Below are 57,671 nucleotides of genomic sequence, written 5' to 3'. Positions count from 1 at the left end.
CGCACCTAATAAGACATGATAGAGTCCACGATAGGCCCCTGCCCGTTCCACGGCATAGAGGGTACTGGGTTCCTCCACCACGAAAATCTTGCTGCGATCGCGTTTCGGGTCACGGCAAAACTCGCACAACTCCCCCTCCGCGATATTTCGGCATTGGCTACAAAACGCCAACCCATCTTTGACCGCTCGGATGGCATCGGCGAGTCGTAAGGCATCCTCCCGCTCCATCTTCATGAGATGAAAGGCCAGTCGTTGCGCGCTCTTGTGCCCGATCCCTGGGAGGCGAACCAGTTCTTTGATGAGTCGTGCTAAGAGGCCCTGCTGATCGACGGCCATCGCTAGAACAGACCTGGGATCTTCATCCCACCCGTCAATGCTTTCATCTCGCCTTCCATCAATTCTTTGGCTTTGCGCAGGGCCTCGTTCGTGGCGGCCACGACCAGATCCTGGAGCATGTCGACATCGCCGCTCTTGACGACCTCCGGGTCGATTGCCACGCTGACAACCTGCATGGCCCCATTTGCTGTGACGGTGACGATCCCACCACCGGCGGTTCCACTGGTGGTTTTGGACGCCGCCTGCTCTTGGATTTTGGCCATCTGCTCTTGCATGGCTTGAGCTTGTTTGAGGATGTTGTTCATATTGCCGAAGGGATTCTTCATTCGCTTGCCTCCTGTTGGGCGATGGTACGGACCTCTGCTAACTCTACGCCGAATATCTCGAGCGCTTGCTTCACGGTCGGATTCGTTTTTGCCTGTTCAAACAATGCCGCTCGATGTTCTTGTTCCTTGGCTGCCCGTGCTTGGGCCATCGTCGGCCCTTGGGGGTGCGTCTCCGTCAACTCGATGATGCGGACACGGATGGGTTGTCCCAGTTGCCGCTCACATAACTGTGAGATCACCCTGGTATTCTCTTCTTTTTCAAGGCGAGCCCTGGCCACTGTAGCCTGCTTGGCAAAACCGATTGTGACAACGTCGCCTTCTAATCCAACTAACCGACCGGCCTCGAGGAACGGGGCAATGTTTGGAAACGATGCAGCAATCTCTTCTTGGACTAATTCCCATTGCAAGGTTGGTAGTTGAGAAGAAACCGGAGCGGACACGGTGGCTCGGGTGGCAGCTGCTGAATCGATGATCGGTTTCGGGGAAGGATCAGGGGAGGGGCCCGGTTGCTCAATCTTTCCTTCCTTAAACACAGGAGGAGGCTGGCTGGTCGGCTTCCGGGTCGGTGAAGTGGCCAGTGTGCTTTTGGGTCTTTCTGATTCACTCAACGGTTTAGGACTCAATGACGGGGAGGTCTGTTGTGGAGCAAGCGAATCAGTCGGGCGCGTGCGCAGCAGTCGGGTAGCTCGCACTGCAGCTGTCTCCATCACAAAGCGGGGGTGAGTGCTAAGTCTTAATGAATCCTCTGCCTGAATGAAGATGGCCAGTAGTTCCTGGAGTTGTTCCGGCGTCACCGTCTTGGCATCCGACGAAAGCTGAGTGAGATCTTCTTCCGAAGTTTCGATCAAACTCCTGAGTTCGGTCGTGGTGGGAACGACTGCTGCCACGAGCAGGTTGCGAATGTGTTCCACGACGTCTGCACAGAAGGCCCGCAAGTCATGTCCTCTATCGAGCAGGCTGGCCAAGCTGGCAAGAGCTGCAGGGCTGTCTTGAGTCAGAATGGCTCTCATGAGGCTCTGTACCAGCTCTTGCGGGACGGCTCCCAATAGCAGTTCGAGATCCACGTGACTGATGGCCTTTCCGCTGTATGCAATTGCTTGATCGAGCAAGCTCAGGGCATCGCGCATACTCCCTTCGCTGGCTCTGGCCAGGGCCATGAAGCTTCGTTCTTCCAGTGTCAACTGGTCTTGGGCTGCGACGTGTCGAAGTCGTTGAACGATTTCGGATCTGGCAATGCGGCGGAAGTTGTAGTGTTGGCATCGGGAGAGAATGGTCACGGGAATTTTGTGGATCTCTGTTGTTGCAAAAATGAACACCGCGTGAGCCGGGGGCTCTTCGAGTGTCTTCAACAGGGCATTGAAGGCGGAATTGGAGAGCATATGAACTTCATCGATAATATAGACCCGAAACTGGCCACGAAACGGGGCGAACTTCACGTTCTCGCGGATCTCTCGCACATCGTCCACGCTGGTGTTGGACGCGCCGTCGATCTCGATGACATCCACCGAACTTCCTAACGCGATTTCACGGCAGTTATCACAGATGTCGCAGGGGTGACTGGTGGGCCCTTGCCCACAATTAAGGGCTTTCGCAAAGATTCGGGCCACAGTCGTTTTCCCGACGCCTCGTGTACCGGAAAATAGGTAGGCATGCGCCACCCGCTTGGTGGAGACCGCGTTCATGAGCGTCTGAACAACATGCGGCTGTCCGATCACATCGTCAAATGTGCCGGGTCTATATTTTCGCGCGGAGACCTGGTAATCCACCTGATACTTATGCTCCTACTACAAGTGATCTGACTATACTGTAAGCACTGTGAATCCCAAGAAACCTAGAGGACTTGCTCTGACACATACAGAAGAAGTGGGGCCAGGTGATCCTGCGGCACACAGAACTGACTGCTTACCGTTGCTTCCTTCCGGACCTAGCGGGGTTCACAGGGTTCTATTGCACAGGGCCCAGCCCCTGTTTCTCAAATCTGAATCCACTAAAACATCCCACGCTCGAGGTGTGCCCGGTCGCTCACTGATGGCCTAACACGGTAAGGAGCGGTCAGTACACACGAGGTGTTGTATGGCGGAGAGGGTGGGATTCGAACCCACGGTCCCGTTGCCGAGACGCATGCTTTCCAAGCATGTCGATTCGTCCACTCTCGCACCTCTCCGCATCGAGAAGTGCAAAGGGGAGCATCTTAGCATGCGTATCCAGCAGCAGCAAGGCAAACGAAGGTGCCGTTAGGCAACGACCTTCTTAGTCGGAGGGTCATTCGGTGGGGACGCGCCATTAGTATAGATGAATATGCAACGCGCGATTGAGTGCACCCTAGATAAGGGGAAGATAATTGATAGGGTATCATAATTACCGAATCGGGCCATTCATACTAGGTATGGAATACCCTCGGTCGTATGGGTTGACACTTGCATGGGTCCGACGGTACAACGCTATACAACATCGCGTGTTTAGGCTGTCTTGGTTACTAAACAGAAACAGCTCCGCGGCGTCCTCCACTGGGCGAGAGTGGCGGAACTGGCAGACGCGCGAGACTTAGGATCTCGTGGGTAACCGTGGGGGTTCAAGTCCCCCCTCTCGCACCACTCATTCCGAATCTCCTTCTTGGATTGGAGCCAGATTTTGACGATGAAGATGGAAGTCACTGAGTTAGGGCCGATGAAACGTGCTTTGAAAATAGAGGTGCCAGCTGCAGAGGTCACTCAGCAATTTTCGCGAGCATATGTGGAACTGAACCGTCAGGTACATGTGCCCGGGTTTCGGCCGGGGAAAGCTCCATTGGCAATCTTAGAAAAGCGGTATGCCAAGACGGTTGAAGAAGATGTCATTCGAAAACTGGTTCCAGACTTTTATGATCGGGCGATCAAAGAAGCTGGGATCCATCCGGTTGTGGTAGAGATACCTTCCCTAGATCGCGTCAAGATCAGAAAAGATTCCCCGTTTACGTTTACGGCGACGGTCGAAATCAAACCCACTATCGAGCTTCGTGACTATAAGGCCCCGAGTCCTATGTCTCTGCAAGCCGATAAGCGTACAGTTGCCGAAGAACAAGTGGACCGCGCGCTCGAGGTATTCAGAGAACAACAGGCCCGCTTGGATGCCGCCCCAACTGGTACAGCTTTGGCCGATGGAGATTATGCCATCGTTGATCTGGAAGGATTCCTGGACGGTGTGGCTCTTGAAGGGACGAAGAAAGAAGGCCAACTGCATCGTGTGGGCTCGAAGGCCGCCTTGCTGGGGATTGAAATAGATGCTCACCTTGTTGGGAGACAAGAAGGGGATGTAGTGGACATCCCTCAAACCTACCCTGTAAGCCATCCGGATCACCGAGTCGCGGGAAAGGTGGTTCAATTTCGCTTAGCCATCAAAGGAGTCAAACGTAAGACGCTTCCAGCCCTTGATGATGAGTTCGCGAAAGATTGTGGACCATATGCTTCGCTCCATGACTTACGAGAAAAGTTACGTGGTGAAATGGAAAAGGCGCTCAAGAAAGATATCGAGGAATCCTACAAGGACACTCTTCTCAAACGCCTCATTGAGACCCATCATTTTGATCTCCCCGACACACTCGTTGAACGAGAGTTAACCACGATCGTACGGCAGCAACTACAAACACAACAGCGTGGTAAAGTCACTGACGCCCTTCCCACACCGCATGCGGAGGAAGTGAAGACGATCCGCGAAACACACCGTGAAGAAGCACATCGCCGTGTCAAAGCGGGACTGATCCTCGAAGCCATCGCTGAGAAGGAGAGCTTGTCCGTGAGTCAGGAGGATCTAAACAACGAGGTCGCTCGATTGGCCAAGGAACTTCGTGTGCCGCTGGCCGATCTTGTGAAAATGATCCAGGCAGGCGGTCAAGATTCCATTGAGGAATTGCGTGCGAGGATCTTGGCCGACAAAGCGCTGGATCTTGTCTATCGTCAAGCAGTCATTCAGGGATAGATCGGCGTTCGATCATGCCGTGTGTTTCGCGCCGAAACTCTTTGAGGAAAGGAAGCGAACGACATGTTGGTTCCGATCGTAGTCGAGCAAACTAATCGAGGCGAACGCGCTTATGACATCTACTCTCGTCTCCTCAAGGACCGTATCATTTTCCTCGGAGCCCCTATTGATGATGTGTTTGCCAATCTGGTCATCGCACAACTATTGTTTCTTGAGGCAGAGGATCCTGAGAAGGACATCAACCTCTATGTAAATTCACCGGGTGGAAGCGTAACTGCTGGCCTAGGCATTTACGATACTATGCAATACGTGAAGCCTCCGATTAACACCATATGCCTCGGTCAAGCCGCTAGTATGGGAGCGTTGTTATTGACCGCCGGAACAAAAGGGAAGCGGTTTGCGTTACCCAATGCTCGGGTGATGATCCATCAACCACTTGGTGGCTTCCAAGGGCAAGCGACAGAGATCGATATTCACGCTCGAGAAATCTTGAAGATTCGTGAACGGCTGAACGAGATTATGGCGAAACATACGGGACAACCGATCGAGAAGATCGCTCATGACACCGAGCGCGATTATTTCATGTCAGGTGAAGAAGCAAAACGATATGGCCTCATTGATGAGGTCATTACGCGACCACCCAAGTTTCTGAAGGTGGGTGAGTCTGGGGACGGGGCAAAAGGCAAGTAATACAGGAGGGCACATGGCCAAGCAGGAAAAGATGGACCGACACTTGCGGTGTTCGTTTTGTGGCAAGAGCCGTGATGAGGTCCGGAAGCTGATTGCCGGGCCGACGGTCTATATCTGTGATGAATGTGTCAACCTCTGCAATGACATTATTGCCGAGGATTGGGAAGAGGCGAAGGAAGAAATTTCGTCGAAACTGAAAAAGCCCGCTGAAATCAAACATCATCTGGATCAGTATGTCATTGGGCAAGAGCGGGCTAAGCGCATTCTGTCAGTGGCTGTGCACAACCATTACAAGCGCATCTCTTCAAAGGAAAAAGGGGTAGATGACATTGAACTTCAGAAAGGCAACATTCTCATGGTGGGTCCAACCGGAACGGGGAAAACCCTGTTGGCCCAGACCTTGGCCAAGTATCTCGATGTCCCATTTACACTTGCGGATGCCACGACCCTCACTGAGGCTGGCTATGTAGGGGAAGACGTCGAGAACATCATTCTGAAACTTTTACAGGCCGCTGATTATGACGTGGAGCGGGCCGAACGTGGAATTGTGTACATTGATGAGATCGATAAGATTAGTCGAAAAAGTGACAGCCCTTCGATCACTCGCGACGTCTCCGGTGAAGGTGTGCAGCAGGCGTTGCTGAAGCTGATCGAGGGCACGATTGCGAATGTTCCGCCACAAGGCGGGAGAAAACACCCGCATCAGGAGTTTATCCAAGTAAACACGAGCAATATCTTGTTCATCTGCGGTGGAGCGTTTGTTGGTTTAGAGCAGATCATCGAGCAGCGCCTGAATCGAAAGTCCATGGGTTTCGGCGCTGAAATCCGTGGGAAGTGTGACGTGCGATTGGGTGACCTGCTGGCCAAAGTCCAACCTGAGGACTTCCTGAAGTACGGCCTGATTCCAGAATTTGTTGGCCGGCTTCCCGTCGTGGCTACCTTGGAGGAGTTGGATGAGCGTGCTCTCATTCGTATTCTGACCGAGCCGCGCAATGCCCTCACGAAGCAATATGAGAAGTTGCTGTCGTTCGAGAAGGTCAAGCTCCGATTTACTGAAGGGGCCTTGGGGGCTGCTGCACGAAAAGCCTATGCTCAACGGACTGGGGCCCGAGGTCTCCGGGCAATTCTGGAGGAGGTGATGTTGGACGTGATGTATGATGCCCCCTCTCAGAAAGACATCATGGAAGTGGTAATTACCGAAGATGCTATCGTGGGTAAGAACCCGCCGATGCGTATCTTTGAGCAGGAACAAGACGCAAAGACCGCGTAGGGCATTGATAAATTTGCATATTTATATAGCCGGAAAAGACTGGTCGTATACTTAGGGCTCAATGAGGTCTTTTCCGGCTGACTCGTGCGATCCCGGTTTCTATCCCAAGCCCCTCTCCTTCCTCGACAAGTAAAAACACCGCGCTATACTTACCACGTGTGATCCAGTGAAGGGAGAACATGTGAAGTATTCTATCCTGTCAAGCCTTCGTCATAAAGGCAAAGTGCTTCAAATGGATGTGGAACGGGAAATGGTGACATTGTGGGGAGGAAACGGGGATGTCATTGGGAGCTTGTCATGGGACGTTGTGGTCGATCAAGTTCTAGCGTATCGCAAGGGCGCAGTTCAGAAAGAAGTTCGGGTAGAACCTAGGATTTCCCTTACATTTCTAGTACGTTACAACACACCAGAAGGTCAGCAATTCGAGAGTCGCGCCGGTGGCATCGGCGGCGGTGGGCTATTTATTGAGAGCCACAGCCCTCTCCCCGTTGGAACTAAATTGGCACTGGAATTCTCACTTCCTCAAAAGCCCGACCAATGGCTTCCGGCCAAAGGGACCGTGGCGTGGGTATGCCCGAAAGCTGATCAATATACCTTCAGTCCAGGAATGGGGGTGCGATTTACAGAAGTAGATGCGGGCGTACGTGATCGAATTCATGAGGTTGTGAAAGTAACCCAGGTGACAAGCCAGGCTGCCTAAAGCCCTGTACAAGCAGAGCCAGAAGGGCAACATCGTCTCTATATGAAGTTTGCCGTTGTTTCTACTCCAGGTCATCGTGGTAAGTCGTTACTCGTTGATGCTCAACAAGAAACAATACACGTGTATGACACATCAGGTCAGTTGCTTGGCAATGTGTCGTGGGGCTCGCTTATCGAACGAGTATTGGCTAGTAGTGAGGATGCGCGGTTTGCCCATTGCCGCGCACAACCACGAGCCCCGCTCGCGTTGAAGGTACGTTACACTACTCCACAAGGAAAGCAATTCGATAGCCTGACGGGAGGAATCGGTGGGGGCGGGCTCTTTATTGAGAGTGGTGCCCCTCTAAGCCCTGGTACCGAGCTTACGGTTGAGTTTGCACTTCCAGATCGACCAACGGAGAAAATTAGAGCTAAGGCAAAAGTTGCCTGGGCTCGCCACAAGCCGGAACGATACCTTCTCTTTCCCGGCATGGGCATTCAGTTCATGGATTTAGAGGAGAAGATACAGGAAGATCTGGTTAGTCTTGTCGAAGCATTAAATCGAAGTCGATCCCCTTCCTGAAATCGTGTGGTGATATGTACCGGACAGTCAGATCTTGACTGCTTCCGGACGGCTGTATCCTTCCTACAGAATTTTCCAGGTTCAAGAAATCAAATGGAGAAGCCAGTGTCGGCTTCAAGCTGATTGGTCTGGCATTCAATTGCTTTACCCAAAAGCAGAGTTTCAAAACAGGCGAGTAGTACGTGTTAGATTCAGCTCGGTTTCGGGGACCCGTCTTCCCCTGGCGGAAGCTCTTTTGCTGCTTCGATGGACTGCTGAATTTCTTTTTGGGCGGCATCTACCTCAGCTTGGATGGTCCGCAGCTGGGGGTCGACATTGCTTCGGATATCGGTCACGGTCTGCCTGAATGTTCGTACAACCTCTCCCAGACCCTCCCCAAAACTCTGTAGATCATTTGGCGATACTCCCACGGTTGAGGGTGAAGCCTTCGTCTTGAGCGCGGCTTGTTGTGCCTGCACCCGGGCAACTGCCTCCTGATTGACGATAGCGGAAGGACGTTTGGTCGCAGGTTTCGTCTGAGCTCCTGTTGGCAGAGGTGGGTACGACGCTCGAGACATTGGAGCTGGATTCGCTGCCCGCTCTTCCATAGAAATGACCTGACTGGTCTGTGACGACCCGGCTGGCTGAGAAGGAGCGATCGAGGTGGGAGAGGCTTGAGTATTTGCACTGTAAAGAAACGAGGCTGTGGTTCCAGGGGTCAACTCTGGTCCAGGGGCATAGGGGGCATTCACTTTGGTTGGTGTCGGCGAAGTTGCCGTGGGCGTAACGACTGGATTTGTGGGGGCAATCTGAGCTGGTTGTTGGAGGGAGGTTTCCTGAGGAGGCTGATCAGCACCGGGTTGGGGAACATCGTTCACTTCCTTCTTGAACCCTCTTAACGCTTTGCCGACCCCCTCGCCAATTTGCGGTAAGCGTCCGGCTCCAAATATGATGAACACGATCACAAGAATGATGATGAGCTCAGAAAACCCCATGGTACCAAACACAGATGACCTCGCGTTGAGCGTAGAACGAAACGTTACCGAAAGACTCTAGCTGCCTCTTTGATGGGCTGTCAAGAAAAGGCCAAGCCACGAACGGCCTCCTTATATTAGAGAAGGGGAACAACTTCGGTTTGAAGGGGCAGGCCATGCACGATGGCTTCTTGGTCAGTTACATACACATCGAGCTCGCTCCGAATGCCGAACTCGCCAGGGAGATAGATTCCCGGCTCTATTGAAAAGCAGGTGTGGGGAAGGATCCGACGTCCATCATGCGTTTCAAGGTTGTCAATGTTGGCTCCGTTGCCATGAACCTCCTCGCCGATCGAATGGCCTGTACGATGAATGAAGAAGTCGCCATATCCTGCTTCATGGATTTTGTTCCGGCAGACATCGTCGACTTCCCACCCACAGGGAAATCGTCCTGTAGCTAGCTGAGTCTGGACAAACGACACGGCCGCATCGCGTCCTGCTCGGACATGCTCAAAAATCAGGCGATGCTTTGACGGCACCTGTTTTTCTGTATATCCAGTCCAGGTGATGTCGCCATAGACGGAGCCAGGTGCTATTTGTTTCGCCCAAAGATCGATCAAGACGAGACTGTCCCGTGTAATCGGAGATGAGGCAGAGTCACTTGGTGAGTAGTGGGGATCTGAACTATGGGCATTGACGGCCGCGATTGGCGCACTGGAGGTTGTCATGCCGGTATCGTGAATACGGGCGAGGATGAATTGTTGCAGAGCATACTCAGTTAAAGGACGTTGATGTGTGAGGCATGAGGCTATATGGGTGAAGGCCTCATCGACAATGCGTCTGAGGGTAGTGACGGCATACCGATGCGATTCCAGCTGTTCCTCCGTCCAGACAGCCTCAAATTGTTGGACAAGATCGGCGGAGGTCACAACATCCACTCCAAAGCTTCGAATGAGCTCAATCGTGCCGGCATCAACTCTGGAAAGATAGGGAACAGCATTGAGGGACGAGTACTGCATGGCAATGCATCGTCGATCTCGTAAGAGGGAGTCCAAGGCGGTCCGTTGCTGTTCCCACGAGACATAGAGATGGGAGTAGCCAGGCAAGTCATCCAGTACATGCGGCTCGATCCGATGAAGGAGTTTCACCGGGTCGCCGGTCCTGGGGATCCAGTAGTACCAACGGCGAGTGACATGGTGGGAGGAATCAAGGAGCAGCACCCGATAGGCCAAGGGGTCTGAACCACGAAAATCATAGAACAGCCATCCCTCAACGGTCTCCTGATCAAGAAGCGCATCTTGAATCGCACGGATTCGTGTGTGATGGGCAGTTTGGCTCATAACAGTTGCATCATATCGTCGGGGTGGAAGGGCGTCAATCAGACCGTTCCTCCATGCATCATGGTACAATGGCGATCGATGATGACCGCACCTGCCCACGATATCGCCGTCTATCGAGTGAGCTTCTTCTTTGGCCCGGAGCCGGTTGAAGGAAAACCGGATGTGCTGGCCTGTCTGTTTAATGTGAAGAAGCGGAGTTGGAAGGCCGGTATTCAGGTTGCCGTGGAGGTCAGCAGTAGTCACCTCTCAGCTATCGAGCGAAGGATTCAGTTGACTGATCGACTCGCGAAGATTTTCGCGACTATGGAGCCTCAAGAACGGGCCGACTATCAAGAACGCAGCGGTGAGATCTTTGTCCAAGCCGTGTGTCGGAAGAAATTGGATCTCCAGCTGTTGTCTGGACTGGCCCAGAATAATCAGAGGATTCCCGCTGAGGGATTGATGGTCGAATTGGATCAAGCGATCAGTGAGCACCCTGAGCATCTTATCTTCTACATCTTGGATGAACTGGGCCTCACTCCCTGACTATGCGTTCTTCCTTTGTTGTATCTCTGATGTGACTCCACACAGGGGGTTGCATTCAGCATCGAATTTGTTATAACGCATGACAGTATTCGTGTATGATTGGACTGATTGTAGGGCGTCCGTTTGAGCTGTTGAAGAGAAAGGAGGGGTCACACGTGAGACTTCCGATGGTGATTGTGTTGGTTGTCGTTACATACGGGGCAATGCTTGTGGCACCGGCTTGGAGCCAATCTACATCAACTGATTCTCTGCAGGGGACGGCCTCGGGAGCCGGTATGGGTGCTGCTTCCGCCGCCGCCACTATCTTGTATTTCCCGTTCAAAGCGGCCTTTGCCATCGGTGGAGGAATTGTCGGTGGCTTGGCCTATGTCTTTTCAGGATTTAGTGAGTCAACGGCGAAGAACATTTGGGTGCCCAGTGTGTATGGAACCTATGTCATTACTCCCGAGCATCTCAGCGGCGATCGCCCAGTTCGTTTCCTAGGCGTGGCAGCTGAAAACGAGGGGCTCTCTCCCGCCCCTGCCCCAATACCAGAACCTGTGCAGTAATGAGGAAGCCTGTCATCGGCGTGACCCCTGACTTCAATGCCGGTGACAGGAAAGATATGGGGGGAGCTGAGCCCACCTATTTCCTGAGAGCTCGGTACATTCGGGCCATCGAAGAGCTCGGTGGCGTTCCTTTAATCCTACCCTTAGTGGCTGCAGCAGCTGATCGACGGCGACTTCTTGACGGCATTGATGGACTTCTCCTTACCGGCAGCGGCCCTGATCTTCCGCCGCGTCTGTACGGAGAAAAGCAGCGCTACAAATTTCCATTGGTCAGTGAGAGGCGTGCGGGCTTCGAGTTGGAAATGGTGCGGCAGGCTAGGCGACGGGACCTTCCGCTTTTGGGGATTTGCGGAGGGATGCAGGCTGTGAACGTGGCATGCGGAGGCAGTCTCTTTCAGGATATCCCTGCCCAGGTTCCAGAGGCGATGGATCATCGGCAAAAGACGAAAGCGGTCTCTGTCTCACATGCGGTGACCGTGTTACCGAAGAGCCTCCTGAAGCAGATTGTTGGAAAAGAAACCCTGATGGTGAACAGTTCCCATCATCAGTCCGTGAAAGCCGTTGCTCCATCACTCATAGCCAGTGCGGTGGCTCCCGATGGCATTGTTGAGGCCATTGAGTCCCCTAGCCATCGATTTCTACTTGCCATTCAATGGCATCCTGAGTTTCTATTCGACCGACACATGGCTCACCGTCGGCTCTTTGAGGCTCTGTTACGTGCCGCGCGGCGGACCCGGGCATGAGCTTTCGGGACGGTTCAGAAAGGCCGAACCATTCTTGGTCGGTAGTCCTCCGGTATGCTCTTGCGGTTCAAACGGGCGTTTTGCCGGTGATCTCTTCGTGCCAAAGCTTCGCGTCTGAGGCCGGAGACTCGCTGTGAGCAATCCCTTCTTTCGGACGAAACCCATTGATCAAATTCTGTCCGATGCCGAGCAGCCGGAGCATCGCCTCAAGAAAACACTGACAGCGTGGGACCTGACGGCGCTGGGAATTGGCGCGATTATAGGAACCGGGATCTTTGTCTTGGTCGGGACTGCCATTGTGGGTGATGCTCATCGACCGGGGGCGGGGCCTGGGATTGTTCTTTCCTTCGTCCTTTCCGGTGTCACCTGTGCGCTGGCAGCCCTCTGTTATGCCGAGTTCTCGGCCATGATTCCGGTGGCAGGGTCTGCCTATACCTTTTCCTACGCCACGTTGGGAGAGTTTCTCGCCTGGCTCACCGGCTGGAACCTGATCCTCGAGTATGGCGTCGCCTGCGTTGCCGTCGCGATCGGGTGGTCGGGGTACTTCAATAAATTACTCAAGCTTGCAGGTCTTGAACTGCCCTACTGGGCCACCAGTCCCCCGCAGTGGGCTGGTGGACCCGAAGGGAGCATTGCGAATTTCCCCGCCGCCATCATCGTCTTGCTCGTCACCACGATCCTCGTAATTGGGATTAAGGAAAGTGCAAGAGCTGCCGGTATGATTGTGCTCCTGAAACTAGTAGTGATTCTCTTCTTTATCGCTGTTGGGGCCCCCGCTGTGAACAGCGACAATTGGACACCGTTCATGCCAAACGGGTTCGAGGGAGTCCGAGCCGCTGCGGCCATCATCTTCTTTGCCTATATTGGGTTTGATGCTGTCTCTACGGCTGCAGAGGAGGCGAAAAATCCTCAGCGAGATGTTCCGTTCGGGATCCTCGGATCGTTGAGTGTATGTACGGTTCTGTATATTTCCGTCGCGACCGTACTGACGGGGCTGGTCCCGGTAGGCCAAATCGACATTCATGCACCAGTCGCTGAAGCGCTCACGCTGGTCGGGTTCAAGTGGGGTGCCGCGATCGTCGCAATTGGAGCTGTTGCTGGAATCACCAGCGTACTGGTGGTTATGATGCTAGGGCAAATCCGAGTCTTCTTTGCCATGTCACGGGATCAACTACTGAGTCCACGCCTATCCACGGTTCATGGACGATTTGGGACGCCGCATCGTGCGACCATTCTCACTGGTGTCGCCGTGGCAATTCTTTCGGCGTTCTTCCAGATCGGGGATGCGGCCGATATGACCAACATCGGAACATTTTTTGCGTTCGTCTTGGTCAGTTTCGGGGTCATGCTGTTGCGATACACAAAGCCCTATCAACCTCGCCCATTTCGTCTTCCGTTCATGCCCCTTGTGCCGCTCCTCAGCATTGTAGCCTGTCTCTACCTCATGGCCGGGCTGCCGTGGGCCACGTGGATCCGCTTTATAGTGTGGACTGCTGTGGGCATTGTCGTCTACGTCGGCTATGGCATGAAGCATAGCAAGCTCTCCAGGGGAGATACCCAGAATTGTTGAGGGTCCCGACGAGACGGGCGGTAAATCCTGACCTGAGCTATGTGGAGGGCGATGTCGTCGATGCAGGAACTGCGGCAGGAGAGGCCTCAGTCTGGGTTGAAGCTGCTCCAGGCGTAGCCTGGTTCGTAACAACTGGCGTAGGTGGAGTGGAAGCGGTTCCTGCTTGAGTAGCAGGGGGTGGAGGAGTCGCGGCTCTTGGAGGTGCAGCAGGTTTTGGTGGGGCCGGTTTTTCCGGCTTAATTCCTCCTTCCCAGGAGGGACCGGAATACATATCTGCCGTTAAGCCCTTGGTTTTCCATTTTTCTTCGAAATCAGCTGCGGCTTTGTTCGGTGTTTCGCCAACACCTGTTACATCATTCCAGGGGTACACTTTGGGTCCGATCTGGCATCCAGATTCTGTTCGTCGCAAATACAAGGCGATTGGATTGCCGCGGTAGGGCCCAAGAAAAATATGAACCGATCCGACGTACTCGAGCAATGAGGCCATAAGGCCCTCCCAGAAATGCTCATGATGCCACAAGACGTGAGAACGGAGCAAGACTACCTTTCAGTGGCACCTTCGGAGCCAGAGACCGCCCACTTGAAGGGGCAATCCATAGGTCGTCTTACAAAGAGAACAAATCGTCAAAAAGTCTCATGCCTCAGTTTTCATGGCCCGTTCTCGAGTGTGATGAATGGAGCGCAAGAGCGCTCGATGGCTCCGGCAGCCGACCGCCAATCTCGCGTCAGAGATTGTGACGGGTCGATAGGGAAGGAGGTACCGGTCCTTTAGACGGCGGATGCGGGCAAGAGACTGAGCCAACCGTTGGGAAGAGATATCCGTGTTGGCGACAGCCTTACTGACGGCGTGCATGGCGGTGACCACTCGATTCCGATCCCTGCAGATCAGCGGCATGTCGCAACCTGCCTGGATGGCCAGAACAGCCGCGTCTCCTATACCATAGTGATCGATGATCGCATGCATTTCGAGGTCATCGGTCAGCACGACTCCGTCGTAGTACAACTCTTGGCGAAGCAATTTTGAGATGATGGCCGGGGACAAGGTCGCTGGCCGTTGCTCATCCAACGCCTGATACTGAACATGGGCTGTCATCATCGTCGAGACGCCGCCGGCAATCGCTCGACGGAACGGGGGAAACTCAATGCGCTCGAGACGATCGCGAGAGGCGGTCACGACGGGTAATTCTTTATGTGAGTCCGACGTGGTATCGCCATGTCCTGGAAAGTGTTTCCCACAGGCGACCACGCGATTGTCTTGGAGGCCACCCACCGTGGCGACTCCCAATTCAGACACCAGAGTGGGAGTTGTACCGAACGCTCGGTCGCCGATGACCGGGTTTGAAGGATTACTATTGACATCCAACACCGGGGACATATTCATGTTGATCCCGACGGCCGCCAATTCTTTTGCGGTCGTTGCAGCAGCGGCATAGGCCAGTTCTGAGGAGTGGCACTGTCCCAGGACATCACATGGTGGAAAAATCGTAAATTCTTTCGGCAACCGTGAGACACGTCCGCCTTCTTGATCAATGGAAATCAGGAGAGGCGAATGCGGACTGCAGCGTTGAAGTGCATTCGTCAAGTCGACGATTTGCTCGGCCGATTCCAGGTTTCTTGCAAATAGGATGACACCACCGGGCTGATATTCTTTGATGAACGACGCAAGATCAGCCGATACAGTCGTACCGTCGAACCCTATCATAAAAAGTTGCCCGACCTGGCCATGAGTCATTGTCATGCTTGCGTGCTCTCTTGCTTCAGCGAACGAGTGATCAGGAACTGAATCAACAGCCTTGTCCCGATACCAGTTGGGCCTTTAGGAATATACGCGCGTTCCCGCTCGCTCCAATCGGTACTGGCAATATCGAGGTGCACCCAAGGATAGTCGCCCACGAACTTGCTCAGAAACAGGGCGGCGGTGATCATGCCGCCTCCACGCCCACCGATATTTCGCATATCGGCCACATCACTTCGTAGTTGCTCGAAATATTCCTCCCACAAGGGCATTTCCCATACCCGCTCCCCGGCTCGGAGACCGGCGCTTGTGATCGCCTCCTTCAACTTCGTATCGGTGCCAAACATGCCGATTGCGAATTGTCCTAGGGCGACAACGCAAGCTCCTGTCAGTGTGGCGATGTCGATGAGCGCGGCTGGTTTAAAACGGGTGGCATAGGCCAGACCGTCCGACAGAATCAACCGCCCCTCGGCATCGGTGTTTTGGACTTCCACAGTTCTTCCTGAGAGTGTGGTGACCACGTCACCGGGACGCATGGCACGACCACCGGGCATATTTTCTGCCACCGGAAGGATGCCGACGAGGTTGAGGGGTAATTTTAGTCTGGCCGCAGCTCGTACGGTGGCTAAGACCTCTGCCCCTCCGGTCATATCGGCTTTCATTTGCTCCATGTTTTCCGCTGGTTTGAGGGAGATCCCTCCGGTATCGAAGGTGATGGTTTTCCCGACGAGGACGACCGGGGGATCGGCTTTCTTCTTGGCTCCGTGGTACTGGAGAATAATGAACTTGGGTGGTTCATAGCTGCCTTTCGCAACGCCAAGCAACGCACCCATCCCAAGCCGTTCCATCTCCTTCTGTTCCAGGATTTTGAGGCTGATCCCGGTGTCCTTCGCCACGGCCTTTGCCTCGCTAGCAATCTTCGTCGGGGTCATCACATTGGAAGGATGGTTACAGAGATCACGAACGAAGACAGTGGCTTCGGCCGTTGCGATACCACGGCGAATGCCCTCAGAACTGGAGCTCACCAGGTTTTTCTGCGAGACCAGAATGGTCATGGCAGTCACGCCCTTGCCTGCGGGAGCCTCACTGCGATAGGCCGTGAACTGATAGCTTCCTAAGATGGCTCCTTCGGTGAGGGTCTGTGACAGGTCGCACATGGAAGCCCCGCGTGGTGTAACGCTCGGCAGCGCGACCGTGAAGGAGCCTGCCTTTGCCTGGCGAACCCGTTTGACGGCATACCCCATGGCTTGGCGAATCTGATCCAAGCCGAGCTGATGGTGTTTCCCAAGACCGGCTAAAATCAGACGCTTTGCAGGAAGCTTTCCATGGGTGTGAAGCAGCATGACCTCATGAGCCTTCCCTTCGAATTCACGCGATCGCCGAAGCTCTCGAAGTGCTCCACCAAGGGCTCGATCCAACAAAGTTTCGTCGGGTGTCGAAAGAGTTTCGTCTTCACACAGCAGGATGACGAGCGCTTCTGTACGGTCGGTGTCGACGCGTCCTTGTTTGGCGTGAATCCGCATGATGTCCATTGGATACTCCTTGTGTGAATATGAACGATGAGCCACTGGCAATCCGTGTGCCTTGATAGTCGCACCACGTCTGATGGTCCGATGGTCAACGGGATTTCTCACACGCCTCGCGCATCGGGTGCCCAAATATGTTTATGCAGTTGGAGTTGAAGACGAGCGACGAGGCGGTCTTCCAGCAGCCATTCAGCCAACTGGCGAGGATCAAGTGTCCCGAACACCGGACTAAAGAGGACTGGACAGCGATCGCTCAAATGGAATTGCTGGAGAACGTCCTTTGCCCATTCATAGTCGACGCGATTTTTGATGACGAACTTTGCTTCATCTCGCGGTCTGAGCCGTTCCACATTGGGCCAGTGCATACGGTCGGTCATCCCGCTTCCAGGGCATTTCACATCCAGAATGATGTGAACAGCTGGATCGATGGAACTGGTATCAATCGCGCCACTCGTTTCAAGGAGGACCGTGAAGCCGTCTTGACACAAGTGATGCAATAGAGTGGGCGTCTCCGCTTGTGCCAGGGGTTCGCCTCCCGTCACCTCGACCAACGAACACCCATACGACCGGACCCTCTCGAGAATGTCCTCAACGGATTGTTCTGTTCCTCCAAAGAAAGCATACTCTGTATCGCACCAACTGCAGCGAAGAGGACAGCCGGTGAGTCGAACAAACACGCAGGGTAATCCAGCAAAAGTGGATTCCCCTTGAACGCTATGGAAGATCTCGGTGATGCGCATGAACGACGTGTGGGCTAACTCATGATGGGACGTGGTGATTTGCCGAAGAAGGGGCTCCTCTGGTCATCGGCATAGACTCATGGCCACTTGACAACGGGCCAGTTATGACGACGGGCAATCGCATCCATTCCCCGAATCGGATTGACCACTGTTGGGTGTCCTACAGCACGGAGGAGGTCAACATCTCCCGGACTATCTCCATACGCATAGCATTGAGATAGATCCAATGTGAATTCGTGGGTCAGCCGATCGATCAGTTGACGCTTTCCCACTCCGTACGGGAGTGGAGGCACAAGCAAACCGGTATACAGACCCTGCTGTTGCTCCAACTGACTGGCAAAACACCGATCTGCTCGAAGTGCGTCGGCAACGGGAGCGATCAGAAAGTCGAGCGACCCCGTCACGAAAATGATGGCATGACCTGCGCGGCGGTGCTCATCGAGCTTGCGCATGGCGACGGCCGAAACGCGAGGGCAGAGTTCTTCCCGACAAAATTCTTCACCTAACGGTTCAATCACTTGTGAAGGCTTCCCCGCCAAGTACAGCTTCCGCTGGCGGAGGGGATGGAACGACACAGGAGGAACATGCCGCAAGAGCCATGCAATGCTGTCTCGAGCTTCTGGCCAGCCGACGATCCCGCGACGCCACAGCCAGCGGAAAAATCGCAATTCACTTGCTTCGCCGGGCAAGATCGTATTATCGACATCGAAAAATGCGGCAACGGTAGAGGCAAGGCCTCGTTGTTCAGTCTGTATCATGCAAGCGCAGCGCGGATGTGAATGGTCGGGCAATTTTACCGGACGATTCGTTCATTGACAAGAATTTTGGGCTACTTCTATAATGCACACTCTTTTCCCCTCATATGCTGACTTGAGGGTTTCAACGCAGAGTTTGTGATACGGACGCTGCGAGCGGGCCAGGGTGAGCGAAAACCTATGACGGATGTTGTCGTCGTGGTGTCGAGCAACTCAAGAACATGATGGCAGGCTTCGTTGTAATATCCTGCTGAGTGCCGAAGTGGTGGAATGGCAGACACGCACGTTTGAGGGGCGTGTGGCGCAAGCCGTGCGGGTTCAAGTCCCGCCTTCGGCACCATACAGGGTTCATCACCGCGTCCATTTGGGTCTCGGTGTCTCCCGCAAATCCGGGGGTGACTCCCCTTGGTCTTACACCTCCTGGTCTGGTTGTGCCCTATCGACGTGTGCATACCGCCTTCATAGGCTGTTTCATCATCAAGCCTCCCCATTAAGGTGAGTTTCGTCTTGATCGTCTGAGACAGCCGAATCTTTCCGCCAATGGCAACCCACCGCGTCGAAGCGATGGTTCCTTCTCCACGGAGTGACGGTCGTCCTCAATGTACACAGGTGTAGCGCGGATAAGCTGATCTGACCCTGCTCTGGGTAATCGTGGTATTTGAGGTCGTGCCATCACAGGGACAATTCTGACGACATTGGACCATTCAGGCCTAGACTTTCATCTCCCGATCGTAGGACACTACGGGCCATTTGGATCTGGCCGCAACGTGAGTGCGCGATATGCCATGAGGGTGTGCTGTTCGCCTCCCCTCCTACGCCACCTCAGGGTGGATTGGTTGCTCCCATTCGTTAGGACATAGAGTTTCACATGAACACGACCGGTTCTCTTGTCGATGTCTTGCGTACGCAAGTGGCTCATCTCGTACATGAATTGGCTGAGCGAGACAGTGTGTTGCATGAACGCACTCGTCACCTCCGTGTGGCTCAGGCATTGGCTCATCTAGGTAGCTGGGAGTGGGAAATCGAGGGTGGAGCCGTTCGGTGTTCGTCTGAATTATACCGGATATTCGGTCGCGAGCCTGGGGTGGACCTTCTAACATTTGATGGGCTTATGACGGCGGTTTTCCAGGAAGATCGAGATCGGATCATTGATTCTATCAATCATGCTTTGAGTGGACGAGTGTCATACGATGTCGAGTATCGGATCGTTCGTCCGAACGGCGAAGTACGGACCATTCATTCCTGCGCTGAGGTTTTGCGTGATGACGGGGGTAAGCCCTGTCGTATGTCTGGGTCTGTTCAGGACATCACCGAGCGGGCCCGTTCAGAGGCGATGTTACGTTCCTCACAGGAAAAACTCCGGCAAGCACTTCAAGCATCGGGTATTGGACTGTGGGACTGGAACACCCATACCAGCGAAATCGTGCTGTCGGAGGAATGGAAGCGTCAGCTCGGGTACGAGAAGACGGAGCTTACGGACTCATTTGAGACATGGGAAGGTCTGTTGCACCCGGAGGATCGTGCTCGCGTCATAGGCTACTTACGGGACTCGGTGCGCGAACATCATGAAGAGTATCGGCAGGAATATCGGTTGAGGCACAAAGATGGAACCTATCGATGGATTGAGTCTCGAGCCGCGTTGGTGACGGAAGCTGACGGTCGCCGGATCCGTTTCCTTGGTTCGCATATGGACATCACGGATCGTAAACGCATGGAGCAAGCCGTACGAGAAAGTGAAGACCGGTACCGAACGTTGGTCGACCTATCGCCTTCCGGAGTCTTTGTGTTCCGTGAAGAGCAGACCGCGTATGTCAACCACAGAGGTGCCCTTCTTCTGGGGGCGCCGGATCCTTCAGCACTGCTCGGTCGAACGATGTTCGATTTTCTCCACCCAGACTATCACCGTGACGTCCGTGACAATGCCCACCAAGTGCTCGCTGGAAGCGTGTCAGTTCATAGTGCAGAACGAATCTTTCTGAAAACGGATGGAACTCCGATTCCTGTTCAAATGGAGGCTGCCAGGATCGTATGGGACGGCACCCCCGCCATGATCGTACTCATCTCCGATGTCACGGAGCGTAAGAAGGCGGAAGAAGCCTTGCGAGTGAGTGAAGAGCGATTTGCCAAGGCGTTCGAAGCCAGCCCCCATCTCATTCTCATCAGTGAGCTCGAAACCGGTCAGCTGGTGGAGGTGAATGATGCGGCCTGTCAGCTATTGGGCTATCGCAAGGAAGAAATCCAAGGCCAGCTCATCTGGGACATCGAGGTCTGGGGGGTGGCGGAGGCACAAATCCGTTTTCGCGATCGATTGAAACGAGCTGGCTCGGTTCGTAACTTGGAAGTGAGTCTCTGTGCCAGAAACGGTGATGTGCGCCGTTTCCTTTTGTCGTCGGAGGTCATCGAGTTAAAGGGGAGACCTTGCAGGGTAACGGTTGCGGATGATGTCACAGATCGGATGCGGGCAGAGGATGAGTTGCGTCGATCCCATGCCTTGTTGCGACAGGTTATCGACGGCTCGCCGAATTTTATCTTCGCCAAGGATCGTGAAGGGCGTTTTACGATGGCCAACAAAGCGGTTGCCGAGTGTTACGGCACAACGGTGGACGATCTGATTGGGCAGACAGACGCCGATTTTAATCCCCACTGGGATGAAGTGGAGTTTTCTCGCGAGAAGGATCTCCAAGTGATGGCATCCCTGCAGGAATGCTTTATTCCTGAGGAAAAGTTCACGGACTGGTCTGGAAAGACACGCTGGTTGCAGACCATCAAGCGTCCGATTGTTGATGACCACGGGCGGTTCCGCATGGTGCTTGGCTCGTCGACGGACATCACGGAGCGGAAACGGATGGAGGAAATGTTGCTTCAACAGGAGCAAGATCTGAATGCCGCACTACAGGACCGGGAGCGGATCAGTCAGGATCTCCACGATGATGTGCTTCAATCGGTCTATGCGGCTGGGCTTGGGTTGGAGGCGTGTAGGTCGATGGTGAATCGGCAGCCTGCGTTGGCTGCTGATTGCCTGATGGGAACATTGGAGCAAGCCATTGGGCAACTCAATCACGTCATAGAAAATATCCGCAATTTCATTTCTGGCCTGAAGCCTCGCGTTGTGCGGGGTGGTGATTTTGTCGCGGATTTGCGAACTCTGGTCCAGACGATGTGTGACGCGTCGTCGATTCGATGCCGAGTGCGGATTGATAACGCGGTTGGCCCGCATCTCTCAACCGAATCAGCATTCCATCTCATCAATGTCGTGCGGGAAGCGTTGAGTAACGCGCTCCGCCATAGCCATGCCACGCGCATTACCGTGTCATTGCGTCAGCTCCTCGGATCAGTTCGTATGACGGTGGTGGATAATGGTATCGGATTCAACCCCAAGTCGGTTCAGGGCATCGGCCATGGTTTGGAAAATATGGCGGCACGAGCTCACAAAGCCGGCGGGGTATTTGCCGTACGGTCTGAGCCTCACCGCGGGACTAGAATTCTCCTTGATCTGCCAAAAGAACCATCTGCTTATTTCAATTAATCCGAGGTGTTATATGGTCACACTCCAGAGGTTGTACGGATTCATATTCTGCCTCCGGCTCCACTGATCTGTGCGGTTCTTACCTAGTCGTTCCCTCAAAACGTAGGCCATTTGGATCTAGACTTTCACCAATTGTCGTAGGACACTAGCATCCGCTTGGTGTGTTTATTAGGAACCAATAGCCTTGGTGGAAGGTAGATCGCTTCTCAAGCGGATATGGCGCGATCACCTAGGGTGTCATAACGTGGTCAGCCACGTGGACCGAACTGGCCCTTAGGGGACTATCAATGTCACCTGGCATGGAGCCTCACCATGAGTCCTACCAGTCACCTTCGCGAACTGGATTTGTTGAGAAAGCAGGTTGCGGACCTCACACGTGAGCTGACGGATCGCGATCAGACCTTCCGTGACCATAAGCGAGAGCTCGACGATGAGTTGCAAGACTTGCGTGAGCGGTCCGACATGCTTCGTGTCATTGTCACCGGTACCGCAACGGAGACCGGCGAGGATTTCTTCCCAACCTTAGTGCGCCATTTGAGCTCCGTGTTGGGAGTGCAGTACGCGGTTGTCGGGGAGGTCCAACACTGTCCCGTTAGGAAAATACGTACGATTGCTGTCTCTGCCGGTGGCAGCCTCGTCGACAACTTCGAATATCCCTTGATGAATACCCCATGTGAGACAACACTTAGCCAACCCTTCTCTTGTTTTGAGCGGGATGTTCGAACCGTGTTCCCACTGTTTGAGCGGTTGGGTCAGCTAGGCGTCGAAGGGTATTGCGGTGTACCGCTCAAGCAGAAGGGTGGGACAGTCATTGGGCTTCTCGTCCTCATGGATACCAAACCATTGCGTAATACGGATCGACTGCGATCGCTCATGGCTGTGTTCGCTTCGCGGGCAGGCGCCGAGCTCCAGCGACGGCATTCTGAACTACAACTCCAACAACAGCAGCGCCAGCTCATGGAAGCCCAAGCGCATGCCCACCTGGGTAGCTGGGACTGGGATCTCGACAGCGGAACGGTGCACTGGTCAGAGGAGCAATTCCGGATCTTCGGCTACGAGCCAGGGCAGATGGCCGTTAGCTATGACACATTTGTCACCTCACTGCACCCACTGGATCGTGCGTGTGTGCAGAGTGCGATCGAGACTGCACTGAAGGGCGGCACAACCTACGACGTGGAATGTCGCATCATCCGTCCTGATCGGACAATTCGGGCGGTCCACTGCCGTGGAACAGTCTCTCGAAGTGTCGACGATCGTCCCGTTTCATTGTCGAGCAGTGTGCTTGATATCACGGACCGTCAGCGAGTTGAGGAGGAGCTCAAACTTTCTCGGAAGCGACTCACACAAGCGCTTCGGGCATCAGGTACGGGGTTGTGGAGCTGGAACACTGAAACGGACCAAGTAGTTCTTTCTGAGGAGTGGAAACGACAGTTGGGCTATGGCGGGACAGAGCTTCCGGATGCATTTGAGACGTGGACGACCCTTCTGCATCCAGAGGATCGCGAAGGTGCCATCGCCTATGCCCGACAGTATCAAACCTCGCCCGATGGGGACTATCGACAGGAGTTTCGCCTTCGGCACAAGGATGGCACGTATCGCTGGATCGAGGCACGTGCTTCCTTTGCAACAGAAGCCGATGGCCGGAGGATGCACCTCCTTGGATCCCATAGCGACGTGACCGATCGCAAACGAATGGAGGAGACGATACGAGAGAGTGAGGAACGATACCGAGCGTTAGTCGAGCTTTCTCCATCGGGTGTCTTTGTGTTCTGTGAAGGGCGAACAGTCTACGTGAATCGAACCGGTGCTCTTCTGATGGGAGCACAGGGCCCGCAAGAGATTCTCGACCGACCGACGTTTGAATTCATCCACCCTGACTATCATCACGAGGTTCGTGAAAGTGTCAAACGATTACTCGGGGGCGGTGTATCTGTCCATAGCGCAGAACGGGTGTACGTGCGGATGGATGGGACGACGATTCCGGTTCAAGTCGAGACCGGACGGATCATGTGGGACGGTAAGCCGGCGATCCTTGTGGTGTTTTCTGATATCACTGAGCGGAAACAGGCTGAACAGGCATTGCGAGAAAGCGAGGAACGATTCGCCATCGCCTTCCGAGCGAGCCCGCATCCGATCGGCATCACGGAAGCGACAACGGGTCGTTGCATCGAGGTCAACGATGCGTGTTTGCAGCTGTTCGGGTTCTCGCGCAAGGACGTGATCGGAAGTACCACCTTGATGCTGGGTATCTGGCCGAGCGAAGAAGATCGGGCACAGTTCATCAAGCGGTTGAAGACTCACAGGCCGGTTCGCAATGTCGAAATGAACTTCAAGACAAAAACTGGGGATGTGCGCCATATCCTGGTGTCTTCAGACCTGGCTGAGCTTAACGGAACGCTGTGCCTCGTCACGGTCGGGAACGACATCACCGACCGCAAGCGAGCCGAAGAAGCTCTGGCCGATCTGAATGCGACGTTAGAGCGGCAGGTAGACGAGCGAACCGAGGCGTTGCGTCGAAGTGAAGCGCGGTTTCGTCAGTTCTTCGACAATGCTCCGAATGTGACATGTTTGAAGGATCATGACGGTCGCTATCTGTATACCAACCGACGATTCGAGGAAGTCTTCCACCTGGCTCCTGGTATGGCCTTAGGCAAGACGGATCGCGAACTGTTTCCACCTGCGCAGGCCGATCAGTTGGAATTGCATGATCGACAGGTATTCGGCGAGGGACGAGGACAGGAGTTTGAGGAGGTCATGCAACAGAAGGACGGATCTCATACCAGCATTGTCGTGAAATTCCCCGTGACTGATACGTCCGGTCGTCTCTCTGCCCTTGGCGTCATTGCCACTGATGTCACTGAGCGTAATCGTGTCCAAGACGCCTTAAGGGAGAGTCAGGCCCGATGGGGACAGTTTGCCGAATCAGTCAGTTCAGCATTCTGGATCGCGGATGTGACACCGGACGAACGGAAGGTGCTCTATGTCAACTCGGCGTTTACCTTTATTTGGGGTATTGAGCGAGAAGAAATCTATCAAGATTGGTTCCTTTGGCTCGCCTCAATCCATCCGGATGACCGCCTGCGGGTGGCGGCAAGCCATGATCGGTTTGTCGGCGGAGGGATGAATGCATTGTTCCATTGTGAGTACCGGATCGTGGGGCGGGACGGCCATATTCGGTGGATTTCCGATCGTCGAGTCCGGATGACCGGATGGGAACATCGCATTGCGGGTATTGCGGAGGATATTACGCACCACAAGCAGCAGGTAGCGCTGCTGTCCCAAACAGAGGCGATCGGGAAAATCGGAGGATGGGAGGTTGATTTCCTGACGAACCGTCTTTCGTGGAGCGACGAAACATTTCGGCTGCATGAGACCACCCCGGAGTTGTACAGCCCGACTGTGGAAACGGCATTGGGGTTCTACACCCCCGAAAGTCGCCCCAGGATGGAGGAAGCATGGGGGAAGGGGGTGACACTGGGGCAGTCTTGGGACCTCGAGTTGGATCTTATCTCGGCAAAGGGACGCCGGATTGCAGTGCGAGCAGCCGGTAAGGTCGATGTTCTGGAAGGGCGGGCCGTTCGGGCATATGGAACGTTGCAAGACATCACCGAGCGCAAACGTGCGGAAGAAGCGCTCTGGCAGGCGCACGATGAGTTGGAGCGCAAAGTTATCGAACGCACCGCAGAATTGCAGGCTAGTGAAGAGCGATACCGGAGTCTCTATGACGAAACTCCATCTATGTATTTCACCGTGGATAGAATGGGAATTATCAGGTCAGTCAATCAGTACGGGGCGCGGTACTTAGGCTATCGCGTCGAGGATCTTGTCGGAAAGTCGGTGGAGACGATCATCTTCGAAGCAGATCGAGCGCGTATCCGTGCTGAGCTGGAAGCGTTCTTCCATCATCCTGAAGGAGTCGCCCAATGGGAATTCCGCAAGGTACGAGGCGATGGCACAGTGCTGTGGGTACGTGAGTTTGCGCGTGTATTGCAATGCCAGGTTGGAGAGTCATTGGCACTGATCGTGTGCGATGACATCACGGAAAACAAGCGGGCGGCGGAGGCGCTGCGAGCCAGCGAAGAACGTTATGCGCGTGCCACAGCCATCGGCAAGGTTGGGGTCTGGGAATTGGATGTCCTCAAGGGGCACTACTATGGCGATACCAATCTCAAGATGTTGTTCGGCTATGGGTCGGAAGAACTCTCGACCGATCCCTTTACCTGGCTGAGGCTTGTTCATCCGGACGATCAGTCAATTGCGATGAAGAACTGGGAGCAGATGCAATGCGGTCCAACCGACCAGTGCCACTACGAGCTTCGCATGGTCAGAAAGGACGGTTCTGTTATCTGGACTGATGTGCGTGGTCACGGCGTTCGCGATTCTCAGGGACGATTGACGCACATGATCGGAGCCACGGTCGATATCACGGAACGCAAACAGGCGGAACTAGCCCTGCGTGAAAGTGAGGAGCGATTCTCCAAAGCCTTCCGCACGAGCCCGCATCCAATAGGAATTACGGAGGCCGTCACGGGTCGTTGCGTCGAGGTCAACGATGCTTGTCTGGAAGCGTTCGGTTTTCGTCGAGAGGAAGTGATCGGAAACACCACATTTCTTCTCGGTATTTGGCCGAGTCTCGAGGATAGAGCGCGGGTCATCGAGCGATTGAAAACTGGGCAACCGATGCGCAACATGGAGTTTGCGTTAAAGACCAAATCGGGTGCGTTGCGCTATTTTCTGGCCTCCGCGGATCTCGCCGAGCTCAACGGAGTACTCTGTGTGGTGACAGTTGCGAACGACATCACGGACCGCAAGCACGCCGAAGAAGCGCTGCGCATGAGCGAAGAGCGTTTTGCGAAGGCGTTCCAAGTCAGCCCCCATCCGGTGGTGATCAGCGAGCTGGATTCTGGTCTGATCGTGGATGCCAATGAAGCGGCATGGCAGCCCTTCGGATATCGGAAAGACGAAGTTGTGGGACACACGACGTTGCAGATCGGGCTCTGGCCTTCCGCCGAGGAACGGGCTCATTATCTCGAGTTGTTGAAGCGCCAGGGATCCATCCGAAATATGGAAGTGCTACTCCGGAGCAAGAGCGGCGATATCCGTCAATGCCTCTTGTCGTCGGAACTGATCGAGTTGAATGGCAAGCAATGTAGTGTGACGGTTGGTAATGATATTACAGAGAGTCGGCGCTTGGAAGAGGCGTTGCGGTTGACCCAGTTCTCTGTGGATCAGGCCGTTGAGGCGATCATGTGGCTGGACCCGAACGCACGGGTGTTCAATGTGAATGATACGGCATGCCGAATGCTGGAGTACTCGCGAGAGGAACTGCTGGGTATGACGGTTCATGACATTGACCCCAATTTCCCTGTGGAACGGTGGATGGACCATTGGAACTACTTGAAGGAACAGGGGTCGTTGACGTTCGAAGCAAAGTTTTGGTCACGAACCGGAGCCGTCTTGGAGACGGACGTGAGCGTCAATTATTTGCTGCATGAAGGGAAGGAGTGCGCCTGTATGATCTTGCGGGATATTGGGGACCGCAAGCGGGCGGAGGCTGAACTTCGCCGATCCCATAAGTTCTTACGTCAGGTGATCGACACGGCCCCGAATCTCATCTTTGCCAAGGATCAAGCTGGACGATTCGCTATGGCGAATAAAGCTGTAGCTGATTGCTATGGGACCACTGTGGAAGACCTCATTGGAAAATCTGAGGTGGATTTCAATCGGAATGGGGAAGAAGTCAACTTCTTCCGTCAGCTCGATCGTGAAGTCATCCAATGCGCAGAGGATCGATTCATCCCGGAAGAAAGAGTCACTGATGCGGAAGGTAAAACCCGTTGGCTACAAACGGTCAAACGACCGATCTTCGATGATGAAGGAAATGTGCGCATGGTACTTGGAGCGGCGACCGATATCACGGAGCGTAAGCGTATGGAAGAGATGCTGCTCCAACGCGAACGAGATCTGAACACGGCGCTTCAAGAACGAGAACGAATCAGCCAAGATCTCCACGACGGGATTCTCCAATCACTGTATGCCGTCGGGCTTGGCTTAGAGGCGTGTAAGCCAATGCTCAAGCAACAGCCCGGGCAGGTTTCGGTCAAGTTCCTGGCGATACTCGATCAGACGATTGGCCAGCTCAACCAGGTGATGACAGAAGTGAGGAACTTTATCGCAGGTCTCGAATCTCATCCGATAATAGAAGGTGGTGATTTTCCGACCGTTCTTCGGGACATGGTGAGAGCCATGTCCCGTTCGTCTGCAGCAAAATGCACCGTCAGAATCGATAAGGCGGCAGTGCATCAACTCTCAACGGAACAGGCCCTGCATATTATTAATATCGTTCGTGAAGGACTGAGTAATGCCCTGCGCCACAGTGAAGCCGAGCGAATCATGGTGTCGCTTCGATTGCTCCGGCATTCAGTTCGACTGGCCATTACGGATGACGGCATCGGTTTCAATACCAGCTCGACTCAGGGTGTTGGTCATGGATTGAGCAATATGGCTGCACGAGCTCAGAAGGTCCGCGGAGTGTTCTTTCTTCAATCGACACCTCGCAATGGGACGAAGATCTCCCTCGATTTGCCAAAGGAGACGACCTATGCTCACAACTAAAACTTCACCCCAACCCATTCGTGTGTTGCTCGTCGACGATCATGAAGTGATTCGTGTGGGACTCCGGACAGTGCTGGGCCAGAACCAAGGCGTTAGCATTATCGGGGAAGCTGGCACCATGGGAGATGCGATTCTGCAGTCCCAAAAGTTGAAACCCGACATCATTTTGATGGATGTCCGACTTCCCGATGGATCCGGTGTCGATGCCTGTCGAGAGATTCTTGGAATGCTTCCGAGCACCCGAGTGATTTTCCTGACCTCCTACGCCGACGATGATTCCGTGCTGGCAGCCGTTCTGGCCGGTGCGCAGGGCTATGTGCTCAAAGAAATCGATTCAGGCGCCTTGCTAGAGGCCATCCGCTCAGTTGCCAGAGGGCAATCGATTTTAGACTCGACAGTCACCGAGCGGGCGTTGCGATGGCTGAGAGGATTGCACGATTTACCGGCGACGCCGGGTACGGATCAACTGTCATCCCAAGAGGAACGAGTGGTGGCGTTGGTTGCTGAAGGCAAGACCAACAAGGAAATCGCCGTTGCCCTCGGGCTCAGTGACAAAACGGTCAAGAACTACTTAGCGAATGTTTTTCAGAAACTTCGCATCACGCGGCGCGCCCAGGCCGCGGCTTTTTTTGTGAAACGGCAAGGATAGGCTCATCACATTTGGCTCTAGCCAGGTAGAGACAAAATTTGTCTCCAGCAACCCCATCGTCCTGTGGTGTTCCACCGTCGATTCCTGTAAGTTTGCTTTGATCTATTCGTGTTCATAACTAAAAGTTAGCGACGAGGCTCCAATCCATCTTTGGGGGGAGTCTCAGCACCGTTGCTCCTTGTGGCCATCCGGTCGTTCGGAATCGGTGGATGATGAGAGCGGGGCACTCGACGTCGTTGTGTGTCGTTCGAGCATACCGGGAGGTTGTCCCTCATGGCAGCCGGTCTTTTCCTAGGAATGCTGGTTCTCCTGAGCCTCTCTCTTTGGCGTGTTCTTCGACTTCAGCGTGAGAACCGCCTAAAGACCAAGGTTATTGAGGCGACCAAGTGTGGTGTGCTTGTGACCGATGCCACTCTCCCGCACCACCCTATCTGCCAAGTGAATGGAGCCTTCCTTGCATTGACCGGCTATGCAGAGCATGAAATCCTTGGTCAAACCAGCATGATTCTGAGTGGCCCTGAGACTGATCGTGCGTCGATGGAAACGCTCGGACTGGCTCTTCAAGATGGATGGAGCTGTCGGGTCTGTCTTCGCCATTATCGACGGGATGGCACATTGTTTTGGAATGAGGTGATGCTCTCGCCAGTCAAGGACAGGGCTGGGCGACTGACCGAAGTCATTTGGATCATGCGCGATGTCTCGCAGATTCGAGAGTTGGAGGCTGATCGGCGGGGGAGCCCGTCGCCCACCCTGTTGTGTGAGTCTGTCTCAGAAGGCATGTTGGTGATGACGGATGGGGACGTGGTGTATGTGAACATGGCCGGATTGAGGATCCTCGGAGCAAGTTCCGAAGCTCAGGTCGTCGGTCAAGCGTTCTTGGGCTTGATTCATCGGGATTTTCGGGAGAGTGCTCGAGAGCAATTCGTCCGAACATCGTCACCTGATTCAGAGCGTCAATGGGAAACCAGAATGCTGCGTATCGATGGCGATGTGATCGCGGTTGAGGTGTCGATCACGCCTATCGTGTGGGAGGGACGGGAATCGGTTCTTGTCTGTTTTTTAGATCGATTGTCCGCGAATCAAACAGGAACTGATGCCTCTTCGGGGCTCCCCTATCTTCGCCGCTTGGAGTCCATGACGGAGATGAATGGTTGGGCATGGGACGAGGCTCAGGGTACAGAACTATGGTCGGCCGAACAGTACCGGATCCTTGGATATGGACCTGGGTCAGTGCCGCCGACGTATGATACCTTTAAAAAGGCCCTTCATCCAGGGGATCGTGATCGTGTCCTCGCATTGTTTGAGGAGACGTTCACCTCCGACCGCCCGTACGATATTGACTGCCGAATCATTCAACCATCCGGTGTCGTGCGGTTTGTCCGGTGCCGGGGTGTTCTCATGCATGGACTGTCGGGTCAGCCGATCCGGATGTCTGGAACCATTGAAGACATTACTGACTACAAACTTATGGCGACGCTGGCGGAGGAACGAGTACTTCAACTCAAGGTCGTGTTGGAGGCGTCTTCCAGTGGGATGGCCCTGGTAAGCCGAGAAGGAACGATCTCTCTTGCGAACCGGAAAATTGAACAGATGTTTGGGTATGCGTATGGAGAACTGGTCGGTCGTCCCGTCGACTCTCTGTTCCAGAGCCTTGATCGTGCTCGGTATGCTCGTGACTCTCGCGAGGTGTTGTCGGCTTCGGGCGATGGTCTTTCAATAACTGGTGTGGAATTATACTGCGTGCGGAAAGATGGTTCGGGATTCCCTGCCGAGATCGACCTATACCAGATTGCTCTGTCTTCGGGACCGTCACTCCTGGTGAGCATCGTGGACATCACGGATCGCCGTCAAGCCGAACGAACACTTCGTGATGATCGCATGCGCTTGGATCTCGCCGTGCAAGTCGGGCAGGTCGGGATTGTGGAATATGATCACAGCACGGATACGGTCTGGTGGTCTCCAGTCCTACGGACTATCCATGGCATCGGGATGGAGGAGCCGGCTTCACTGGAGCGGTATCTGCAGCTGGTCCATCCCTCGGATCGAGATAGGATGGGTGTGATGGCTCGACCCGTCACCCCTTCCGATGAGGATCGAACCGTTGAGGTGACGTACCGTATTGTTCGGCCTGATGGAGCTGTTCGCCTGATCAATCTCTATTATACGACCTGGTCTGATCGAGGAGATCCGTCACCGCGGCCTTGCCGGACCGTAGGGATGCTTGTCGATATTACGGATCGGAAGTCCCTTACGACGGTTATGCCACCTCTCTCCACGATGAAGTCACCTCAGGCCATCCCTCGCAGTGTTTTCCATGAGTTCAACAACAGTTTGACAGCGGTCCTTGGGTTCAGCGAGTTGGCCTTTTCGCTGATTCCCGTCGACAACAAAGCCCATTGCCATATTCAGCGAGTGATTGCAGCCGGTAGAAACGTTCGTGAGCTAGCCCAAACCATTCGACGTGCGGCGGATACCGTCGCCGCCTATCCGGAATCCATCTCACGACCCGGATCGGATCCAACGCCATCACAGCCTGGGGTGCCAGATGTTGTCGGTCCTTATCGTTGACGATCAAGCCGAAATCCGTCAGCTGATCCGGGACGCCTTGGAGGGAGCTGGCTATCATGTCGAAGAGGCTTGCAATGGGAAAGAGGGCCTTGAGCGCTATCGCGCGAAATCCGCTGACCTCGTTCTCATGGATATCGTGATGCCGGATCAGGACGGATTGGAGGCCATTATGGCACTGCGGCGTGAATTTCCAGAATCTCGCATCATTGCAATGACGGGAGCAAGCGATACGATCGGCATTCTCAATTTCTTAGATGTGGCAAAGATGTTTGGAGCCAAACGGACACTTCAAAAGCCATTTGAACTTCAGGTTCTCCTTGATGCTGTCGCGGCTGAAGCGACGACCTAGCCAACCCTTCTGTGCGCCTGTTCCTCCCGCGATTGACAACGCCGTGCAATCCCGTCAGACTCCGCCCCTTTCAGGCATACGTGGACCATCTCGATGCAACTGTTGAATTGCCTTCTAGGGATCCTTGTCACGGTCGTCGGATTCTGGCTGATCTGGGGAACTATTGCTCCAGTCGTTGTACTGGGATGGGGGCTTGTCGTAGGGGCCTTTCTCTGGCTGAAGGCGAAGTCGATTACAGAGATCTGGGCGTGGGCGACTCTGTTGCTCGGATTGGAAAGTTTTGCGTGGCCGGTGGTATTGATGATTCAACTCAAGGGGCCGTCAGAGTCGCTCCCTGAAGCTGAGATGGGAACTATCCTCTCAGCGGTCGTGCTGGGTCTGTTCTCTTCCGTATTTTGGATTTCCTTTTCCTATGGTCTATTCAAACGAGCATGGCGAACAGATCAGCCAGTATGCGAGGAAGAGCCTACCGGGACGTCGCTCTCGCGCTCTAGGAAAAAGAAAGCCGTGTGATGTTATCCGCTCTCTACCGGATCCATATCGACGACGAATTTGATCTGGCTCTGTCGGTATTGTCCCTCCATCCTCTCGACTGACTCTCGGAGCCGGCGTGCTAGCATACCAGGATCGGTCCCCTTCACGAGGAGCCGACGGTGATGTTGTCCTCGAGATCGTCTTCCTAGCGTCGGTACCGGTCCTAGCACAACAATATGCTCCTCCACAGCGGTCTGTTCTTGAAGGGCAGCGCCCCAACGGGTGGCGGCCTCTTCGACGAGGGTGGTGTTGTGTCCAGTGACCGTGAGATCGGCTATGTGGCACAGTGGTGGATAATTGAGAAGCCGACGGGCGGCGAATTCCTCGTCATAGAACTGACGGGGGTTTCGAGATAAGAGAGCCTGTACGGCGTGGTGGGAAGAGAGACGGGTCTGCAAGATGACTCGCCCTCCGTCGGATGCCGGGTATGCCAAGCTTGCCGCATCGACCAGGTGGTGGTATGTCCGCTCCGCAGCTCGGAAATCTGAGATGTGCAATTCAGAATCCGCCTGAAGGATCCCGACCACGTGGTGTTGTGGGAGTGGCTCCCGAGTGAAGAGTGCTTGCGTCCCTATCAAAATATCGCAGGATCCCGATTGGGCACGTTCCCACAGTACGCGAGCAGTAGCTGGACGACGGAGCGTATCACTGTCGAGGCGTACAATCGAGGCATGGGGAAACAAACGATGCGTCTCAGCCTCGACTTGTTCGGTCCCTTCTCCAAGGGGACTCATTGCGGGTGCGTGACAGAGAGAACAGACATCAGGCACCTTTTCCGCGACTCCGCAGTACCGGCAGGTAAGGCCGTCGGCTTTTCGATAGTAGGGGAGTGCGACTGCACAGGAAGGGCAGCGAGGTACCCAGCCACAGTCTCGACAGATCAGTGTTCTGGCATATCCTCTCCGATTGAGGAACAGCAGGATCCTTTTTTTGCATGCGAGTGCTTCGCGCATCGTGGAACGGAGGGCCTGGCTCAGGAGGGTTCCTCCCGATTCCTTCGTGAGATCAACCAGCTCAATCTTGGGCTGGAGGGTCACGTCCTGCTCAACGTGATGCACTTCAGCTTCGGTATCAAAATGCGATTCCAGAGAGGGGTGTGCCGATGCAAGGATCACCACTGCGCAATCCTCCTTCGCCCGTAGGCAAGCCACGTCTCTCGCATGATATCGAGGCTCTTGGGGTTCTTTGAGGGCTGAGTCCTCTTCTCCTTCAACCCAGATGAGTCCGACTGCATCAAGCTGAGCAAAGACAGCCGAACGGGTTCCTACGAGAACAGACGGAGTCAGCCTTTGATGATGATCCTGTCGTTGAGGCGAGCTGGATGATTGGGCAAAGACAATCTGAAGTCCGGTGAGTGGTGCGAGTACGTGTGTCAACCATCGCGCTCTTGCTATTTCTCCGCATACCACGATCGTCGATCTGTTGTGTGAATGCACCTGACGAATGGCGTCAACAAGGCAAGCGATGCGGTGTTGCCATGGGGCGTGGAGAACGATTTTCTTCGTAAGGTGAGCCTGAAAATTCTGATGGAGACGAGTGCACCAGCTAGGGTCTACTTCGGAGAGTTGAGCGGTGTCGATTACTGCATGAGGCAGTGTTTGTTGTCCCTCTGGCTCAGTCAGGGGGTGAGGGTGTCGCGCGCGAGCCTGACTACGCTCTGTGTTCGGTGGTGCAAGCTTGACCCACGAACGTTCGATCAGCGGGTCGATCGCTCGCACGGCATGACCACGTAGGGTTGGCTGAAGCGTGGATGACAAGATCCCAGAAGCGCGGTGGGCAATTCGTTGTAGTGTCGGTCGCAGGGAATCGGGGCAGGTACCGGTTGCCAGCGCCGTGCGGCCTAGTTCCGTGGCTAGATAGCGTATGGGGCGGACGGGTGTTGGTGGACAGAGTAATCGAAGACATTGGCCCCAGGGGGCCACATAATATTGTGCAATCTTGCGAGATAGTTCAAGCCGGGCGGGAGAGATCTTCGAATTGTGCTGATGTTCGACCAGAGAAAAAATTAGTTTGAGGGATGCTGGCGGTACCTCGGGTGCGAGATTGGAGCTGATGGAAATCACAACTCCCTCTAGGACGGATCGACCAAATGGTACCTTGACGAGGCTGCCGATCTGAATACGGTCTGTGATAGATGAGGGAATGAGATAGGTGAATGTTTTTGCAATGTGACGCGGAACGAGTACATCCGCAAACAGTGTCTCTGTTTGCGGCCGCGAGGCCGAAGCATCTTGGAGAGCCATGCTGCATTCTAACAGTATGGAATTATGAAGGACACCGGGTGTCTTGCCAGGTCAGAGCAGGACGGTGTAATCGCTCGCCAGCGTGATCCATCCTTGTTCCTTACTACCCCTTCGAGAAGATTCTATTCCGTCGATGTTCCTCCTCCTGGCTGGTACTGAGACATATCCGGTTTATTCGACTCCATTGGAGTGGAAGAACTGCTGGCATCGGGAGTACTGGTATGGCTGGCAGATCTAGTCTGGGAAGTCTGTGCGGAGTCGTCTACAGGCAACGTTCCGGGGGTGACAGGGTTTCCGGCATCCAAAGCAGGTGATGGGGTGCTTGGTTGATCGTTATTTCCGCGCGCGTTTAAATTGGGAGAATTAGTGCTCAGCGTGTGCACCGGAGGCGGCTCTTCAGAGGCATCGGCTTCGGTGGTGTACAGAACGATCTCCACACGGCGATTTTTCTTGCGACCATCTTCCATCTCATTCGACGCAGTTGGTTTGCTGTCCCCAAGGGGTAACGCAGTGATTCTGACTGAGTCGACTCCGCCTTTTTCGACAAGATAGCGGAGAACACCGTTTGCGCGGACCTTGGACAATTCCCAATTGCTCGGATAACGGGCCTTGAGCGAAGGGCCGATTTCGACATTATCTGTATGGCCTTCAATGCGAATCAGTCGGGTGTCGCCACTGGTACGCAGATAGTCAATGAACTGATCAAGCACGGCATAATTCTCGGGCTTGATGGCAGCATCCCCAGATTCATACCGCAAGAAATTAGCCAGCTCGCCAAGATTGAGGCGACTTTGTCCGGAGGCATCGTGTGCTTTTAGCTTGCTGCTGACCAGATCCGAAGCGGGTGTAGTAGGGGCTGGACTGGTCGGTTCCGCAGATCCCTGCGCAAGTGCTACGACAGGGTGAGTAGAGAGCTCAGGACCTCCGACGAACTTGAACCGATCTCCCTTCATAACACGGGTATTTGCTTTCAGGACTTTGGCAACGGCTGTGTGGGGTTCCGTAGATAGGACTTTGAGTTGCCCGATCTTACGGGGCGGCAACCCTGCGCTATGCCGCTGAATATCAAGGAGATCTCCTGTTTTCAGCCCATCCTCTCTCCCCCGATCGATGTACACAACATTGGATTGTGAAACCAACGTCATTGCACGGTCGGCCTGAAGCTCAATAATCATACCTTCAAGGTCGGAAACGTTCATCGGAGAGCTGGTCGTGGCATCCGGGGTTGGCTCATTAAATCGCGCGACAGGGTCTCCGGGGGCAACTGGTCCATAATTCACCATGATTTCCGCCGTTGTGAGGGCGTGATCAGCAGATATCACTCTCACGACTGCTGAGCGATTAATCACAAACCCAAGGTATTCTCGAGTGACGGGATGGAAGACCTTTCGTACCCGTCGATACACAGTAAAGAGATCTCCTATTGCCACATCAGCAGGGTTGTCCAGTTTGAGATATAATGAGTCTCCTTTTCCTAAGAGCATTCGATTCCCTGATGATTGATTGTCACCGGTGATCAAGTTCACGGTTCCATCGATTGGAGACGTTTTTTCGATCATCCCACTGGCGAAGGTAAGTCCTCTGTCCAGTATTCGAACGGAGTCGAGATTCGAGACTTGGGCGAGTGCTTGATGAAGGGAGAGACCCATTCCCGAACACAGCACCAAGAGGAGGAAGATCGTGATTTTCATAGACGGCGTCCTTAATTAGAGCGAAGGCTGCTTGAAAAACCATAGCAAACGACGCCGTCTTGTCAAGAATTTGAGCTGAATGTGCGAAGGGTTTGACCGCTATTTCTTTCAGATGGTAATGTGCTCGAAATACTGGTTCCGCGTGATTTCTCAAGGCACGTACTGAGAGGCGGTATGGATGCTGAGAAGCTGGCCGACGGACATCTCCCCGTTCTTGCGGAATTTCCTAGAAAGGCCCGCATCGAAACGCAGATTCATCGGCGACGCGGGGTCAAGGCGTTTTCTCCTATGATGTTAGAGTGGGAGCAGGCGAAGCCTGCTTCACCTGGCCAGTGTGCCGACCAGGAATAGCTGTGCATGACCAACTTTCTCCCATACTTGTGGCTCACGTAAGTCTCTAACCTCGCAACAGTCAAGCAAGTTCCTGTCATTCCTCTCCTAGCTAAGAGATGTAGGGCTTTCGGGTGAGTGAGACTTAGGTCCTTTGTTCTCTTGCTATCCAAAAGGACAGCACACTAAGATTTCACCCCTTGAGCCTGGAATAGTCTTTCAGGTCAATGCTTTGTAAGAGAAAATCACATGAGTGGAGCAGAGGTTCTTCTTGAATATCTGACGAAGTATTTCCCAATTTTTCTCTTTATCTTCGTAGGGTTAATTTTGGGAATGCTGACCTTGCTGGTCAGCTACTTTGTGCAGCCAAGGTACCCAGAGCCTGAAAAGTTATCCACCTATGAATGTGGATCTGAACCATTTTCTGACGCGCGAATGCCGTTCCCTGTCCGGTATTACATTTTCGCGATGTTGTTCGTCATCTTCGACATCGAGGTCATTTTTCTCTATCCCTGGGCAGTTGTGTTCACCAAAATAGGGATAGTCGGATTGGTCGAGATGTTGATCTTTATTGGGTTGTTTGTCGTGGCCTATGTGTATGCCTGGCGCAAGGGCGCTCTGGAGTGGGATTGAGGGCTGTATGGGACTGATCCAGTTGGGACGTCACGAGAAGGATGGGGTTCCGGATGTCATTACGGGATCGCTTGAAAAGGCCGTCAACTGGGCCAGAAAGGGTTCTCTTTGGCCAATGACCTTCGGGCTCGCCTGTTGTGCCATAGAAATGATGGCTGCTGTCTCGTCACGATATGATATGGATCGTTTTGGGGCGGGTGTGTTCCGTGGGTCGCCACGGCAATCTGATTTGATGATCGTGGCAGGCACTGTCTGTCGTCGGATGGCGCCGGTCATCCGAAAAATCTATGATCAGATGCCAGAGCCGAAGTACGTGATTGCGATGGGTTCCTGTGCCACGTCTGGGAATATTTACGATAGTTATCCTGTCGTACAGGGCGTCGACCGCTTTATTCCGGTTGATATTTATGTGCCCGGTTGTCCCCCAACCCCAGAGGCTCTCTTGGACGGTATCCTCAAGCTGCAAGAGCGTATCATGCAAAAGCGCGTGTTTGTGGCTCAGCCTGATCAGGTGAAGGCGAATTTGAAGGTCTAACGCACGGTCATGCATCCTCTCTTACTTCGGGTTCAGCACACGTTCTCGGTCGGCGTGGTCAGCGTCAGCGAATGGCGTGGTGATGTGGCTGTGACGGTTACTCGTGACAAGCTTCACGAGGTTGCCCAATTCCTACGCGATGATCCAGGGATGGATTTTGACTATATCGTTCATGTGAGCTCTGTGGATTGGCCGGATGATGAAGAGCGATTTGAGGTGGTTTGGGAGTTCTATTCGATTCGAAAACGCCAGCGGATCCGACTTAAAGTTCGGGTGCCCGAGTCAGATTGTGTGGTGGATTCTTTGACGGATCTCTGGAAGGGGGCGGACTTCATGGAGCGTGAAGTCTATGACATGATGGGGATCCGATTCCGGAACCATCCGGATCTTCGTCGCATTCTGATGCCGGATGACTATACTGAGGGGTATCCCTTGCGAAAAGACTTTCCGTTGCGTGGTAAAGGATGGCGAGACACGTTTGAATTTTTGGATGAAGTGCAGCGCTAGGGTTGAAGAGTCGCATGGCCTTTGAAGATCAAAGAACCACCGTCTACAAGGTGGATCCCGAACATCCGGAAAGCGAAACGCTTCCCACGCTGCGCACGGAGGAGCTCCTGCTTAACATGGGGCCCCAACACCCGAGCACGCATGGTGTGCTCAAGGTGATCTTAGAGTTGGAGGGGGAGCGGCTGGTGAAATCGACTCCGGTCATGGGTTATCTCCATCGCGGGGTTGAAAAGCTCGCAGAAGATGGGACCTACCACCAGTTCATTCCCCACACCGACCGACTGGACTATGTCTGCGCGATGTACAACAACTTTGCCTATTGTCGCGCCGTTGAAAAACTCCTGAATCTACAAGTGCCGGAGCGGGCAGAGTACTTGCGGACGATCGTCGCGGAAGTTCAGCGCATCATCGGGCACCAATTTTGGCTAAGTGCTCAGGCGCTCGACATTGGTGCCATGACCGTCTTTTTCTACTGCTTTCGAGATCGTGAAATCTTGCTGGACTGGTTTGACGAACTGTGCGGAGCCCGTCTCACGACTAGCTGGTATCGAATCGGTGGAGTTGAGCGCGACTTGACCCCGTCGTTGATCGATAAGCTGAAACAGTTTCTCGACTATTTCCCACCGAAGATCGATGAATACCAGGTATTTCTTGAAAAAAATCGCATTTGGCTGGGACGTACTAAGGGGGTCGCCGTTATTTCTGCGGAAGATGCCGTTAATTTTGGGCTGAGCGGGCCTGTTCTGCGTGGGTCCGGCGTGGACTATGATCTGCGCAAGTATGAACCCTATAGTGCGTATCCGAAGTGTGAGTTCAGTGTGCCGGTGGGGAAAAATGGCGATACCTATGATCGGTACTGGATTCGGATCATGGAATTGTACGAGAGTGTCAAGATCATCCGACAATGTCTGGAGCAGATGCAGGAGGGGCCCATCATGGCTGATGCTCCGAGCGTGACGTTGCCTCCGAAGGAACGGGTGTTCACGAACCTGGAAGCGATGATCCAGCAATTCAAGCTGTTCTCGCAGGGGTTTGATGCTCCGCCGGGAGAAATCTACTGCGGCACAGAAGCCCACAAAGGAGAACTGGGTTTTCATATCGTCAGTACGGGTGGGGGTAAACCGTATCGATTGAAGATTCGTGCCCCATCCTTCATCCATATGGGTGCGTTCGATCATATGGCCAGAGGCTACATGATCTCTGATGCCTGCACGATTTTCGGGACCTACGACATTGTGATGGGCGAGTGCGACCGGTGAGTGTGAAGCGTGAGATGTGAAAAGTGAAAGGTAAAATCAGGATTTCATTTTACGGTTCACGTTTTCCCTTTCACGGAGACGAACAATGGGACTGAAGCCAGCGACGAATCCCGACGTTGAAGCCACAAGCATTGAGCTGAGCATTGACGGAAAAACCGTCACGGCGAAAGATGGTGTGTCGCTCTACGATGTCATCTCCATGACGGGGAAAGTCATCCCGGCGATGTGTTACCACTACACATTCGATCCATTCGGTTCTTGTGGGATGTGCCTGGTGATGCAAGAAGGGAAAAAGGCTCCTGTTCGATCTTGTACCGCGAAGGCGGCGGCGGGGATGGTGATTCGTACCGAAGGAGAAGATCTCTTTCTCGCCCGTAAGAAAGCCGTTGAGAAACATTTGTCCGTGCATCCTCTTGATTGTCCGGTGTGCGACGCAGACGGGCATTGTGAACTTCAAGATATGGCCTTTCAGCACGGCGTGACCAATCTTGCCAATGCCAAACAAAAGTTCATTCCTGAAGATACGCGGAGCCCGGTTCTTGACTTCAATATGAACCGGTGCATTGCGTGTGCCGAGTGCATCAATGTCTGCAAGGATGTTTTGATGATTGATGCCTTGCAGTTCATGAAGAAGGGGGGATTCAACCAGGTCGTCCCCAAAGGGGATCTTCCCCTCAATTGCGAATTCTGTGGCGATTGTTTGGCGATCTGTCCTGTCGGTGCGATCACCAACAAATTCTCCAAGTATTTGTATAAACCCTGGCAGATGAAAAAGACGACCACTACCTGCAATTATTGCGGTGATGGTTGCCAGATGTATTTGGAAACAAAAGACGAAGAAGTCATCCGTGTCACATCACCATTATCCTGGAAGAATAAGTGGGGTGATCGATCTGACACGGCTAAAGGGCACGGTGGGCTGTGTGTGCGGGGACGCTTTGGGTTTGAATCGTTGGACAGCCAAAGTCGGCTTGTACAACCGTTGGTTCGTGAAAGCGGGCGCTTGGTTGAAAAGCCATGGTTGGAGGCCATGCACACGCTCGTAGATCGATTCGTCGAAATCAAAGGGAAGTACGGTTCCGACTCCATTGCCGGCCTCGTGACAGCCCGGTGCACCAATGAAGAGTTGTATTTGTTCCAAAAACTCATGCGTACGGCGTTTGGAACCAACCAGCTTGATAGTAGCGCACGCTACGGCCATATGAATTTTGTGATGGCATCCAAACATGCCATCGGCCTGGGGAGGACCTCTGTTGATTGGGAGGATCTCACAAAGGCGAAGGCGATTATTGTGATCGGTTCCAACATTACTGAGACGAACCCGCTCACAGCTGTGCGCATTAAGGAAGCGGTGCGAGTGTACAGAGCCCAGGTGGTGACGTTCGACAGCGCCATTACGAATATGAGTAAGCTCGCCTCACATCCATTCTTGATCAAGCCAGGGACGGAAGGAGCGGTGATCGACGGTCTGGTGAAAGCGGCAATTGATCTGGATCTGGTAGATGAAGCGGTCGTGGGGAAACACCCCCAGGCGTTTGCGTCGCTGAAGAAGGCAGTGGCAAATCTGTCGATGGACCAATTGACGGCTCAGACTGGATTGGCCAGCGACGTTTTTGGAGAAATCGCCAGAATATTTGCTGAATCGCCACGCTCAATCATTCTGTGCGCGGAAGGAATTGTTCGACGGGCGAACGGCTATCAGAACGTGCTCAAGCTGATGGATCTCGCCTGGATTACCGGAAAGCTCGGACAGCCCGGGTGCGGTGTGAGTACGGTGACGGAAGAGCCTAATGAGCAAGGGGCTGTCGATATGGGTACGGCTTCTGAGTTCCTCCCAGGACAGGGTCGGTATGATGATCCAGAGGTGCGAGATCGTTTCGCCAAGGCCTGGGACACGGTGCTCCCTTCTCCGAGCTCGAGTGCGCACTTGATTGAAATCTTGAAGCGGTGTCGGACCGGACAGATCAAAGCCTTATATATCCTTGGGGAAAATCCACTGGCCACCCTTCCGGCCTCCATGGAAGTTCGCGCTGGACTAGAGCGGCTTGAATTATTGGTCGTCCAAGATCCATTCTTGACGGACACCGCGAAGCTAGCCCATTTTGTGCTTCCTGCCTGCACGTATGCAGAAAAGGACGGCACCTTTACGAATTTCGAGGGGCGAGTCCTTCGTGTTCGCCAAGCCATGGATCCGCGTGGCGAGAGCTTGCCCGATTGGCACATCATGACTGCACTGGCTAATGCTATGGGATGCCAATGGGACTATCAGTCTGCAAACGACATCCAAAGTGAGATCATGAAGCTGCTTCCTGGGTACTACAATCTTGGTCAACCCCGCAAGGGGTTGCCGACATCAGAGAGGTGCTTGTCCAAGGGCTATGCGACGGAGGTCATTGAGCGGTATCGGGTGATTCCAGAAAGTAAAACGCCGACCCGCCCGTTTGCACTGTTAATGGGACAGATACTGATGCATTCGGGGAAATTGTCAACTCAAGCGGCCGGTCTACTCACGATTGCTCCGAACAGTACGAAGCTGAGAATGAACGTGCGAGATCTGGAAGGGCTTGCACTGCAAGAGGGCGCGAAGGTGCGTGTGACGTCTGATCGTGGTTCTCTTCAGATTGCGGTACAGGCGGATCAGTCGGTTGCCCCTGGCACCTGCTTCTTCCCCGAGCATTTTAATGAGCCCCCAGTGAAAGATTTGATGACGGTCACCGTCGATGCGACGACAGGTGTCCCGTCATTCAAACAGATGTGGGTCAACGTTGAACCAGTCTGATGTGATGAAGGTGTCTGCTTGTGCATGACCAGGAGCCTACGATGAGTGTCACGGCTTTGACCAAAAAGATCCTTCATGCGGCCCTGTTCTATGAAATCTGGGACGCGATGAAAGTCACATTTCGGCATATGCTCCATCGACCGATGACTTTTCAATATCCGCGGGAGCATCGAACGATTCCGGATGCGCATCGAGGGGCACTTGGTTTGTTACGATACGATGACGGACGGGAACGGTGTGTCGGTTGTGATTTGTGCGAGGCTGCTTGCCCATCCCATTGCATCAAGGTGATCAGTGCTGAAGATGCCACACGGCCGCTTCAACGGTATGCCAGCGAATTCTACATTGATATTACCAAGTGTGTTTTCTGTGGGTACTGTGTCGAGGCCTGTCCCGTCAATGCGTTGGCCATGACCAAGATGTACGAATACTCGACTCATGATAAGCGGAGTCTCCTGTTCGATAAAAAGCGACTGTATGACATTGGCGAGCGGCATCTCGAGGACGGGAAGAAATATTTGTACGCCCACAATCAAGAAAAAAATGTCGAGGAAAGTCGCGAGTATCGCTACTATTTTCCGCAATCGGTCGCGAAATCGACGCAGTCAGCTCCGAAGCATCTGAGGTAGGCAAGCAACATGATTGTGGCATTTTTTGGATACTTCGCGTTGGTCAGTATGGCTGCCGGGGTCTTAACGGTCACTCTGCGCAACCCTGTCCATTGCGCATTATCATTGCTCGCATTACTCATGCATGTCTCCGGGCTGTTCATCCTCTTGAATGCCGAGTTTCTGTGGGCTGTCCAGGTCATTGTCTATGTCGGGGCTATCTTGGTGCTCTATCTCTTTGTACTGATGTTGATGAATCTCAAGACAGACGAGCGATATTTTCATTCGTCGGCTCCGTATTTTGCCGGGTTGTCAACGTTAGGGGCGTTCTACGTACTCTTTCTCCTTCTCCGGTCCCCGTTTGACGGGGCCAAGGGAGGTGCTTCTGCTGGGGCGGTCTTGCAAGAGGGCGATACCTACGCGGTTGGCATCAAGATGTTCAGTGACCATCTCTTGCAGTTTGAAATCGTGGGGATCTTTCTGCTTGGGGCAATCATCGGTGCCATCGTGTTGGCAAAAACTCCGAAAGCCTTGGAGGCTGGCCAGGATCATCGATGATACCGCTGTCCGCCTATGTCGCTGTCAGCGCGGTCCTGTTTATGACGGGACTACTGGGTGTCCTGATTCGTCGGAACTTTATCATCGTGCTCATGTCCGTCGAAGTGATGTTGAATGCGGCGAACATTAATCTGGTCGCCTTCTCGCATTATTTGGAATCGATGGCTGGGCAGCTTGTGGCGTTGTTTATTATTGCGATTGCCGCCGGGGAAGCGGCAATTGGGCTGGCCATCATCATTGTGGTCTTTCGAAGCAAGATTTCTACGAATGTGGACGAGATGAATCTTTTGAAGTGGTAACAGGATGTTGAGAGCGGCATCGCGTTCTGTCTTCAGTGCCCCATGCCCTCAAAACGACCCCCAGCCGATGCAGTAGGACCCGGCTTCATACGGCCTCCTGGCTTAGCTGAGCATCCTGAGAAAAACGTAGGACTGTGTGTCTGACGCAACCGATCTGCTGATCAAATTAATCCCTCTGTTTCCGTTGCTGGCGGTCATCGCGAACGGTGTCTTTGGCCGTCGGTACTCCCACGAAATGGCTCATCGTTTAGCCTGGGGGTCTGTCGGTCTGTCCTTCCTGTGTGCGCTCGCAGTGTTTGCGGATGTCCTACGGACCGGTGCATCGCATGAAGTCGTCGTCTATCGATGGATTTTTGGCGGCGATTTGGCGATCAACCTTGCGTACCTTGTTGATCCCCTGACCTGTGCCTGGTTACTGGTTGTGACAGGCGTGGGTTTTCTGATTCATGTCTATTCTGTCGGATATATGCATGGTGAAGATGGATTCACCCGCTTTTTCACTTACATGAATTTGTTCATGGTCTCCATGCTGCTGTTGGTCATGGGGAACAACTATCTGGTGTTGTTTATCGGTTGGGAGGGGGTGGGGCTTTGTTCGTATCTCCTGATCGGATACTACTACGACAAGGTCTCTGCTGCGAAAGCCGCATCCAAAGCCTTCGTTGTGAATCGAATCGGGGATGCCGGATTTCTCCTTGCCATCTTTCTGGTATTTGTGAACTTCAAGACGCTGGACTATACAAAGGTCTTTGCTCAGGTGGGACAGCTGTCTCCTGAGATGGCAACCGCTATTGCGCTGTGCCTGCTCGTCGGCGCAGTTGGGAAGTCTGCTCAGTTGCCGCTCCATACCTGGTTGCCCGATGCCATGGAAGGTCCAACACCAGTGAGCGCGCTCATCCACGCCGCAACAATGGTCACCGCCGGTGTCTACATGATCGTACGGAATCATGTCATTTTCGATCTCTCTCCGGTCGCGATGGAAGTCGTGGCGTTCGTGGGTGGAGGGACTGCGCTGTTTGCGGCGACGATCGGACTGGTGCAGACCGACATTAAGCGCGTCTTGGCCTATTCGACCGTGAGTCAGCTGGGCTATATGTTTCTGGGTTGCGGGATCGGCGCCTACACGGCCTCCGTGTTTCATGTCATGACGCACGCCTTCTTCAAAGCCTTGTTGTTTTTGTCCGCCGGCTCAGTCATCCATGCTCTGTCAGGGGAGCAGGATATTCAAAAGATGGGTGGCTTGAGTAAGCGTATTCCGTGGACCCATCGCCTCTTTCTGATCGGGACCATTGCGATCGCTGGCCTTCCTCCTCTCGCGGGGTTCTGGAGCAAGGATGAGATCATGGCCCATGCGTTCAACCATCATCACTATTTGCTCTATAGCCTGGCGGCAGCCGGTGCACTGATGACGTCTTTCTACATGTTTCGTTTGACCTATTTGACGTTCTATGGCTCCTCCAGGATGGATCATCATACCGAGGAGCATGTGCATGAATCTCCGATGGTAATGATCGCGCCCTTGATGGTCCTTGCATTTCTTTCTGGTGTCGGTGGGTTGGTATTGGGATTTCCGCCAGAACAGGGCTGGTTGCACGGTTTCTTGGCTCCGGTTGTGGGTGCTGCGGCTGAACATGAAGCCAGTGGGGGAATGACCGTTCTCCTGATGGGTGTGGCCATTGCCATTGCCTTGATGGGATGGGGACTTGCGCACTTCCTCTACGCAGTGAGCCCTATGACAGCTGATGGGTGGACTGAGAAGTTTTCCGGTCTCTATCGATTACTTTTGAATAAATACTACATTGACGAATTGTACGATCTTGTGTTCGTCGAGCCTCTGAAACGCCTCGGAATGATCTTGGACTGGTTTGATCGGACGATCATCGACGGGGTGGTACGAGGGGTGGGGCATCTCGCGGATTGGGGTGCCTCTGGATCGACCTGGGTCGAGAAGTATATCGTCTATGCGGGACTGAATATCATCGGATATGGAAACCACCTTGCTGCCCGAGAGGGGCGAAAAATGCAGAGCGGCATGGTGCATCATTATGCGGCGATTATTGTTGCGGGGCTTTTTCTTCTGGCCCTGGTCGTTCAACTTGTAGTTCAGATGTAGGTCGTAGCCGAACCCAACGGGTATCATGCTCGAAGAGCTTACCGCTGTCTTTCCAATTCTGTCGTGCATCCTCTTTCTGCCCGTTGCCGGGGCCATTGTTCTGTGGTTTGTGGACGACGAGGACATGGTCCGAAGCTCGACCCTTGCGATCGCTCTCGTGGAGCTGGCTCTGTCGGTTTTTATTCTCCTCCGGTTTGTGCCGGAATCGGCCGCGATGCAGTTCTCGGAGCGGATGCAATGGATTCCCGCATTGGGGATCAGCTATCACTTGGCGGTTGATGGGATCAGTGTCATGTTCGTCGGCCTGACGGCCTTTCTGACCGTCCTCGTTGTGGTCTATTCGTGGGACACGATCCGGCAGCAAGTCAAGCTGTACATGATGTGTCTGCTGGCACTCGAAACAACGACCATGGGGGTCTTTTTGTCGTTGGACCTGATCCTGTTCTTCGTGTTCTGGGAGCTGATGCTCATTCCGAGCTATTTCCTGATCAAGCTGTGGGGTGGGGGCGCTGACCGGCATTATGCCGCACTGAAGTTCGTCATTTATACGCTTCTCGGCAGCGTGTTTATGCTCGTGGGGATCGCGTTGCTGGACATTAATTACCACCAATGGGCGACTCTCCATCACAGCGATCATGCGTACTCGTTCGATCTGCTTGACCTTCTCACGGTCCCGATTCCCATCAGCCAACAGATCCTCATCTTTTGGTTATTGTTCCTCGGATTTGCGTTCAAGGCTCCGGTATTTCCATTTCACACCTGGTTGCCAGATGCGCTTCTAGAGGGGCCCATCGGGATGGCGGTTGTCCTGGCTGGCCTCAAGCTGGGGACCTTCGGCTTCATCCGGTTCAGCATCCCGCTGCTGCCGGATGCCTCGAAGAGTGGCCCCATCGTGTCGATCGTGGTCGGCCTGGGGCTCTGCGCGATTTTGTATGGGGCGTGGATGGCGTTGGTTCAAACGGATTTTAGGCGTTTACTGGCCTACAGCAGCGTCAGCCATCTTGGCTTTGTGGTGGTGGGGCTGTTTGCCCTGAATTATCAAGGCTTGCAAGGCAGCCTGCTGACGATGATTAACCTTGGGTTCAGCACGGCCGGCCTCTTCTTCATTGCTGGGTTTCTCTACTCCCGCCAACAGACGACACAATTGTCTGCTTTCGGGGGAATGGCAAAACAAGTGCCGCTGCTTGCGACGTTCTTTTTGATTATTGGACTGGCCTCAATTGGGCTCCCCGGCACCAACGGGTTTGTCGGCGAGTTTCTCATTCTGTTAGGCGCGTTTGAAGCCAAATGGTGGTATGGGTCGATTGCCGTACTCGGGGTGATTTTTGGTGCGGCCTATTTCCTCTGGTACTACGAGCGATCAATGCTGGGTCCCCTCGGCACCTCCGTTAAGAGCTCGATGAGTGACCTGCAACTTCGAGAGATGGTCATCGCGATGTCCCTGTCTATCATGATTCTCTGGATCGGACTCTATCCATCCCCCTTCTTGAGGATCATGAACGGATCAGTGCAAGCCGTGGTTGATCGTCTGCAGCACGAGAAGACTGCCGCACTCGACAACGGTATGACAGAAAGAAAGTAGTAGGTTTCGTAATGGGAGAGTACGCACTCCTCTATATTCTCTTCGCTCCGTTTGCAGGAGCGCTTGGGTTGATTTTTGTGTCCAACCGGCGGCCCACGCTCGTGCGGGGGATTGCTGCGAGCGCAGCGTTTGTCTCGCTGGTCGCCTCGCTCTATATCTTTTATGGGTACGATCCGGTCAAGGGTGGGTTTCAGTTTGTCCAAAAGTTTGGGTGGTCTAAACAATTGGGCATCGCGTTGTATCTGGGCGTTGACGGCATCGGCACCCCACTCGTGCTGGCCTCGTCCATTCTCTTGTTCGCCGGAATATTCGTCTCCTGGCACATCAAGGATCGGGCGAAGGAGTTCTATATCTGGTTGCTGATCTTGGCCGCAGCCACGATCGGCGTCTTCATGTCCCTCGACCTGTTTTTCTTGTACTTCTTCTATGAAATGTCCGTCATCCCGATGTACTTGCTGTTGGGCATGTGGGGAAGTCATACCAAAAAATATCTGGAGATGACCGATCCCGAAGGGATGAAGCTGAGAGATTCCGTCGGTTTTATTTTTAATTTTGGGTCGAACAGCAAAGAGTACGCCGCGATGAAGCTGGTCCTGTTTCTCTCCGCCTTTGCCGTAGCGGCTCTCATGGGGATCTTGCTCATCTATAAGTATTCAGGCCTGAACACCTTCGATATCTTGGTGCTTCGTGAGCAAGCCAACCTGATGAATATCCCGGTACTCGGGACGACGCTGGATAAGATTATTTGGGTCTTGGTGTTTTTTGGCTTTGCGTCGATCGCACCCTTATGGCCGTTACACTCGTGGTCCCCGGTCGGCCATGCGGCGGCACCCGCCGCGACGAGCATGCTGCACGCCGGTGTGCTCATGAAGCTTGGGCATTTTTCGATCATCCGTGTGGCGTTTGAGATCCTGCCTGAGACGACCCGGGAACTGATGCCGATTGCGGCGGTGTTGTGCATGTTCAGCATTGTCTACGGCGGCTTCGTCGCGTTTTACGCGAAAGATACGAAGTATGTGATCGGATACTCGAGTTCAAGCCATATGGGGTATGTGTTTCTCGGGATGGCGGCCTTGAATTACATCAGCCTGAGCGGCGCCGTCATCTATATGTTTGCGCACGCGATGGCCACCGGCATGTTGTTCGCGATGGCCGGATGGGTCTATGACCAAACGCATACTCGTGACATTCCATCGCTTGGCGGGCTCTCCAACAAAATGCCGTTCATTTCCGGCTGCTTTGTTGTGGGGTGCATGGCGTCGATCGGCATGCCCGGCACCGTGAATTTTGTGGCGGAAATCATGATCGTTGTCGGAAGTTGGAACAAGTACCCCCTTCAAGTTATTGTGGCCATGCTCGGCATTGTATTGACCCTCGCGTATCTCTTCAAAATGATGCGAGGGCTGTTCTATGGGCCGATGAATCAGAAATACAGCCACGCGCATGACGCGGTTGCCACGGTGGATCGATTGCCGCTCTTGATGATGATCACCATCAGCATTGGATTTGGTATTTTCCCCATGCATTTGTACGAGGTTGTCCGGTCCGGAGTGGACCCATTGGTTGCGAGAATTACGCAAGTGGTTCCTGTAGCCGAGAGCGGTGAAGGATTAGGGGTGAAAGGGGTGGTTGTCACGGAACACCCCTCTGTCCCAATGGTCTCAACCAAGCCCCTCCCTCAACCGACGACAGTCTCTGGAGGAGGACACGAATGAGTTTTGTGCTGAACCTGTCCTTCTCCGATTTGGTGCTCCTGTTACCGGAGATCTTCCTGACGTGCTGGCTCTGTGTGGTCATCACGGTCGATTTTGTCTCGCCCCGGTTACCGAAAGAACGACTTGCCTATCTGAGCGTCGGCGGGTTGCTGGTGACTCTCGGCTGTTTGGCGTGGTTTGACGTGAATCAGGTGTCTGGGACACTGTTCGGCGACATGTTTGTGCTTGATCGGATGGCGATCTTTTTCAAAATATTCATCCTGGGAGCCACAATCCTTGTCATTCTGGCGTCAATTGAGTATGTCGACCGGTTTACGCTTTTCCGTGGGGAATATTATGCCCTAGTCGTCATGTCGGCGCTTGGGATGATGTTTATGGCGTCAGCCAACGATCTGTTGTCGGTGTTCGTCAGCCTGGAGTTCTCAACACTCGGGTTTTATATCTTGGTGTCGTATCTACGGGATGATTTGGCCTCGAATGAAGCCGGTCTGAAGTTTTTCATCCTTGGTGTGTTCGCAGCGGGTCTCTTTGCTTATGGAATCAGTTTGGTGTACGGGGAAACCGGGAAGCTCGTGTTTTCGGAAATGGCTTCCGCACCCGCGACTCCAGGTTTGATCATCGGGTTTCTGCTGATCTTTGCCGCATTGGGATTTAAGATCGGTGCGGTTCCCTTCCATTCCTGGATTCCGGATACGTACCACGGCGCTCCAACGCCGGTCACCGCGTTCTTGTCCATTGCTCCGAAGGGTGCAGCTCTGGCGATCTTGCTCCGGATTTTCCTAGTGGCGTTGGGCTCGTTCAAGCCGACCTGGATCTATTTGCTCGTCGCCGTGTCAATTGTGTCCATGACCTACGGCAATATCGTGGCCATTGCACAACGAAATATTAAACGGCTCCTGGCCTATTCCGGTATTGCTCAAATCGGAAATGTGCTCATCGGTCTTGCCGCCGGAACCAAGATGGGAAATGACGCCATTCTCTTCTATCTCTTGGCGTACCTCTTCGCCAACATCGGGGCGTTTGCTGTCGTTATCGCCGTGAGTCAGGCCATCGGAAGAGATGAGATCGAAGACTACCGTGGATTGGGGCGCCGTTCACCATTTCTAGCCTTTTCGATGTTGTTGTTTCTCTTGTCCCTTGCGGGAGTTCCCCCGCTGGCGGGATTTATCGGCAAACTTTATATCTTTGTCGCCGCAATCAAAGAAGGGCTGTATACATTGATCACGGTGGGGCTGATCAATATCGTCATTTCCATGTACTACTACCTGATCGTCGTGAAGCAAATGTACATTAACGAGCCCATTGACCCGTCTCCCATTTCAATTTCAGGACCCATGAAGGCGGTAATCTATGTGGGGCTCGCTGGGACGTTGGTGATCGGAATCTATCCGCAACCATTTACCGATTGGGTGGTGGCTGCAACACTCATGTTTTCGAATTTCGTGACGCCTGCCGCCACGGCCACGCCCCCGAGCCTCTTGATCGGCAGTTAGTTTTCTGCTTTGTCTTCTGCATACTTCTGCTACAATTCAGTTTGAGACACGAATCTTCTCGTCTCTTCGTCGGGTATCCATAGCGTGATCGGTGTGTTTGGTGCAGCTCGTCCAGATCTATGGAATCAGCCACCAACCATCAGGCCCAAGCTACCCCTCTGCGCGGTGAAGTGGGCAAACTTCCAAGTGGCTCAATGCCAGCGACAGCTGCTTCCTCCGAACCTATCATCAAGTGGTTTCAAGCGCTGACGATCGAGCAACGGGTTCTGGCCGGGTTCAGTCTCGTGTTTGTCGGCATTCTCATCATTAGTGCGATCGCGTATCACAATATCAATGGTCTGCTCCGGAACAGTTGGCTCGATGGTCGGAGTCATGAGCTGATCCAACTGCTCAGCAGCATCGATGCTGCCATGGGTGAGGCTGAGGGGGCACACCGTCGATATCTCGTGACGGGTGAGCAGGCCTATCTCGAGGTGTATACACGGGTGATCGGCCAGAAACACACCTTCACGACGTTTCTCAATGAATTGACGCTGGATTCGCCAGAACAACAGCGGCGTGCTGACGAACTCAATCGGTTGATGGACCGTCAGGTGAATGTCGAGTCAAAGGCGATCACTCAAGTTAAGGAACGGGGTCTTCAATCCGTCAGGAAAATGGCATTGGAGGGAGCTGGGAGAGGCGAACTCGACGGGATTCATCAGGTGATTAATGAGATGGATGTGTATGAACGACAGGCAGTGAATCAACGGGTCATCGCATCTGCAGTCAGTACACGGCATACGATTATGCTGTTAGCCATCGGTGCCGTATTACAACTGGTGCTGCTGGCATCGGTGTACTATCTGATACGCCATGACGTGACCGAGCGGCGCCGTGTGGCTGGTGAGCTCCAGCGTCGCGGCGAGTTGCTTGAGGCTGCCAACAAGGAACTAGAGGCCTTTAGCTATTCGGTGTCGCATGATCTTCGCGCGCCATTGCGACACATTGACGGCTATGCCGCCCTGTTGCGGAAGGCGGTTGATCAATCGTTGAGTGAAAAGGCTGCGCGCTATTTACAAACGATTTCGGACGCAGCGAAGCAGATGGGACAGCTGATCGATGATCTGCTGGTGTTCTCTCGCATGGGGCGCCAAGAAATGTTGCAGGCGACTGTGAATCTGGATCAACTGATCCAGAGCATTCTGTCTGATCTGCGCCTTGACTTGCAGGGACGGCAAGTATCCTGGACAATTGCCCCACTGCCTGAGGTAAAAGGCGATCCCTCCATGCTCCGACAGGTCTTTATGAATTTGCTCACCAATGCACTGAAGTTTACGAGTGTCAAGACAACTGCCTCCATTGAGATCGGAGTGGAGCCTCTCAGTTCCGACGAAATCGTCTTGTATGTTCGCGACAACGGTGTAGGGTTCGATATGCAGTACGCTCCGAAACTGTTTGGGGTATTTCAGAGACTGCACCGAGCTGACGAATTTGAAGGAACAGGGATCGGACTTGCCAATGTTCGTCGGATCGTTCACCGTCATGGAGGGAGGGCGTGGGCCGACGGTGTGCCGGATAAGGGAGCAACCTTCTATGTTGCATTACCCAAGGGGAGACTCAACGATGACGTTAGCTAAGCCGATTGTGCTTGCTGAAGACAATCCACGAGATGCGGAACTTGCGATGGCTGCGATGGAGGAAGAGCATATATCCGATAAAGTTGTCCTGTGTCACGATGGTGCCGAGGTGTTGGACTATTTGTATTGTCGTGGACAATTCAAGACCCGGTTGCAAGGGAATCCCGCAGTTGTGTTCCTTGACCTCAAAATGCCGAAGGTCAATGGGCTTGAGGTTTTGCGCACCATCAAGGCCGATGACAAGTTGCGTGCGATTCCCGTGGTGATGTTAACGTCATCTCGAGAGGAGCGCGATTTGACTGAGAGTTATACGCTTGGTGCGAACGCCTATGTCGTGAAGCCCGTTGAGTTTCACCAGTTTCTGTCGGCGGTGAAAGAGTTAGGGGTATTTTGGGGTGTGATCAATGAACCGCCTCCGGAAAGAGCGTGATCCCATCGGTGATCCAGCCATGAAGATGCCGCTACGAATAGTCCATCTTGAACTCAATAGGGAAGACGGTGAACGTATCGGTACAATATTGACGAATGGTGGAATTGCTTGTGTCGTTCACCGCGTGGAGACACAACACGCATTGACTGCAGGGATCAGTGAGGATCGGGCTGATCTTATCTTGGCCGAGGGCAACACGCCCGGATGTGATGCGAACACGGCCTTTACTTTGGCGCAGAAGGTGGCTCCGCACGTGCCGTTCATTGTTGTGTCAGAATCCATCAACGAGACGCAGAGTACGGAACTCTTGTATCGTGGAGTGACGGATGTCATTTCAAAAGGTGCATTGGGACGCTTGATTCCTGCTGTGCGGCGGATCCTAAAGGAGCAACGAGAGCGGGGTGCACGAAGAGAAGCAGAGGAATCCGTCCTTCAGTACCAAGTACAATTGCGCCACATTCAAAAGTTGGAAGCCGTCGGTCGTTTGACCGGAGGACTGGCCCACGACTTTAATAATTTGCTGACGGTAATTCTGGGGCATAGTCAGGTGGTGCTCAACGAGATCGATGAGGTTCATCCACTGCGACCTCAAATCCAGGAAATGCACAAGGCTGGCGAGCGTGCAAGGGTGCTCATTCGCCAATTACTGATGTTTAGTCGAAAGCGACCGTCTGAGGAAAAGGTCATCAGCCTCAATGCCCTTCTTGATGATTTTGAACCCATGCTTCATCGAGTGATCGGGGAGGATATCCGATTGACTGTGACAGTATGTCAGGATGATCTTCGTATTAGGATGGCTCCTTCGTTGGTCGAGCAGGTCGTGATGAATCTTGTCGTGAACGCGAGAGATGCGATGCCGAAGGGGGGCAGGTTGACACTCGACTTGCAATCGACGCATCTTGACAGGCCCCCAGCGTATCGTGAGAAGGACCTATTACCCGGCGAGTATGTCAAGCTGTCCGTATCCGATACAGGTTGTGGGATGTCACCCGAAGTGCAAGCGCAGATGTTCAAACCGTTCTTTACGACAAAGGATGGAGAGAAAGGAACAGGACTGGGGTTATCCACCGTTTTTGACATCGTGACTCAGAATAGGGGTGGGTTAGACGTGACCACTACGATTGGTGAAGGGACACGCTTTGATGTGTACGTTCCTCGTGTCATGACGGAGATTGATGCATCAACTGCAGCGTGTTCAGTGGCGAAGCCGTTGAGAGGGCATGAAACGATTCTCTTGGTTGAAGATGACGAAACGGTGCGAGCATTGATTCGGGAAGAGCTTCGCAAGTTGGGATATCGAATCGTGGAGGCAAGAAACGGTATCGAAGCATGTCTCGTCGCCACTCCACATATGGGGAAACTCCAATTGTTGCTTAGCGATATCGTGATGCCTGGCATGAGTGGGATGGAGCTTGCTCGGCATCTTCGTGTCATCAAACCGGATCTGAAGATTCTCTTCATTTCAGGCTATGAAGACGATATCGGAATCGAGGCTGGTGATACAGAGGTTGCCTATCTGGAGAAACCCTTTACGACCGAATCCTTGGCAGGGACGATACGTCACCTTCTTGATCAGACACCAAAGGGTCAGATACGCCAAGGTTCACCGTCGGAGGTTCTGGAGGAACCCCAGACGTTCAGTCCATCCTGAAACCGACATGGTGTATCCGTTCCTGGCACGGTTGCATATGTGGTGGGTCCATGAACAGCAGCGGTCAGTGGCGATATAGTGTTGTGCGTTGGATCGGATTCGCGGTTACGACTCTGTTCGTGTTACCTGGAGTGTGTCTCGGTCAGCATATTTCCTGGGAACGCCTTTCCGAGGGCCTCATGGTTTCCGTCTGGAAGCCTATCCACTCCTGCCCCACAGTGCCAACCATGCTGGTAGTTGATCTAGATCCGGAGCGGACGAGATTCTCTGTTCACAATTATGCGCAAGAAGGATTCACGCAACCACCCAAGATTGGGGAGTGGCAACATCGAACCGGTCATCCTCTCGTGTTCAATGCAGGGCTATTTCGTGAAAATTTCACGTACCTCGGGCTTCTCTACCAATCTGGTCGTTCGGTGGGAAGTCGCCGGCATAGTTCGTGGAAAGGGTTGTTCGTGGCAGAACCGACTGCTATAGGTGTGAAGAAAGCGAGGGTGCTTGATTTGGCATCTGACACGTTTGATGAGCAGCGGCCCGTGTATGGAGAAGTGGCACAAGCCCTGATGCTGCTCGACCAATCCGGTAAGATCCGTGTCCGTGACTCAGGAAAGTATGCCTACCAGACGATCGTCGCCGAGACCGAACGGGGACATATTCTGGTCTTTAAAAGTCTAGGCGTGGTGCCGCTTTATGATATCGGCCGCTGCTTCAAGGAGACGCTCCCCACTATCCGTCGGGCCATGGCGATGGATGGAGGGTCATCGTCCGATCTACGCATTGTGGAATCACTGTGGGAGAAGGATCTACATAGTCAGGAAGGAGATTCATGGAAGAGTTTGTTCAGCGGCAGCACGAGTTTCCATATCCCGCTCCCCACCGTGATTGGGGTGAGTCCCAGATAATCTACTCCTGCTCATTCGCCATTGCCATCATGGTCTCTCTCCTGCTGGGAGGGTGTGCGGACGGAGCGAAGATTGTGCAGGACGATGATTTGGGCGGAGTTGTTATCTATCCGTTCAAGGAAGGACAGGGGCCAATGCTCTCGGCATTTAGGAAAGAGGGGTTGGACCTCATGAAAGAGAAATGTAAGAGCCGGTCTTACTCCATCGTGCGTGAGGGGGAAGCAAAAGGACGAACTAGGGTGGTGAGTCCGTTGGATGGAGCCCAAGAACTGGTCGAGGAGCGTCGCTGGGGGATTCAGTTTGAGTGCAAATGAACAGGCAAGAGGTAGGTATGAGTAAGGTCTACGAGTGCTTGGTCATCACGCCCATGAGATCTTGAATGGTTAAGAGGCTCGTCAGGTGAACCTTTTCCTTTTCTATGCGCGCTTTCCCGTCCTGTTCTTGGCGATCGACAATCACTAATGCATGATCGACCTGAAGTCCGGCCTCCCGTGCGACGCCGACTGCTTTCAGCAGTGATCCACCACTGGTGAGAACATCGTCCACGATTAATGCTCGGTCGCCATGGAGAATGCTGCCTTCGATCAATTTCCCTAACCCATGATCCTTGGCTTGTTTGCGGACGACGAACGTCCGCCACAGGTGGGATGGGGAGGCGGCACAGGCGAAATCAGAAATGGTCAAGGCGATGGGAATGGCTCCGAGCTCAAGACCGCCTAAACAGTCGAATTCGACATTGATGAGCGCATCATAGGCCAGCTGGGCAACGAGCCGACGAGCCTCCGGATGTGCCATGAGTGCCCGACAGTCGACATAGAATGGGCTGATCTCACCGGATGCGAGTTTGAAACCCTTCTCGCGATCCCATTTAAAGGATCCGGTGTCGTGGAATGATTGAGCCAGTTGTTGTCGAAGAGTCACGAAGAGGTCTCCCTATTCAGAGATGTAATCTGCGGCAGCATTGTACACCGACTCTCCAACTGCAGATAGATCTTTCTATGCAGTCCCCGGAATGGGGGCACCCATTCCGGGGAAAGTGATTGTGGTCATGCTTGGCATGAGTGCCGAGCCTCATTTCAGGTTGTACCCCAAGTTTCCTGTCCATCACGATCAAGAGGCTGGTGATGAGAGTGGGCTGCGAACACACCAGACGGGATAGGTGTAGACCTGAAGAAAGCTGAGTACGTTTCCGAGGAAAGCATCAACGTATTTGGCATAGGATGGCTGGCTCGCTTCGGGAACGACCGTCCAATAGGAAGTCGGCTGGATGTTTAGGAAGGGATGGTCTGGTGGGATATTGGGGATCGGAGAGTCCACAGCGGGTCCCACCAAGCTGCGCATTTCCGTTGGTGCCGGTAACCGCCAGCCTCTTTGGCCTCCAATCGTCCGCTTGGCACAGGTGACACGGGCTTCATTCCAGGTGACGGTTGCTGCTTGTGGTGCAATTTCCCATACAAGACCGGTGTCCTTGTCCAACACCGCTTCGTCATGGAAATCCGGCAAGATCAGGAAGCGTTCTGCTGAGGGATGTGCGTCCTGCCAGTTCTTAATAATATCCGCAATAAGTGCGTCCTTCTGAACAGTTGGTCCCGTAAGGAATTGTGAGCCCACCCAGCCAAGCCCAACGACGAGAATCACCAGGAGGAATCTTACAGCAGATTTTGGTAGCCTGGCACTCGTCTGATGATTGAGGGGATGTTCCAGAGCCATAGAGCATATGTTACGGCATGACGTGTGCGGGATCAACGATGACTCTTCGTGTCATGATTAATTTGGTTACCAATGGGATAAATCAAGGAAACGTGGGATCTCATGGTTGCTTACCCTGTTCTAGTGAATTCTTTTTTGACTAGGGGAAGAAGAATTGAAATGCCTGGGGTGAAATAACGAGACACTAACTTTTGGGGGATTGTTTTAGGCGGCGCGCAAGTCATTCGGCAATGGAGTTGGAGAGCGAATTTGCTACATAACATATTGTTTCTATTAATTAATCATAATGGCATCCGTACTGATGATAGTATTGAAATGATGTTCTCGATGAGTGTAAAATCCCAGCTAACTGAATAGGGGCTTGGTGGTTACATCAGTACTCGGCGGAGTAGTGCACGTTTAAAGTTTAGGGTGAAAATTTATTTCTGTGGAAGGAGGGACATATTATGGCAGCATCAAGCGAGCGGGGATATGATGTGTCGCAGTGGTACGATTCGAAGC

The 57,671-nt window shown here is 53.6% G+C and carries 47 protein-coding genes, 3 tRNA genes and 1 other RNA gene (1 of these 51 running past the window's edge); 35 read left to right on the top strand and 16 right to left on the bottom strand.

Features of this window, described 5'->3' with window-relative positions; genetic code table 11:
- The 5 genes from recR to ACYX34_RS04270 form a co-directional block, all read right to left on the bottom strand.
- A protein-coding gene (gene recR / locus ACYX34_RS04290; RefSeq protein WP_462075321.1) for a recombination mediator RecR crosses the window boundary here: on the bottom strand, positions 1–336 show its 5' portion. The gene continues 267 nt to the left of window position 1, outside the view; only the first 336 of its 603 coding nucleotides appear in the window; it begins with the start codon at positions 334–336; the stop codon falls past the left edge of the window.
- Between the two features lie 2 nt (positions 337–338).
- A complete protein-coding gene (locus ACYX34_RS04285) occupies positions 339–662 on the bottom strand; it encodes a YbaB/EbfC family nucleoid-associated protein (RefSeq protein ID WP_462075320.1) in 324 nt (107 codons plus the stop codon).
- Positions 659–2,428: a DNA polymerase III subunit gamma/tau gene (gene dnaX / locus ACYX34_RS04280; protein WP_462075319.1), complete on the bottom strand. Its 1,770-nt coding sequence runs from the start codon at positions 2,426–2,428 to the stop codon at positions 659–661. Before dnaX ends, ACYX34_RS04285 begins: the two co-directional genes overlap by 4 nt.
- A gap of 98 nt (positions 2,429–2,526) precedes the next feature.
- An RNA gene (gene ffs, locus ACYX34_RS04275) (signal recognition particle sRNA small type) lies at positions 2,527–2,626 on the bottom strand.
- A 110-nt stretch (positions 2,627–2,736) separates the two neighbouring features.
- Positions 2,737–2,826: transfer RNA gene (locus ACYX34_RS04270), tRNA-Ser, on the bottom strand.
- 347 nt (positions 2,827–3,173) lie between these two features.
- Here ACYX34_RS04270 and ACYX34_RS04265 point away from each other — a divergent pair.
- The 6 genes from ACYX34_RS04265 to ACYX34_RS04240 all read left to right on the top strand — a co-directional run bounded on the left by ACYX34_RS04265 (position 3,174) and on the right by ACYX34_RS04240 (position 7,837).
- Positions 3,174–3,256: transfer RNA gene (locus tag ACYX34_RS04265), tRNA-Leu, on the top strand.
- A gap of 43 nt (positions 3,257–3,299) precedes the next feature.
- Entirely contained in the window at positions 3,300–4,616 is a 1,317-nt protein-coding gene (gene tig, locus ACYX34_RS04260) for a trigger factor (protein WP_462075318.1), read from the top strand.
- Positions 4,617–4,679: 63 nt separating this feature from the next.
- On the top strand, positions 4,680–5,306 hold the full coding sequence (gene clpP, locus ACYX34_RS04255; protein WP_413933451.1) for an ATP-dependent Clp endopeptidase proteolytic subunit ClpP: 627 nt from the start codon (positions 4,680–4,682) through the stop codon (positions 5,304–5,306).
- A 13-nt stretch (positions 5,307–5,319) separates the two neighbouring features.
- Positions 5,320–6,576, top strand: a complete 1,257-nt coding sequence (gene clpX / locus ACYX34_RS04250) for an ATP-dependent Clp protease ATP-binding subunit ClpX (RefSeq protein ID WP_462075317.1) — start codon at positions 5,320–5,322, stop codon at positions 6,574–6,576.
- Between the two features lie 181 nt (positions 6,577–6,757).
- Positions 6,758–7,276: a TIGR02266 family protein gene (locus ACYX34_RS04245; protein WP_462075316.1), complete on the top strand. Its 519-nt coding sequence runs from the start codon at positions 6,758–6,760 to the stop codon at positions 7,274–7,276.
- Between the two features lie 120 nt (positions 7,277–7,396).
- Positions 7,397–7,837: a PilZ domain-containing protein gene (locus ACYX34_RS04240; RefSeq protein ID WP_462075315.1), complete on the top strand. Its 441-nt coding sequence runs from the start codon at positions 7,397–7,399 to the stop codon at positions 7,835–7,837.
- A 191-nt stretch (positions 7,838–8,028) separates the two neighbouring features.
- Here the strand turns inward: ACYX34_RS04240 and tatA are convergent, their stop codons facing one another.
- Together tatA and ACYX34_RS04230 are read right to left on the bottom strand one after the other, a co-directional pair.
- Positions 8,029–8,811, bottom strand: coding sequence for a twin-arginine translocase TatA/TatE family subunit (gene tatA / locus ACYX34_RS04235; RefSeq protein WP_462075314.1), 783 nt, complete (start codon positions 8,809–8,811; stop codon positions 8,029–8,031).
- Between the two features lie 116 nt (positions 8,812–8,927).
- The gene (locus ACYX34_RS04230; protein WP_462075313.1) at positions 8,928–10,130 is read right to left on the bottom strand and encodes a M24 family metallopeptidase; all 1,203 of its coding nucleotides are present in this window, start codon (positions 10,128–10,130) and stop codon (positions 8,928–8,930) included.
- A gap of 78 nt (positions 10,131–10,208) precedes the next feature.
- Here ACYX34_RS04230 and ACYX34_RS04225 point away from each other — a divergent pair, with 78 nt between their 5' ends.
- The 4 genes from ACYX34_RS04225 to ACYX34_RS04210 all read left to right on the top strand — a co-directional run bounded on the left by ACYX34_RS04225 (position 10,209) and on the right by ACYX34_RS04210 (position 13,516).
- Complete coding sequence (locus tag ACYX34_RS04225) at positions 10,209–10,655, top strand: hypothetical protein (RefSeq protein ID WP_462075312.1); 447 nt, start codon at positions 10,209–10,211, stop codon at positions 10,653–10,655.
- Positions 10,656–10,810: 155 nt separating this feature from the next.
- On the top strand, positions 10,811–11,203 hold the full coding sequence (locus ACYX34_RS04220) for a hypothetical protein (RefSeq protein WP_462075311.1): 393 nt from the start codon (positions 10,811–10,813) through the stop codon (positions 11,201–11,203).
- On the top strand, positions 11,203–11,946 hold the full coding sequence (locus ACYX34_RS04215; protein ID WP_462075310.1) for a gamma-glutamyl-gamma-aminobutyrate hydrolase family protein: 744 nt from the start codon (positions 11,203–11,205) through the stop codon (positions 11,944–11,946). The genes ACYX34_RS04220 and ACYX34_RS04215 overlap by 1 nt, the downstream gene beginning before the upstream one ends.
- A 133-nt stretch (positions 11,947–12,079) precedes the next feature.
- Positions 12,080–13,516, top strand: coding sequence for an amino acid permease (locus ACYX34_RS04210; protein ID WP_462075309.1), 1,437 nt, complete (start codon positions 12,080–12,082; stop codon positions 13,514–13,516).
- A 37-nt stretch (positions 13,517–13,553) separates the two neighbouring features.
- On the opposite strand, the gene ACYX34_RS04205 is transcribed toward ACYX34_RS04210, so the two are convergent.
- The 5 genes from ACYX34_RS04205 to ACYX34_RS04185 all read right to left on the bottom strand — a co-directional run bounded on the left by ACYX34_RS04205 (position 13,554) and on the right by ACYX34_RS04185 (position 18,275).
- Positions 13,554–14,003, bottom strand: a complete 450-nt coding sequence (locus ACYX34_RS04205) for a hypothetical protein (protein ID WP_462075308.1) — start codon at positions 14,001–14,003, stop codon at positions 13,554–13,556.
- A gap of 147 nt (positions 14,004–14,150) precedes the next feature.
- The gene (gene nagZ, locus ACYX34_RS04200) at positions 14,151–15,254 is read right to left on the bottom strand and encodes a beta-N-acetylhexosaminidase (RefSeq protein WP_462075307.1); all 1,104 of its coding nucleotides are present in this window, start codon (positions 15,252–15,254) and stop codon (positions 14,151–14,153) included.
- Positions 15,251–16,783, bottom strand: coding sequence for a leucyl aminopeptidase (locus tag ACYX34_RS04195; RefSeq protein ID WP_462075306.1), 1,533 nt, complete (start codon positions 16,781–16,783; stop codon positions 15,251–15,253). Before ACYX34_RS04195 ends, nagZ begins: the two co-directional genes overlap by 4 nt.
- 98 nt (positions 16,784–16,881) lie before the next feature.
- Positions 16,882–17,517, bottom strand: a complete 636-nt coding sequence (locus ACYX34_RS04190) for a radical SAM protein (RefSeq protein ID WP_462075305.1) — start codon at positions 17,515–17,517, stop codon at positions 16,882–16,884.
- Between the two features lie 77 nt (positions 17,518–17,594).
- The gene (locus tag ACYX34_RS04185; protein ID WP_462075304.1) at positions 17,595–18,275 is read right to left on the bottom strand and encodes an HAD family hydrolase; all 681 of its coding nucleotides are present in this window, start codon (positions 18,273–18,275) and stop codon (positions 17,595–17,597) included.
- A 253-nt stretch (positions 18,276–18,528) separates the two neighbouring features.
- Between ACYX34_RS04185 and ACYX34_RS04180 the strand changes: the two genes are divergently transcribed.
- The 7 genes from ACYX34_RS04180 (at position 18,529) to ACYX34_RS04150 (ending at position 32,492) form a co-directional block, all read left to right on the top strand.
- Positions 18,529–18,612: transfer RNA gene (locus ACYX34_RS04180), tRNA-Leu, on the top strand.
- A 528-nt stretch (positions 18,613–19,140) separates the two neighbouring features.
- A complete protein-coding gene (locus tag ACYX34_RS04175; protein ID WP_462075303.1) occupies positions 19,141–21,798 on the top strand; it encodes a sensor histidine kinase in 2,658 nt (885 codons plus the stop codon).
- A 312-nt stretch (positions 21,799–22,110) separates the two neighbouring features.
- Positions 22,111–28,413, top strand: coding sequence for a PAS domain S-box protein (locus tag ACYX34_RS04170; protein WP_462075302.1), 6,303 nt, complete (start codon positions 22,111–22,113; stop codon positions 28,411–28,413).
- Entirely contained in the window at positions 28,400–29,062 is a 663-nt protein-coding gene (locus tag ACYX34_RS04165) for a response regulator (protein ID WP_462075301.1), read from the top strand. The genes ACYX34_RS04170 and ACYX34_RS04165 overlap by 14 nt, the downstream gene beginning before the upstream one ends.
- Positions 29,063–29,335: 273 nt before the next feature.
- Positions 29,336–31,630: a PAS domain-containing protein gene (locus ACYX34_RS04160; protein WP_462075300.1), complete on the top strand. Its 2,295-nt coding sequence runs from the start codon at positions 29,336–29,338 to the stop codon at positions 31,628–31,630.
- Positions 31,608–31,979 carry a response regulator gene (locus tag ACYX34_RS04155; protein ID WP_462075299.1) on the top strand — a complete coding sequence of 124 codons (372 nt, stop codon included), beginning with the start codon at positions 31,608–31,610 and terminating at the stop codon, positions 31,977–31,979. The genes ACYX34_RS04160 and ACYX34_RS04155 overlap by 23 nt, the downstream gene beginning before the upstream one ends.
- 93 nt (positions 31,980–32,072) lie before the next feature.
- Entirely contained in the window at positions 32,073–32,492 is a 420-nt protein-coding gene (locus ACYX34_RS04150; protein WP_462075298.1) for a hypothetical protein, read from the top strand.
- A gap of 2 nt (positions 32,493–32,494) precedes the next feature.
- On the opposite strand, the gene priA is transcribed toward ACYX34_RS04150, so the two are convergent.
- Positions 32,495–34,756 carry a replication restart helicase PriA gene (gene priA / locus ACYX34_RS04145; protein WP_462075297.1) on the bottom strand — a complete coding sequence of 754 codons (2,262 nt, stop codon included), beginning with the start codon at positions 34,754–34,756 and terminating at the stop codon, positions 32,495–32,497.
- A gap of 122 nt (positions 34,757–34,878) precedes the next feature.
- Positions 34,879–36,447 carry an OmpA family protein gene (locus ACYX34_RS04140; RefSeq protein ID WP_462075296.1) on the bottom strand — a complete coding sequence of 523 codons (1,569 nt, stop codon included), beginning with the start codon at positions 36,445–36,447 and terminating at the stop codon, positions 34,879–34,881.
- Positions 36,448–36,621: 174 nt separating this feature from the next.
- Between ACYX34_RS04140 and ACYX34_RS04135 the strand changes: the two genes are divergently transcribed.
- From ACYX34_RS04135 to ACYX34_RS04050, 18 genes are all read left to right on the top strand, one after another.
- Positions 36,622–36,798, top strand: a complete 177-nt coding sequence (locus tag ACYX34_RS04135; RefSeq protein WP_462075295.1) for a hypothetical protein — start codon at positions 36,622–36,624, stop codon at positions 36,796–36,798.
- Between the two features lie 228 nt (positions 36,799–37,026).
- A complete protein-coding gene (locus ACYX34_RS04130) occupies positions 37,027–37,410 on the top strand; it encodes an NADH-quinone oxidoreductase subunit A (protein ID WP_462075294.1) in 384 nt (127 codons plus the stop codon).
- Positions 37,411–37,417: 7 nt separating this feature from the next.
- The gene (locus ACYX34_RS04125; protein ID WP_086425807.1) at positions 37,418–37,945 is read left to right on the top strand and encodes an NADH-quinone oxidoreductase subunit B; all 528 of its coding nucleotides are present in this window, start codon (positions 37,418–37,420) and stop codon (positions 37,943–37,945) included.
- Between the two features lie 9 nt (positions 37,946–37,954).
- Complete coding sequence (locus tag ACYX34_RS04120) at positions 37,955–38,452, top strand: NADH-quinone oxidoreductase subunit C (protein WP_462075293.1); 498 nt, start codon at positions 37,955–37,957, stop codon at positions 38,450–38,452.
- A gap of 116 nt (positions 38,453–38,568) precedes the next feature.
- Positions 38,569–39,711, top strand: coding sequence for an NADH dehydrogenase (quinone) subunit D (gene nuoD / locus ACYX34_RS04115; protein WP_462075376.1), 1,143 nt, complete (start codon positions 38,569–38,571; stop codon positions 39,709–39,711).
- An 85-nt stretch (positions 39,712–39,796) separates the two neighbouring features.
- Positions 39,797–42,490, top strand: a complete 2,694-nt coding sequence (locus ACYX34_RS04110; RefSeq protein WP_462075292.1) for a molybdopterin-dependent oxidoreductase — start codon at positions 39,797–39,799, stop codon at positions 42,488–42,490.
- A 41-nt stretch (positions 42,491–42,531) separates the two neighbouring features.
- The gene (gene nuoI / locus ACYX34_RS04105) at positions 42,532–43,119 is read left to right on the top strand and encodes an NADH-quinone oxidoreductase subunit NuoI (protein ID WP_462075291.1); all 588 of its coding nucleotides are present in this window, start codon (positions 42,532–42,534) and stop codon (positions 43,117–43,119) included.
- Between the two features lie 9 nt (positions 43,120–43,128).
- A complete protein-coding gene (locus tag ACYX34_RS04100) occupies positions 43,129–43,656 on the top strand; it encodes an NADH-quinone oxidoreductase subunit J family protein (RefSeq protein ID WP_462075290.1) in 528 nt (175 codons plus the stop codon).
- Complete coding sequence (gene nuoK / locus ACYX34_RS04095) at positions 43,653–43,955, top strand: NADH-quinone oxidoreductase subunit NuoK (protein WP_090744441.1); 303 nt, start codon at positions 43,653–43,655, stop codon at positions 43,953–43,955. The genes ACYX34_RS04100 and nuoK overlap by 4 nt, the downstream gene beginning before the upstream one ends.
- A gap of 136 nt (positions 43,956–44,091) precedes the next feature.
- Entirely contained in the window at positions 44,092–46,068 is a 1,977-nt protein-coding gene (nuoL, locus tag ACYX34_RS04090) for an NADH-quinone oxidoreductase subunit L (protein ID WP_462075289.1), read from the top strand.
- A gap of 25 nt (positions 46,069–46,093) precedes the next feature.
- On the top strand, positions 46,094–47,650 hold the full coding sequence (locus ACYX34_RS04085; protein WP_462075288.1) for a complex I subunit 4 family protein: 1,557 nt from the start codon (positions 46,094–46,096) through the stop codon (positions 47,648–47,650).
- A gap of 11 nt (positions 47,651–47,661) precedes the next feature.
- On the top strand, positions 47,662–49,365 hold the full coding sequence (locus ACYX34_RS04080) for a complex I subunit 4 family protein (protein WP_462075287.1): 1,704 nt from the start codon (positions 47,662–47,664) through the stop codon (positions 49,363–49,365).
- On the top strand, positions 49,362–50,858 hold the full coding sequence (locus ACYX34_RS04075) for an NADH-quinone oxidoreductase subunit N (protein WP_462075286.1): 1,497 nt from the start codon (positions 49,362–49,364) through the stop codon (positions 50,856–50,858). The genes ACYX34_RS04080 and ACYX34_RS04075 overlap by 4 nt, the downstream gene beginning before the upstream one ends.
- Before the next feature lie 194 nt (positions 50,859–51,052).
- Positions 51,053–52,477: a sensor histidine kinase gene (locus ACYX34_RS04070; RefSeq protein ID WP_462075285.1), complete on the top strand. Its 1,425-nt coding sequence runs from the start codon at positions 51,053–51,055 to the stop codon at positions 52,475–52,477.
- The gene (locus tag ACYX34_RS04065; RefSeq protein ID WP_462075284.1) at positions 52,464–52,907 is read left to right on the top strand and encodes a response regulator; all 444 of its coding nucleotides are present in this window, start codon (positions 52,464–52,466) and stop codon (positions 52,905–52,907) included. The genes ACYX34_RS04070 and ACYX34_RS04065 overlap by 14 nt, the downstream gene beginning before the upstream one ends.
- Positions 52,882–54,558, top strand: coding sequence for a response regulator (locus ACYX34_RS04060; protein WP_462075283.1), 1,677 nt, complete (start codon positions 52,882–52,884; stop codon positions 54,556–54,558). Before ACYX34_RS04065 ends, ACYX34_RS04060 begins: the two co-directional genes overlap by 26 nt.
- A 227-nt stretch (positions 54,559–54,785) precedes the next feature.
- Entirely contained in the window at positions 54,786–55,460 is a 675-nt protein-coding gene (locus ACYX34_RS04055; protein ID WP_462075282.1) for a hypothetical protein, read from the top strand.
- Positions 55,385–55,774: a hypothetical protein gene (locus tag ACYX34_RS04050; RefSeq protein WP_462075281.1), complete on the top strand. Its 390-nt coding sequence runs from the start codon at positions 55,385–55,387 to the stop codon at positions 55,772–55,774. The genes ACYX34_RS04055 and ACYX34_RS04050 overlap by 76 nt, the downstream gene beginning before the upstream one ends.
- 28 nt (positions 55,775–55,802) lie before the next feature.
- Here ACYX34_RS04050 and pyrE read toward each other — a convergent pair whose 3' ends face one another.
- Both pyrE and ACYX34_RS04040 read right to left on the bottom strand, forming a co-directional pair.
- Positions 55,803–56,381, bottom strand: a complete 579-nt coding sequence (gene pyrE / locus ACYX34_RS04045; protein ID WP_462075280.1) for an orotate phosphoribosyltransferase — start codon at positions 56,379–56,381, stop codon at positions 55,803–55,805.
- Positions 56,382–56,570: 189 nt separating this feature from the next.
- On the bottom strand, positions 56,571–57,098 hold the full coding sequence (locus ACYX34_RS04040) for an Lcl C-terminal domain-containing protein (protein WP_462075279.1): 528 nt from the start codon (positions 57,096–57,098) through the stop codon (positions 56,571–56,573).
- Between the last annotated feature and the right edge of the window lie 573 nt (positions 57,099–57,671).

The organism is Nitrospira sp. CMX1, assembly GCF_054902215.1.
This window is presented reverse-complemented; position numbering and strand designations above follow the sequence as displayed.

What these genes read in the sequence shown, in the direction of transcription:
- ACYX34_RS04175 (WP_462075303.1), top strand. Translation starts at nt 19,141, where the DNA reads ATGAACACGACCGGTTCTCTTGTCGATGTCTTGCGTACGCAAGTGGCT.
- ACYX34_RS04155 (WP_462075299.1), top strand. Translation starts at nt 31,608, where the DNA reads ATGTTGTCGGTCCTTATCGTTGACGATCAAGCCGAAATCCGTCAGCTG.
- ACYX34_RS04130 (WP_462075294.1), top strand. Translation starts at nt 37,027, where the DNA reads ATGAGTGGAGCAGAGGTTCTTCTTGAATATCTGACGAAGTATTTCCCA.
- ACYX34_RS04165 (WP_462075301.1), top strand. Translation starts at nt 28,400, where the DNA reads ATGCTCACAACTAAAACTTCACCCCAACCCATTCGTGTGTTGCTCGTC.
- nuoK (WP_090744441.1), top strand. Translation starts at nt 43,653, where the DNA reads ATGATACCGCTGTCCGCCTATGTCGCTGTCAGCGCGGTCCTGTTTATG.
- nuoD (WP_462075376.1), top strand. Translation starts at nt 38,569, where the DNA reads ATGGGGCCCCAACACCCGAGCACGCATGGTGTGCTCAAGGTGATCTTA.
- ACYX34_RS04100 (WP_462075290.1), top strand. Translation starts at nt 43,129, where the DNA reads ATGATTGTGGCATTTTTTGGATACTTCGCGTTGGTCAGTATGGCTGCC.
- ACYX34_RS04205 (WP_462075308.1), bottom strand. Translation starts at nt 14,003, where the DNA reads ATGGCCTCATTGCTCGAGTACGTCGGATCGGTTCATATTTTTCTTGGG.
- ACYX34_RS04075 (WP_462075286.1), top strand. Translation starts at nt 49,362, where the DNA reads ATGAGTTTTGTGCTGAACCTGTCCTTCTCCGATTTGGTGCTCCTGTTA.
- clpX (WP_462075317.1), top strand. Translation starts at nt 5,320, where the DNA reads ATGGCCAAGCAGGAAAAGATGGACCGACACTTGCGGTGTTCGTTTTGT.
- ACYX34_RS04070 (WP_462075285.1), top strand. Translation starts at nt 51,053, where the DNA reads ATGCCAGCGACAGCTGCTTCCTCCGAACCTATCATCAAGTGGTTTCAA.
- tig (WP_462075318.1), top strand. Translation starts at nt 3,300, where the DNA reads ATGAAGATGGAAGTCACTGAGTTAGGGCCGATGAAACGTGCTTTGAAA.
- ACYX34_RS04230 (WP_462075313.1), bottom strand. Translation starts at nt 10,130, where the DNA reads ATGAGCCAAACTGCCCATCACACACGAATCCGTGCGATTCAAGATGCG.
- ACYX34_RS04225 (WP_462075312.1), top strand. Translation starts at nt 10,209, where the DNA reads ATGATGACCGCACCTGCCCACGATATCGCCGTCTATCGAGTGAGCTTC.
- ACYX34_RS04060 (WP_462075283.1), top strand. Translation starts at nt 52,882, where the DNA reads ATGAACCGCCTCCGGAAAGAGCGTGATCCCATCGGTGATCCAGCCATG.
- clpP (WP_413933451.1), top strand. Translation starts at nt 4,680, where the DNA reads ATGTTGGTTCCGATCGTAGTCGAGCAAACTAATCGAGGCGAACGCGCT.
- ACYX34_RS04150 (WP_462075298.1), top strand. Translation starts at nt 32,073, where the DNA reads ATGCAACTGTTGAATTGCCTTCTAGGGATCCTTGTCACGGTCGTCGGA.
- priA (WP_462075297.1), bottom strand. Translation starts at nt 34,756, where the DNA reads ATGGCTCTCCAAGATGCTTCGGCCTCGCGGCCGCAAACAGAGACACTG.
- ACYX34_RS04080 (WP_462075287.1), top strand. Translation starts at nt 47,662, where the DNA reads ATGGGAGAGTACGCACTCCTCTATATTCTCTTCGCTCCGTTTGCAGGA.
- ACYX34_RS04050 (WP_462075281.1), top strand. Translation starts at nt 55,385, where the DNA reads ATGGAAGAGTTTGTTCAGCGGCAGCACGAGTTTCCATATCCCGCTCCC.
- tatA (WP_462075314.1), bottom strand. Translation starts at nt 8,811, where the DNA reads ATGGGGTTTTCTGAGCTCATCATCATTCTTGTGATCGTGTTCATCATA.
- ACYX34_RS04085 (WP_462075288.1), top strand. Translation starts at nt 46,094, where the DNA reads ATGCTCGAAGAGCTTACCGCTGTCTTTCCAATTCTGTCGTGCATCCTC.
- ACYX34_RS04160 (WP_462075300.1), top strand. Translation starts at nt 29,336, where the DNA reads ATGGCAGCCGGTCTTTTCCTAGGAATGCTGGTTCTCCTGAGCCTCTCT.
- ACYX34_RS04185 (WP_462075304.1), bottom strand. Translation starts at nt 18,275, where the DNA reads ATGATACAGACTGAACAACGAGGCCTTGCCTCTACCGTTGCCGCATTT.
- nagZ (WP_462075307.1), bottom strand. Translation starts at nt 15,254, where the DNA reads ATGACAATGACTCATGGCCAGGTCGGGCAACTTTTTATGATAGGGTTC.
- ACYX34_RS04190 (WP_462075305.1), bottom strand. Translation starts at nt 17,517, where the DNA reads ATGCGCATCACCGAGATCTTCCATAGCGTTCAAGGGGAATCCACTTTT.
- ACYX34_RS04195 (WP_462075306.1), bottom strand. Translation starts at nt 16,783, where the DNA reads ATGGACATCATGCGGATTCACGCCAAACAAGGACGCGTCGACACCGAC.
- ACYX34_RS04285 (WP_462075320.1), bottom strand. Translation starts at nt 662, where the DNA reads ATGAAGAATCCCTTCGGCAATATGAACAACATCCTCAAACAAGCTCAA.
- ACYX34_RS04170 (WP_462075302.1), top strand. Translation starts at nt 22,111, where the DNA reads ATGAGTCCTACCAGTCACCTTCGCGAACTGGATTTGTTGAGAAAGCAG.
- ACYX34_RS04125 (WP_086425807.1), top strand. Translation starts at nt 37,418, where the DNA reads ATGGGACTGATCCAGTTGGGACGTCACGAGAAGGATGGGGTTCCGGAT.
- ACYX34_RS04055 (WP_462075282.1), top strand. Translation starts at nt 54,786, where the DNA reads ATGCTGGTAGTTGATCTAGATCCGGAGCGGACGAGATTCTCTGTTCAC.
- ACYX34_RS04215 (WP_462075310.1), top strand. Translation starts at nt 11,203, where the DNA reads ATGAGGAAGCCTGTCATCGGCGTGACCCCTGACTTCAATGCCGGTGAC.
- ACYX34_RS04140 (WP_462075296.1), bottom strand. Translation starts at nt 36,447, where the DNA reads ATGAAAATCACGATCTTCCTCCTCTTGGTGCTGTGTTCGGGAATGGGT.
- ACYX34_RS04065 (WP_462075284.1), top strand. Translation starts at nt 52,464, where the DNA reads ATGACGTTAGCTAAGCCGATTGTGCTTGCTGAAGACAATCCACGAGAT.
- nuoI (WP_462075291.1), top strand. Translation starts at nt 42,532, where the DNA reads ATGAGTGTCACGGCTTTGACCAAAAAGATCCTTCATGCGGCCCTGTTC.
- ACYX34_RS04120 (WP_462075293.1), top strand. Translation starts at nt 37,955, where the DNA reads ATGCATCCTCTCTTACTTCGGGTTCAGCACACGTTCTCGGTCGGCGTG.
- ACYX34_RS04110 (WP_462075292.1), top strand. Translation starts at nt 39,797, where the DNA reads ATGGGACTGAAGCCAGCGACGAATCCCGACGTTGAAGCCACAAGCATT.
- ACYX34_RS04135 (WP_462075295.1), top strand. Translation starts at nt 36,622, where the DNA reads ATGGATGCTGAGAAGCTGGCCGACGGACATCTCCCCGTTCTTGCGGAA.